The sequence below is a fragment of the Pantoea sp. SM3 genome (assembly GCF_000963995.1).
GTDB classification, from domain to species: Bacteria; Pseudomonadota; Gammaproteobacteria; order Enterobacterales; family Enterobacteriaceae; genus Pantoea; species Pantoea rwandensis_B.
The window spans coordinates 1-57671 of the sequence record NZ_JZRD01000017.1; the positions used below are offsets into that span (position 1 = coordinate 1).

Annotated in this window: 58 protein-coding genes and 1 tRNA gene (1 of these 59 running past the window's edge); 29 read left to right on the forward strand and 30 right to left on the reverse strand. The window is 52.9% G+C overall.

All coding sequences use genetic code 11. The features are described from left to right. Nucleotides 1–60 precede the first annotated feature (60 nt). Nucleotides 61–1467, reverse strand: a complete 1407-nt coding sequence (gene phoA / locus VI01_RS10770; RefSeq protein WP_045815108.1) for an alkaline phosphatase — start codon at nt 1465–1467, stop codon at nt 61–63. Between the two features lie 245 nt (nt 1468–1712). On the opposite strand from phoA, the gene VI01_RS10775 reads away from it, so the two are divergent. Continuing rightward, nucleotides 1713–1800 (forward strand) — tRNA-Ser (locus VI01_RS10775). Between the two features lie 61 nt (nt 1801–1861). On the opposite strand, the gene VI01_RS10780 is transcribed toward VI01_RS10775, so the two are convergent. Further along, nucleotides 1862–2740, reverse strand: a complete 879-nt coding sequence (locus tag VI01_RS10780; RefSeq protein WP_045815109.1) for a LysR family transcriptional regulator — start codon at nt 2738–2740, stop codon at nt 1862–1864. Between the two features lie 95 nt (nt 2741–2835). Between VI01_RS10780 and VI01_RS10785 the strand changes: the two genes are divergently transcribed. Together VI01_RS10785 and VI01_RS10790 are read left to right on the forward strand one after the other, a co-directional pair. Then, nucleotides 2836–3849 carry a nitrilase family protein gene (locus VI01_RS10785; protein ID WP_045815110.1) on the forward strand — a complete coding sequence of 338 codons (1014 nt, stop codon included), beginning with the start codon at nt 2836–2838 and terminating at the stop codon, nt 3847–3849. 237 nt (nt 3850–4086) lie between these two features. Then, nucleotides 4087–4818, forward strand: coding sequence for a retroviral-like aspartic protease family protein (locus VI01_RS10790; protein ID WP_052696995.1), 732 nt, complete (start codon nt 4087–4089; stop codon nt 4816–4818). Between the two features lie 68 nt (nt 4819–4886). On the opposite strand, the gene phoH is transcribed toward VI01_RS10790, so the two are convergent. From phoH to putP, 5 genes are all read right to left on the reverse strand, one after another. After that, nucleotides 4887–5675 (reverse strand): phosphate starvation-inducible protein PhoH, encoded by a 789-nt coding sequence (gene phoH, locus VI01_RS10795; protein WP_034824330.1) that lies wholly within the window; start codon nt 5673–5675, stop codon nt 4887–4889. A gap of 574 nt (nt 5676–6249) precedes the next feature. Beyond that, nucleotides 6250–7530 carry an iron uptake transporter deferrochelatase/peroxidase subunit gene (gene efeB / locus VI01_RS10800; RefSeq protein WP_045815111.1) on the reverse strand — a complete coding sequence of 427 codons (1281 nt, stop codon included), beginning with the start codon at nt 7528–7530 and terminating at the stop codon, nt 6250–6252. 2 nt (nt 7531–7532) lie between these two features. Then, nucleotides 7533–8651 (reverse strand): iron uptake system protein EfeO, encoded by a 1119-nt coding sequence (gene efeO, locus VI01_RS10805; protein ID WP_034824332.1) that lies wholly within the window; start codon nt 8649–8651, stop codon nt 7533–7535. 54 nt (nt 8652–8705) lie between these two features. Beyond that, a complete protein-coding gene (efeU, locus tag VI01_RS10810) occupies nt 8706–9539 on the reverse strand; it encodes an iron uptake transporter permease EfeU (RefSeq protein WP_045815112.1) in 834 nt (277 codons plus the stop codon). Between the two features lie 628 nt (nt 9540–10167). Then, nucleotides 10168–11652 (reverse strand): sodium/proline symporter PutP, encoded by a 1485-nt coding sequence (gene putP / locus VI01_RS10815; RefSeq protein WP_045815113.1) that lies wholly within the window; start codon nt 11650–11652, stop codon nt 10168–10170. A 444-nt stretch (nt 11653–12096) separates the two neighbouring features. Here putP and putA point away from each other — a divergent pair, with 444 nt between their 5' ends. Next, nucleotides 12097–16041, forward strand: a complete 3945-nt coding sequence (gene putA, locus VI01_RS10820; protein ID WP_045815265.1) for a trifunctional transcriptional regulator/proline dehydrogenase/L-glutamate gamma-semialdehyde dehydrogenase — start codon at nt 12097–12099, stop codon at nt 16039–16041. Between the two features lie 89 nt (nt 16042–16130). Here the strand turns inward: putA and VI01_RS10825 are convergent, their stop codons facing one another. From VI01_RS10825 to VI01_RS10875, 11 genes are all read right to left on the reverse strand, one after another. Next, nucleotides 16131–17213: an acyltransferase family protein gene (locus tag VI01_RS10825; RefSeq protein WP_045815114.1), complete on the reverse strand. Its 1083-nt coding sequence runs from the start codon at nt 17211–17213 to the stop codon at nt 16131–16133. 409 nt (nt 17214–17622) lie between these two features. Continuing rightward, complete coding sequence (locus VI01_RS10830) at nt 17623–18711, reverse strand: acyltransferase family protein (RefSeq protein WP_045815115.1); 1089 nt, start codon at nt 18709–18711, stop codon at nt 17623–17625. A 236-nt stretch (nt 18712–18947) separates the two neighbouring features. Next, complete coding sequence (tcyN, locus tag VI01_RS10835) at nt 18948–19700, reverse strand: L-cystine ABC transporter ATP-binding protein TcyN (protein WP_045815116.1); 753 nt, start codon at nt 19698–19700, stop codon at nt 18948–18950. Then, nucleotides 19697–20365, reverse strand: coding sequence for a cystine ABC transporter permease (gene tcyL, locus VI01_RS10840; RefSeq protein ID WP_045815117.1), 669 nt, complete (start codon nt 20363–20365; stop codon nt 19697–19699). The genes tcyN and tcyL overlap by 4 nt, the downstream gene beginning before the upstream one ends. Further along, nucleotides 20365–21165, reverse strand: coding sequence for a cystine ABC transporter substrate-binding protein (gene tcyJ, locus VI01_RS10845; protein WP_034824352.1), 801 nt, complete (start codon nt 21163–21165; stop codon nt 20365–20367). Before tcyJ ends, tcyL begins: the two co-directional genes overlap by 1 nt. Before the next feature lie 143 nt (nt 21166–21308). Beyond that, complete coding sequence (locus VI01_RS10850) at nt 21309–22295, reverse strand: D-cysteine desulfhydrase (protein WP_045815266.1); 987 nt, start codon at nt 22293–22295, stop codon at nt 21309–21311. Between the two features lie 131 nt (nt 22296–22426). Then, nucleotides 22427–22930, reverse strand: coding sequence for a flagella biosynthesis regulatory protein FliZ (fliZ, locus tag VI01_RS10855; RefSeq protein ID WP_034824353.1), 504 nt, complete (start codon nt 22928–22930; stop codon nt 22427–22429). A gap of 49 nt (nt 22931–22979) precedes the next feature. Continuing rightward, nucleotides 22980–23702 (reverse strand): RNA polymerase sigma factor FliA, encoded by a 723-nt coding sequence (locus VI01_RS10860; protein WP_045815118.1) that lies wholly within the window; start codon nt 23700–23702, stop codon nt 22980–22982. A gap of 143 nt (nt 23703–23845) precedes the next feature. Beyond that, nucleotides 23846–24814: an HNH endonuclease signature motif containing protein gene (locus tag VI01_RS10865; protein WP_038646383.1), complete on the reverse strand. Its 969-nt coding sequence runs from the start codon at nt 24812–24814 to the stop codon at nt 23846–23848. A gap of 224 nt (nt 24815–25038) precedes the next feature. Then, the gene (locus VI01_RS10870; RefSeq protein ID WP_045815119.1) at nt 25039–28554 is read right to left on the reverse strand and encodes a glycosyltransferase; all 3516 of its coding nucleotides are present in this window, start codon (nt 28552–28554) and stop codon (nt 25039–25041) included. A gap of 201 nt (nt 28555–28755) precedes the next feature. Next, the gene (locus VI01_RS10875; protein WP_045815120.1) at nt 28756–30042 is read right to left on the reverse strand and encodes a FliC/FljB family flagellin; all 1287 of its coding nucleotides are present in this window, start codon (nt 30040–30042) and stop codon (nt 28756–28758) included. Nucleotides 30043–30376: 334 nt separating this feature from the next. Here VI01_RS10875 and fliD point away from each other — a divergent pair, with 334 nt between their 5' ends. From fliD to fliT, 3 genes are read left to right on the forward strand one after another with little or no spacing between them, the layout of a single operon-like run. Continuing rightward, the gene (fliD, locus tag VI01_RS10880; protein ID WP_045815121.1) at nt 30377–31804 is read left to right on the forward strand and encodes a flagellar filament capping protein FliD; all 1428 of its coding nucleotides are present in this window, start codon (nt 30377–30379) and stop codon (nt 31802–31804) included. A 12-nt stretch (nt 31805–31816) separates the two neighbouring features. Next, nucleotides 31817–32224 carry a flagellar export chaperone FliS gene (fliS, locus tag VI01_RS10885; RefSeq protein ID WP_045815122.1) on the forward strand — a complete coding sequence of 136 codons (408 nt, stop codon included), beginning with the start codon at nt 31817–31819 and terminating at the stop codon, nt 32222–32224. Further along, nucleotides 32224–32577, forward strand: coding sequence for a flagella biosynthesis regulatory protein FliT (gene fliT, locus VI01_RS10890; protein WP_034824376.1), 354 nt, complete (start codon nt 32224–32226; stop codon nt 32575–32577). The genes fliS and fliT overlap by 1 nt, the downstream gene beginning before the upstream one ends. Nucleotides 32578–32646: 69 nt before the next feature. On the opposite strand, the gene yedD is transcribed toward fliT, so the two are convergent. Beyond that, nucleotides 32647–33114: a lipoprotein YedD gene (gene yedD, locus VI01_RS10895; RefSeq protein WP_045815123.1), complete on the reverse strand. Its 468-nt coding sequence runs from the start codon at nt 33112–33114 to the stop codon at nt 32647–32649. A gap of 148 nt (nt 33115–33262) precedes the next feature. Here yedD and VI01_RS10900 point away from each other — a divergent pair, with 148 nt between their 5' ends. Next, nucleotides 33263–33586, forward strand: a complete 324-nt coding sequence (locus tag VI01_RS10900; RefSeq protein ID WP_034824381.1) for a DUF6388 family protein — start codon at nt 33263–33265, stop codon at nt 33584–33586. A gap of 196 nt (nt 33587–33782) precedes the next feature. Here VI01_RS10900 and iraP read toward each other — a convergent pair whose 3' ends face one another. Further along, nucleotides 33783–34076: an anti-adapter protein IraP gene (gene iraP / locus VI01_RS10905; protein ID WP_038646367.1), complete on the reverse strand. Its 294-nt coding sequence runs from the start codon at nt 34074–34076 to the stop codon at nt 33783–33785. Nucleotides 34077–34245: 169 nt separating this feature from the next. On the opposite strand from iraP, the gene VI01_RS10910 reads away from it, so the two are divergent. Further along, entirely contained in the window at nt 34246–34485 is a 240-nt protein-coding gene (locus VI01_RS10910; RefSeq protein ID WP_038646364.1) for a DinI-like family protein, read from the forward strand. Between the two features lie 19 nt (nt 34486–34504). Here VI01_RS10910 and VI01_RS10915 read toward each other — a convergent pair whose 3' ends face one another. The 4 genes from VI01_RS10915 to VI01_RS10930 form a co-directional block, all read right to left on the reverse strand. Beyond that, nucleotides 34505–34771, reverse strand: coding sequence for a hypothetical protein (locus VI01_RS10915; protein ID WP_038646362.1), 267 nt, complete (start codon nt 34769–34771; stop codon nt 34505–34507). Between the two features lie 127 nt (nt 34772–34898). Further along, on the reverse strand, nt 34899–35582 hold the full coding sequence (locus tag VI01_RS10920) for a hypothetical protein (protein WP_156149351.1): 684 nt from the start codon (nt 35580–35582) through the stop codon (nt 34899–34901). Between the two features lie 82 nt (nt 35583–35664). Beyond that, a complete protein-coding gene (locus tag VI01_RS10925; RefSeq protein ID WP_045815125.1) occupies nt 35665–35994 on the reverse strand; it encodes a hypothetical protein in 330 nt (109 codons plus the stop codon). After that, nucleotides 35975–36364, reverse strand: coding sequence for a hypothetical protein (locus tag VI01_RS10930; RefSeq protein ID WP_034824400.1), 390 nt, complete (start codon nt 36362–36364; stop codon nt 35975–35977). Before VI01_RS10930 ends, VI01_RS10925 begins: the two co-directional genes overlap by 20 nt. A 142-nt stretch (nt 36365–36506) precedes the next feature. Here VI01_RS10930 and VI01_RS10935 point away from each other — a divergent pair, with 142 nt between their 5' ends. Further along, nucleotides 36507–37154: a S24 family peptidase gene (locus VI01_RS10935; protein WP_052696996.1), complete on the forward strand. Its 648-nt coding sequence runs from the start codon at nt 36507–36509 to the stop codon at nt 37152–37154. Between the two features lie 57 nt (nt 37155–37211). Here the strand turns inward: VI01_RS10935 and VI01_RS10940 are convergent, their stop codons facing one another. Beyond that, on the reverse strand, nt 37212–37460 hold the full coding sequence (locus VI01_RS10940) for a hypothetical protein (protein WP_038646357.1): 249 nt from the start codon (nt 37458–37460) through the stop codon (nt 37212–37214). 247 nt (nt 37461–37707) lie between these two features. Between VI01_RS10940 and VI01_RS10945 the strand changes: the two genes are divergently transcribed. Beyond that, complete coding sequence (locus tag VI01_RS10945; RefSeq protein WP_045815126.1) at nt 37708–38919, forward strand: diguanylate phosphodiesterase; 1212 nt, start codon at nt 37708–37710, stop codon at nt 38917–38919. A 51-nt stretch (nt 38920–38970) separates the two neighbouring features. On the opposite strand, the gene VI01_RS10950 is transcribed toward VI01_RS10945, so the two are convergent. From VI01_RS10950 to fliE, 3 genes are all read right to left on the reverse strand, one after another. After that, nucleotides 38971–39153: a hypothetical protein gene (locus VI01_RS10950; protein WP_045815127.1), complete on the reverse strand. Its 183-nt coding sequence runs from the start codon at nt 39151–39153 to the stop codon at nt 38971–38973. Between the two features lie 229 nt (nt 39154–39382). Further along, the gene (locus VI01_RS10955) at nt 39383–40090 is read right to left on the reverse strand and encodes a YnfC family lipoprotein (protein ID WP_045815128.1); all 708 of its coding nucleotides are present in this window, start codon (nt 40088–40090) and stop codon (nt 39383–39385) included. A 109-nt stretch (nt 40091–40199) separates the two neighbouring features. Next, entirely contained in the window at nt 40200–40511 is a 312-nt protein-coding gene (fliE, locus tag VI01_RS10960; RefSeq protein ID WP_034824419.1) for a flagellar hook-basal body complex protein FliE, read from the reverse strand. Nucleotides 40512–40870: 359 nt separating this feature from the next. Between fliE and fliF the strand changes: the two genes are divergently transcribed. The 15 genes from fliF (at nt 40871) to VI01_RS11035 (ending at nt 54835) form a co-directional block, all read left to right on the forward strand. Further along, nucleotides 40871–42607 (forward strand): flagellar basal-body MS-ring/collar protein FliF, encoded by a 1737-nt coding sequence (fliF, locus tag VI01_RS10965; RefSeq protein ID WP_045815129.1) that lies wholly within the window; start codon nt 40871–40873, stop codon nt 42605–42607. Next, nucleotides 42604–43596: a flagellar motor switch protein FliG gene (gene fliG / locus VI01_RS10970; RefSeq protein ID WP_038646347.1), complete on the forward strand. Its 993-nt coding sequence runs from the start codon at nt 42604–42606 to the stop codon at nt 43594–43596. The genes fliF and fliG overlap by 4 nt, the downstream gene beginning before the upstream one ends. Then, entirely contained in the window at nt 43589–44290 is a 702-nt protein-coding gene (gene fliH, locus VI01_RS10975; protein ID WP_038646344.1) for a flagellar assembly protein FliH, read from the forward strand. Before fliG ends, fliH begins: the two co-directional genes overlap by 8 nt. Next, nucleotides 44290–45654: a flagellar protein export ATPase FliI gene (gene fliI / locus VI01_RS10980; protein WP_045815130.1), complete on the forward strand. Its 1365-nt coding sequence runs from the start codon at nt 44290–44292 to the stop codon at nt 45652–45654. Before fliH ends, fliI begins: the two co-directional genes overlap by 1 nt. A gap of 23 nt (nt 45655–45677) precedes the next feature. After that, nucleotides 45678–46121: a flagellar export protein FliJ gene (gene fliJ, locus VI01_RS10985; RefSeq protein WP_038646338.1), complete on the forward strand. Its 444-nt coding sequence runs from the start codon at nt 45678–45680 to the stop codon at nt 46119–46121. After that, a complete protein-coding gene (locus VI01_RS10990; RefSeq protein WP_045815131.1) occupies nt 46118–47395 on the forward strand; it encodes a flagellar hook-length control protein FliK in 1278 nt (425 codons plus the stop codon). The genes fliJ and VI01_RS10990 overlap by 4 nt, the downstream gene beginning before the upstream one ends. Nucleotides 47396–47525: 130 nt before the next feature. Further along, nucleotides 47526–48011, forward strand: a complete 486-nt coding sequence (fliL, locus tag VI01_RS10995) for a flagellar basal body-associated protein FliL (protein WP_045815132.1) — start codon at nt 47526–47528, stop codon at nt 48009–48011. Between the two features lie 4 nt (nt 48012–48015). Further along, complete coding sequence (gene fliM / locus VI01_RS11000; protein WP_034824442.1) at nt 48016–49023, forward strand: flagellar motor switch protein FliM; 1008 nt, start codon at nt 48016–48018, stop codon at nt 49021–49023. Beyond that, complete coding sequence (gene fliN, locus VI01_RS11005; protein ID WP_034824445.1) at nt 49016–49423, forward strand: flagellar motor switch protein FliN; 408 nt, start codon at nt 49016–49018, stop codon at nt 49421–49423. Before fliM ends, fliN begins: the two co-directional genes overlap by 8 nt. A gap of 2 nt (nt 49424–49425) precedes the next feature. Continuing rightward, nucleotides 49426–49821 (forward strand): flagellar biosynthetic protein FliO, encoded by a 396-nt coding sequence (gene fliO, locus VI01_RS11010; RefSeq protein ID WP_045815133.1) that lies wholly within the window; start codon nt 49426–49428, stop codon nt 49819–49821. After that, complete coding sequence (gene fliP / locus VI01_RS11015; RefSeq protein WP_045815268.1) at nt 49821–50552, forward strand: flagellar type III secretion system pore protein FliP; 732 nt, start codon at nt 49821–49823, stop codon at nt 50550–50552. The genes fliO and fliP overlap by 1 nt, the downstream gene beginning before the upstream one ends. A 77-nt stretch (nt 50553–50629) precedes the next feature. Then, complete coding sequence (fliQ, locus tag VI01_RS11020) at nt 50630–50899, forward strand: flagellar biosynthesis protein FliQ (RefSeq protein WP_034824451.1); 270 nt, start codon at nt 50630–50632, stop codon at nt 50897–50899. After that, nucleotides 50899–51687, forward strand: a complete 789-nt coding sequence (gene fliR / locus VI01_RS11025) for a flagellar biosynthetic protein FliR (protein ID WP_038646333.1) — start codon at nt 50899–50901, stop codon at nt 51685–51687. Before fliQ ends, fliR begins: the two co-directional genes overlap by 1 nt. Before the next feature lie 629 nt (nt 51688–52316). Then, nucleotides 52317–52952 (forward strand): transcriptional regulator RcsA, encoded by a 636-nt coding sequence (rcsA, locus tag VI01_RS11030; protein ID WP_038646331.1) that lies wholly within the window; start codon nt 52317–52319, stop codon nt 52950–52952. A gap of 176 nt (nt 52953–53128) precedes the next feature. Continuing rightward, complete coding sequence (locus VI01_RS11035) at nt 53129–54835, forward strand: methyl-accepting chemotaxis protein (protein WP_045815134.1); 1707 nt, start codon at nt 53129–53131, stop codon at nt 54833–54835. Between the two features lie 78 nt (nt 54836–54913). On the opposite strand, the gene dsrB is transcribed toward VI01_RS11035, so the two are convergent. Then, nucleotides 54914–55108 carry a protein DsrB gene (dsrB, locus tag VI01_RS11040; protein ID WP_034824463.1) on the reverse strand — a complete coding sequence of 65 codons (195 nt, stop codon included), beginning with the start codon at nt 55106–55108 and terminating at the stop codon, nt 54914–54916. A 67-nt stretch (nt 55109–55175) separates the two neighbouring features. Further along, nucleotides 55176–55334: a YqaE/Pmp3 family membrane protein gene (locus tag VI01_RS24920; protein ID WP_034824466.1), complete on the reverse strand. Its 159-nt coding sequence runs from the start codon at nt 55332–55334 to the stop codon at nt 55176–55178. A gap of 318 nt (nt 55335–55652) precedes the next feature. Here VI01_RS24920 and yodD point away from each other — a divergent pair, with 318 nt between their 5' ends. From yodD to VI01_RS11065, 3 genes are all read left to right on the forward strand, one after another. Next, the gene (gene yodD, locus VI01_RS11055; RefSeq protein ID WP_045815136.1) at nt 55653–55886 is read left to right on the forward strand and encodes a YodD family peroxide/acid resistance protein; all 234 of its coding nucleotides are present in this window, start codon (nt 55653–55655) and stop codon (nt 55884–55886) included. A 362-nt stretch (nt 55887–56248) separates the two neighbouring features. Next, entirely contained in the window at nt 56249–57046 is a 798-nt protein-coding gene (locus VI01_RS11060; RefSeq protein WP_045815137.1) for a mannosyl-3-phosphoglycerate phosphatase-related protein, read from the forward strand. 23 nt (nt 57047–57069) lie between these two features. Then, on the forward strand, nt 57070–57671 hold the 5' portion of the coding sequence (locus tag VI01_RS11065) for a glycosyl transferase (protein WP_045815138.1). Its footprint extends 619 nt past the window's final position; only the first 602 of its 1221 coding nucleotides appear in the window; its start codon is at nt 57070–57072; its stop codon lies off the right edge, out of view.

Here is a 57671-nt window from a genome sequence, read left to right on the forward strand (position 1 = left end):
AAGATCTTAACTGACAAGCATTACCGCTAATGCGGGGATTCTCGTTGCTGACGGGCGCAGTTACTTAATGCCCATTGCATCCTTCAGCGTAAAGAACAAGTCCGTCTGATCGGTCAGGCCCACCACGTTAGCCGCATAAGGACCATAGGCCGCGATACGCAACTGTGTGCCGGTATGCCCCTGAGAATCCTCTTCAGAGTTACCGTAGCTGATGGTCATGACCGCACCATCTTTGGTGTTTACCGCCTGCGTCAGGCCCGGCGCTTTGCTGCCATTTTCAATAATCTGGCTGCTGTGCGCATGATCTGCGGTTACCACCACCAGGGTATCACCATGCTCACGAGCAAAGGCCAGCGCCTGCTGCACGGCCTCATCCAGATCCACGGTTTCACCAATCTGACCACATGGGTTTGCTGCGTGATCCTGTTTATCAATCGACGCACCTTCCACCTGCAGGAAGAAACCCTTTTCATTGGTGCTCAGCAAATCAATTGCCTTTTTGGTCATCTGCGCCAGTGTCGGTGTTGATGCCGGGCGATCTTTATTCACTTCACAGGTCACTACGGGTTTATCAATGTTGCCGTGATAGCTGGCTTTTGGCCCTTGCCAGCGAACCGGCATATTGCCGTCGGAGAACAGACCCAGTACCGGTTTGCTTTGGTCGGCCTGTTGGATGGCATTCATGCCATCCAGGTTATCGACCAGCTGGAAGCCCAGCGCCTGAGCCTGCTCGCGCAGAGTTTTGCCCTGATACTCACCCGATTTGGCGCTTTCAGAGAATGATTTCGCCCCGCCGCCGAGAGTGACATCTGGACGGGTTTTCAGCATCTGCTCGCTAATGGATCCTTTACCGCCCTGCTCCAGCGCATTGGTTGGACAGAGTTCGCTGGTTTTCTCCGGGCCATAACATTTACGCGACGTGACATGCGCCATCAAAGCCGCGGGCGTGGCATCCTGCAATTCTGCAGTTGAGACGTTGCCAGTGGCTTTGCCGGCAGCTTTCGCCAACTCCAGAATAGTGACCTGATCCTTGCCATTGACGTCTACGCCGATGGCACCGTTATAAGATTTGGTGCCCGTTGCCCAGGCGGTAGCGGAGGCAGCGGAATCTGTCACGTAGTTCGGTTTGTGGGTTTTCTTGTCTAACGAGTAGTGGGTGTACTGGCCGGTTAACGGCAGTGCATCAATGCCTGGAAAAAAGCCACCTGCGCCCATCGCCTGATTTCGTGCGGCGGTGATTTCCGAGTCGCCCATGCCATCGCCGATCAACAAGATGACGTTTTTGGCCGTGGTATTGATGAGTGAGGCTTTCAGCGCTTCGGTTTGGTCGCTGCTGAGGCGGCGCGCGCCACCGTGTTCGGTGATATCACCGGTGACGGCGCGGGTATACATTGTTGAATTTGCGACTGCTGACGTCGCGATGAGTGAAGCCAGCAGAGAAACCGTGAAAAGAGGTATGTGTTTCATTTATAAGCATCCTTATCAGTAAATATAACCAAATGTTTCCGCAGACAAGTCTGCGACAGTCTGGTGACACTTTTGTGGCAGGGAAGGAATAATTTGATGACAGAACACCCAGTTCGGTGAGAGATGCAGCAAGCTGCACAGAGCTTAAGCGGATAGAACAAAAGGAGAAAATAGGGCTTGACCGTTTTCAGGTAACTCCCTATAGTAGCGCCCCGTTGACCCAGTGCGGTTGGCAGAAAAAATGTGGTGAGATGTCCGAGTGGCTGAAGGAGCACGCCTGGAAAGTGTGTATACGGCAACGTATCGGGGGTTCGAATCCCCCTCTCACCGCCATCATTTTGAAGAAGAGCCTGAACGAAAGTTCAGGCTTTTTTTTGTCTTCAAATCAGCCACATCAATAACTTACCTGGCCATCCCCGATTACCATCGCCCGGAACTTGTCTCTGAGTGGGTCTTTGATCTGTGCGTTCCAGGCCAAACCTGTTTGCCAATGCGTATGTTCACCCTCCAGCGGCAATAGCCTGACGCCAGCAGGAAGGATGTGTTTCACACTCGCCGGCAATAACGCGACACCATCCCCTGCCGCCACTCGTGCCAGCAATGTCTGGATATCATCGGCGGCTGCAACCCTACACGGCGGAAAACCTTGCCCGCACAGATAACGCTGCGCCTGAGCCGTTAAGCCATTGCCGCGATCGGGTGAGAGCTGGAGCAGTTGGTGAGTTTCAATAAACACTTTCGCTTCGGCCAGATCGGAAGGCTGGTCTGCCGTGATCGCCAGCACTAAGCGCTCCTCATCCAGCACAAGACTTTGCAACGGTTCGGTTACCGGCAAGCGCACAAATCCAATCTGCAGTCGCCCTTCCATCAGTTGCTGGCATTGCACCGCAGAAGGCATGTCGTTTAATAACACCTGCACGCCAGGATACGCAGTGCGGAACGCCGCTACCCTTTCAGGTGCCATGCGAAAGGACGAGATACCAAATCCAATGGTCAACGTTCCCGTCTGGCCCTGCTGCCGTTCCGCTATCGAGGCACAAAACTGCGCATGACGCTCCACGATATCCCGCGCACCGGACAAAAACTGCTCTCCCGCCACAGTGAGGCGGGCGCCATGCCGCCCGCGCTGGAAAAGCGTGACACCCGCAAGGTGCTCAAGCGTTTGGATTTGTTTCGTTAGCGCGGGTTGCGTCACGCACAACTGTTCAGCAGCAGTGTGATAAGCATGGGTTTTAGCCAACGTAACGAAGGCACGGAGCAGTTTAATATCCATTCCATTCGGTTATCGAAGTGAGCGAAGTTGTGATTATACACGGTGGATTTCTCTCTGGTGAAATAGCACGCCATTCCCCTACGAGAGAAATCACCATGAACAAACAGCTTCGTGTTGCCACCGTACAGTTTTGTCATCGCGCCGGAGACAAGCAGTACAACTTAGCGCTGATGGAACAGTTTATTGAACAGGCCGCTCAGACAGATACTCAGGTTTTGGCTTTTCCTGAGATGTGTATCACTGGTTACTGGCATGTGCCACAGCTCTCGCATGATGAGGTGGCAGCCCTCGCCGAGTGCAGCGATGACAGCCCGTCACTGGCACGGATAGCGGCGCTGGCAGAGCGCTATCAGATGGCGATCGGGGTGGGTTATATTGAAAAGCATCAAGACGGCCGGCTCTACAATGCTTACGCGGTTTGCATGCCTGATGGTCAACGCCCTATACATCGTAAGATCCACGCTTTCGAGCATCCATCCATTTCCCAGGGGAATGCATTTACGGTGTTTGATACGCCGTGGGGTGTACGAATAGCGATTCTTATCTGCTGGGACAATAACCTCACCGATAACGTTCGCGTCACCGCCCTGCTGGGTGCCGATATTTTGATTGCGCCACATCAAACGGGCGGCACGCACTCGCGCAGCCCCTTCGGCATGAAATCCATCCCTGTAAGCCTTTGGGAAAACCGCCAGCAAGACCCTGAAGCGCTGGAAGCCGCATTAGTGGGTGACAGCGGGCGAGGCTGGTTGATGCGCTGGCTGCCCTCGCGTGCACACGATAATGGACTGTTCATCCTGTTCAGTAATGGCGTAGGACTGGATAACGGTGAGATCCGCACCGGCAATGCGATGGTGATTGATCCCTATGGTCGCATCGTCAATGAAACCACTTCATTCAGAGATACGCTGGTGAGCGCCGATCTGGACCTTTCGTTACTGGCGATGTCTACCGGACGCCGCTGGATTCACGGCAGACGGCCAGAACTTTATCACCTGCTCTGTGAACCACAAGGTTATGAGCGGGATGCACGCACTGCACGATTTTCCGAAGATGTTCCTGTGTTCGATCACAAAATGGCGCATAAAACATCTTTAGATAAAAAATAAAGCCACACGAGGCGTAAACCTTTCGAGTTTTATTTATACCGACGCTGAAGATATCTGGTTGAGGTAAATACCAACTTAGGAAAAAAATAAATGAAAGGATTCATGCATTATGGGGTTTTTATCTTCATACTGACGTTCACATCATTAGCTGAAGCAGTCATTAAAATCCCCTTTAAATTAGATGAAAGTGCATTACCGATTGTCACGCTGAATATTAACGGTCAGTAGGGGGAGTTTATGCTGGATACCGGCTCTGCATTTGCTTTCCATTTTGATCCGGCGTTTATACGACAGGTGCCGTGGCTAAAGCCGTTAAAGGATAAAGTGCGCACCACCGATCTGACCGGCGAGGTGTTCCTGAATGATAAATTCATGTTTCACCATGTCTCGGTTAATGGCATGAGCTTTGAGAACGTTGAAGGTGTTTCCCTGAGCCCATGGGGACTGACGCTGCATCCTGACGGCAAAAGACCGGAAAGTATGGTCATCGGATTGGGGCTTTTCCGGCAAAAGGTCCTGATGATTGATTACCCGCATCGCCAGTTCACCGTGGCGAATCGGCTGGAGGATTTCACTATCGACCGCCAGCAATGGTTAACGCTGCCTTTAACGATCACAGATGAAGGCATAATCATTGAGGTCATGAAAAATAATGAGAGTTTTAATATGCTGCTGGATACCGGTGCAACACTCTCGATGTTATGGAGCAAACGTATAAATAGAACAGATAACGTTTTTCCTTGCAAAGAATTCATAGCCAAAATGGATGATGAAGGTTGTCAGGCGACGCAAATCAATATCAAACAGGCCACATCCGGGAAAATAAATATCGAGGCGATCCTGGTGGAGGATATTAATTCACAAATGGTAGCGGATGGTTTATTAGGCACTAATTTTTTACAACATCATCGTGTTCTGATCGATTTTCCTGCCCAGCAGTTATTGATACGCGCCAATGAACCTGGCTGAGCAGCCATAAAAAAACCCGGCTTGCGCCGGGTTTTGCTTCGCTACACTCTCAATCAACTTCTCAATCGTTAACCGTAAGCCAGCAGCGTGCGCTGGCAAAGTGCCGAACGGACGCAGTCGTTTTTGTCGAAACGCACCACACCAATCATCTCGTCTTCTTCGAAACGCGCCAGCGCATCGGCCAGACCAGATTTGACGTGGGACGGCAAGTCACACTGGGTGATATCACCGTTGACGATAACCGTCACGTTCTCGCCTAAGCGTGTCAGGAACATCTTCATCTGTGCCGCAGTGACGTTTTGTGCCTCATCAAGGATCACTACCGCATTCTCAAAGGTACGTCCGCGCATATATGCGAAGGGCGCAATCTCTACCTTGGCAATTTCAGGCCTCAGGCAGTACTGCATAAAGGAAGCGCCGAGACGTTTAACCAGAACGTCGTATACCGGTCGGAAATACGGGGCGAACTTCTCGGAAATATCTCCAGGAAGGAAACCGAGGTCTTCATCCGCCTGCAGAACCGGGCGCGTCACAATAATCCTTTCGATATCCTTATTGATCAGGGCCTCAGCCGCTTTGGCTGCGCTAATCCAGGTTTTACCGCAACCGGCTTCACCGGTGGCGAATATCAGCTGTTTCGTTTCTATGGCATTAAGATAGTGCGCTTGAGCTTCATTTCTGGCTTCAATCGGACCACGATCGCGTGAATCACGCGCCATGCCAATTGAGTCCAACCCACCCATCTGCACCAGCGAAGTGACCGATTCTTCTTCACGCTGACGGTGACTGCGAGAATCACTACGAACGACTCTTCTTGCTTCACGACGCGCTTTGATCACTGCTTTCTGTCTTCCCATAGTGGCACCTTACAGTTGGTTTCATTTATCGCGGCGGATCACCCGCGGCGATGACTTGAACGCTTTAGAGGTTTGTTTGGCTTCCTTGTAAGCCGGGTCTGGCCATTGAGAGTAGTGTGCAACAACGACGAAGCGCTGAAGCGCACCGGTAAAGAAATGGCGATAGTTCGGGAACGATAATTGAAAAGTGAAGAGGATACTTTGGAGGGAAGAAATCCCCCGCAGTGTACTGCGCTAGCTCAAGTGTATTTAACTGTCCATAGAAGGACCGGGTCATGCGCGAACTCCAGTGGACATAGCCACACAACTGACAACGCTTATGAGTAAAGTGCATCATATTAACCATGCTTTGCAACAGTATTTTTACGTCACGACAAAGAAAAACAGATAAGCGAAGCATGAGAATTTTCGTCTTAAATTAAATTATCCCTATTTTTCAGTTGGATGGATTATTTGACGCGCGACGAACTTTTTCGGAACATTCGGAAGTGGAAGCGACCATGGGAAAGTTTACGGTCGGTGAAAAAAGCGCCAGCACAACCTTATCGCTGCGCTGGCGCGGTGCGTTTATTAATCAGGCCTGCAGTAAAGGCTGGCCAAGGTAATGTTTTTCGTCAGGGACGCCCGGCAAAACGAAAAAGTATCCGCCGCCAATCGGACGAATATATTCTTCCAGCGCTTCGCCATTGAGACGTTTTTGCACCGTGATAAAGCCTTTGGCTAAATCATGCTGATAGCAAACGAACAAGAGTCCCATATCCAACTGCCCCGAACCGGTAATCCCTGAGGAGTAACTGTAACCCCGGCGCAGCATTAAACTGCTGTCGGTTTCCGGCGTGCGTGGGTTGGCGAGACGGATATGCGCATCCAGCGCGATGACATCGCCATCCGGATCTTTACTGTAATCCGGCACGTCATGTTCCTCTTTCATGCCCAGCGGCGCACCGGAAAGTTTCTCACGACCGAATATGGTTTGCTGTTCACCCAGCGGAGTGCGATCCCACATTTCAACGTGGAAACGAATGATACGCACCGCCTGATAACTACCGCCCTGCGTCCAGGCAGGTTCCTGCTGGTTCGCCGTCACCCATAGCAATTGATCCATGAGCGCAGGGTTATGCGTATCAGGGTTGGCGGTGCCATCTTTGAAGCCCAGCAAATTGATAGGCGTTTCCTTGCCATGGCTGCGTGCGGCATGATCGGCAATAAAACCATCGCGCCGCCAGCGCACGGCCAGCAGATCGGGCGTGTACTTGATGATGTCGCGCAGTGCGTGAATCACCGTGTCTTGCGTATTGGCGCAGATTTGCAGCAGTAGATCGCCGTGACATTGATCGGCATCCAGCGAATCGTTGGGGAAGCGCGTCATGCTTTGCAGTTGCGTCGGTTTGTGTGCACTTAAACCAAAGCGCTCATCAAACAACGAGGTGCCCACGGACAGCGTCATGGTGAGATTATCGGGTGCGATATCAGCGCCAAGAATGCCGGAATCCATTGGCGGCAGCTGCGGGTTGGTGACAACTGGCGCAGCGCCTCCTTTGGTCAGGAAAGCGAAGCGCTCTGTGAGCAGACGGAACAAACGTTCGAGGTCACTTTTGTCACTGGCTAAGACGTCAAAAGCCACCAGCATCATGGAAGCCTGCTGCGGGGTGATAATGCCAGCCTGATGCGGGCCATAGAAGGGTTGCGCCTGCTGGCGCGCATCGGGTGCAACCGTGCCGGGAGAGAAGCTGTCAGCCGCGGCTGCCGTATGGAACGGACAGCCGCCACTCAGGGCAGCCGCGCCGCCCAACATGCCTAATCCCTGTAATAAACGACGACGCGACGGCTGCGCCGCGTCATTTTTATGGCTCATGATTAGTCGAGACCTAAAGTACCGCGCAGCAGGGAGAGATCTTCCGCCAGAGTGGTGATCGGCCCTTTCAGCGCATTGCGGTCAGCGGTAGTCAGTTTCTCATAAGATTCGAAACCGTCTTTGGTGCGGTATTTGCTGAGGATGCTGTCCACTTTCTTGAAGTTGGCATCGACTTTCGCCAGCAGCTGCGGGTTAGCTTTTTGCAGTTGTGGGCGCAGCAGATCAACGATTTTCTGTGCACCGTCGATATTGGCCTGGAAGTCAGACAGGTCGGTACGGCTGTAACGATCTTCTTCACCCGAGATTTTGCTGGCTGCCACTTCTTCGATCAGGCCTGCTGCGCCGCCGACGACTTTCGCCGGAGGGAATGCCAGTTCGCTGATGCGGGTCTGCAGATCTAGCACGTCCTGATTCAGTTTAGTGGCAAACTCTTCAGCACCTTTGGTGGTTTTGTCGGCCCAGAGGATTTTTTCGATGCGGTGGAAACCGGTGAATTTCGGGTCTTCGGCTTTTTTCTCGAAGTCATCTTCACGGGCATCGATGCTGCTGTCCAGATCGGAGAACAGTTCAGCAATCGGCTCGATACGCTCGTAGTGTGCACGGGTCGGTGCATACAGCGCTTTGGCTTTTTCCAGATCGCCCGCTTTTACTGCATCGGTGAAGGCCTGAGTGCCCGCCACCAGCTCTTTGACTTCGCTCATCACGTAGGTTTTGTAGTCCGTGATTGGGCCAGCCAGCTGCATGATGTCGGTTTTGCCTTTGGCAGCGGTTTTCGACTCACCCGATACCACCAGTTTGCCTTTCGGGTTGGTCAGTAAGCCACAGGTCATGTCATATTCGCCTGCTTCGAGGTTCGCGGTCAGTTTCTGGCTAAAACCCGGCGCGATGTTTTCACGCTCTTCAACCACCATCACCCCTTTCAGGATTTCCCACTCCAGCGCTTTCTGGCTGTTGTTTTTGATGATGAACTGGGTTTTACCCGCCTGCACATTGAGTGACATCGGCTCACACTGTTTGTCAGTGACGGTAACCGTGACTTGCGGGATGGATGCAGCAGATGCAGCGCCTGAGAGAGCCAGCATTGAAACCAACAGCGCCTTACGGCGGAAGCGAATCGTCATAGTGATATCCCTGTTACATGGAAGAACAGGCGCGCAATCGCGCCTGATTTAATTTCAGCGTGTGGTGCGTACAGCACTGGCCGTTGGGCGCGCCGGGAAGAAGAACAGCAGCAGCGCCGGAATCAGGTAGATAAGCCAGGCCGCCACTTCACTGACGCTTGGCGTTTCCTGATAACCGAGAATGCCTTCCAGCAGCGTACCGACCACCGAGTGGGTGGAGAGCGTGTTGCTGAGGTCAAAAGCAATGTCCTGGAAGTGGTTCCAGAGCCCTGCTTCGTGGAAAGCACGGATCGCACCTGCCGCGAGGCCTGCGGCAACAAAGAGAATGAATAAGCTGGTCCAGCGGAAGAAGCTCGCCAGGTTGAGGCGGATACCGCCGTAGTAGAGCAGCATGCCCAATACAATCGCCGTTAACAGGCCAAGTACCGCACCAATCGGCGGCGCGTAGCCGACATCCTGGGTGAAAGCGGCGAGCAGGAAAAATACCGATTCCAGTCCTTCACGAGCAACGGCCAGAAAGACCATGAGGACCAGCGGGAAGCCAGCGCCGCCCTGTTTTTGCAATGCCTGATCCACCGAGCGTTCCAGTGTGGCTTTGATGTTGCGCGAGACTTTGCGCATCCAGAACACCATGGACGTGAGGATGACCACCGCGACGACCGCCACGATGCCTTCAAACAGTTCTTGTTGTTTTTGCGGGAATTCGCCGGTGGTTTCATTGATGAAGATGCCAAGGCCTAAGCAGAGTGCTGCGGCAATGAAGACCCCCGCCCACATCGCGGGGAACCACTGTGTACGCTGGGTGCGTTTCAGGTAGCTGGCAATCAGGCTGACGATGAGAGCTGCTTCAAGACCTTCACGCAGCATAATGAGAAACGGTACGAACATCACCAACCTCTTGATTGTTAAGCAGGGTAAACCTTAGGTAAAAATACGTAAAGTGCAAACGATATCGATTATCATTATCGCGGGTAAAATTACAAGTCACTTAATGAAATTATTTCTCATTTGCGGGGAGGGCGACGGATTAGATGACAAGGGGTGGCCAAGGTTTAAGCGATGGTTACTGCAGATATAATGCGGAGCGATCGCTGCTGGTTTGGTGCAGGGTTATCGCTGCACGTTTGGTGCAGGGTTATCGCTGCACGTTTGGTGCAGGGTTATCGCTGCACGTTTGGTGCGCAGCCCACTAAAGGCCATCCCGATCGCGAAGAAACCACGCATCCCTGCAGATCGGCCGCGCCGTCCATGGCGCGGACGCTTCGCTCTTCGGCATGGCCTTTATTGGACGTTTGGCTATGGCATTGCTTTGAATTGAGGGTTTAAGCCTTGATTATTCGATACTAAAAACCGCCGTTTAACAGTCGGCAGTTCAAAGTGCGGACGCTTCGCTCCTCGGCATGGCCTTTATTGGACGCTGAGCTATGTCATCGCTTTGAATTGAGCGTTGAAGCCTTGTCGATTCAATAAAAAAGCCCGCCGTTTAACGGGCGGGCTTGATGTATCAGAGAGCACATTACTTCGTGTTGAATTCCGCTTCAGCCGCAGCAAAGCGCGCTTGCGCTTCTTCTGATGGGCCTTTGCCGATTAGGCTGAACACCACAATCGCGATGCTGGCGAAGATGAAGCCAGGAATGATTTCATACAGTTCGGTGTAACCATACTGTTTCCACAGCAGCACCGTCAGTGCACCAATCACCATCCCTGCCAGCGCGCCGTTGCGTGTCATACGCTTCCAGCACACCCCGAACAGGACAACCGGACCGAAAGCGGCACCAAAGCCCGCCCATGCATAGCTGACCAGGCCCAGCACGCGGTTTTCCGGGTTGGCCGCCAGCGCGATAGCGATCAACGCAATCAGCAGCACCATCAAACGCCCTACCCACACCAGCTCTTTCTGGCTGGCATTTTTACGCAGGAAGCCTTTGTAGAGGTCTTCTGTCAGGGCGCTTGAGCACACCAGCAACTGGCAGCTCAGGGTGGACATCACCGCTGCCAGAATCGCAGAGAGCAGGATGCCAGCAATCCATGGGTTAAACAGGATACGCGCCAGTTCAATGAACACGCGTTCGCCGTTCTGGCTTACGCCTGCCGCTTGTTCAGGGTGGTTCTGGAAGTAGGCGATACCGAAGAAGCCTACCGCCACGGCACCCGCGAGGCACAGGATCATCCAGGTCATGCCAATACGACGTGCAGTGCGAATCGAGTGATGTGAATCCGCCGCCATAAAGCGCGCCAGGATATGCGGTTGTCCAAAGTAGCCCAGGCCCCAGCCGAGTAAGGAGATCACGGCAACAAAGTTGAGCCCTTTCAGCATGTCGAGGTTTTCGAGGCTCTTGGCTTCGATAACCGCCAGTGAATCATCGAAACCACCTACCGCGATAATCACAAACACCGGGGTGAGGATCAGCGCGAAGATCATCAGGCTGGCCTGCACGGTATCTGTCCAGCTCACCGCCAGGAATCCGCCCACCAGCGTATAAAGGATGGTGGCAGCAGCACCGGCCCACAGCGCGGTTTGGTAATCCATACCGAAGGTACTTTCAAACAGACGTGCACCCGCAACCACGCCAGATGCGCAATAAATGGTGAAGAAGATGAGGATGACCACAGCGGAGATAACACGCAGCAGCTTGCTTTTGTCCTCGAAACGGCTGGAGAAGAAGTCCGGCAGCGTTAAAGCGTTATCGTGATGTTCGGTCTGCACGCGCAGGCGACCTGCCACAATTTTCCAGTTCAGCCAGGCACCGATAGTCAGGCCAATGGCGATCCAGCTTTCTGAAATGCCGGAAAGGAAGATGGCACCGGGTAAGCCCATCAGCAACCAACCGCTCATATCTGATGCACCCGCTGACAGTGCGGTGACCACGCTGCCTAAACTGCGTCCACCCAGAATGTAGTCGTCAAAGTTTTTGGTTGAACGGTAGGCAATAAAGCCAATCAGCACCATTCCTAGGATATAAATTACAAAGGTCACCAACATCGGTGTACTTATACTCATACTCTCTCCACTTATTATTTAATCCGTTAAGAGAAATCTTTTTCCTGCGTCATCGGAACGTGATAACGCAGGGCTTTACCGCATCCAGAGAAAGCGATTTCTCTTAAGGCGCGGTATCCTGCCGCAAAGGGGCGGCGCGCACAATGCATTTAACACAGCTGTCACAATGGTTTCACCTGACTTCGATGATTTAATGCCAATAGGTTGCACGCGCTCACACTTTAAGTTGCACCTTATTCAACATGAGAGTGCTCTCGTTGACCGGAGTTGCAACTTTGGCGAGCTTCTTGCAGCAAGTTCTGTGCCGCTTTTTCATCAGATTGATTTTAAGCGGTGATAAACGTGCAACTCAGGTCACATTTAACATGGTTGCACAAAGTTGCAACATGAGTGATAGTGCAGCCCACGCTGATGTCGAATCATATTTTTGAGGACGAGGAAATCATGGGAACCACCACCATGGGGGTGAAGCTGGATGAAGCCACCCGCGATCGCATTAAACTGGCGGCAGGTAAAATTGACCGCACGCCACACTGGCTGATCAAACAGGCGATTTTTAACTACCTTTCGCAGCTGGAAGCCGGTGAATCTTTGCCAGAAATTCCCCTGCAGCTTGCCGATGCCGCCAGTGAAGAAGGCACGCCAGACGAGTCATTCCAGCCCTTCCTCGACTTCGCTGAACATATTTTGCCGCAGTCGGTCACGCGCTCAGCCATCACCGCTGCGTGGCGTCGTCCGGAAACCGATGCGGTACCGATGCTGCTGGAGCAGGCGCGTCTCCCTGCCCCGCTGGCCGAGAAAACCCATCAGCTTGCTTACAGCCTGGCGGATAAGCTGCGGCACCAAAAAGGTGCAACCGGACGCGCCGGAATGGTGCAAAGCCTGTTGCAGGAGTTCTCCCTTTCTTCACAGGAAGGCGTGGCGCTGATGTGTCTGGCGGAGGCGCTGCTGCGTATTCCTGACAAACCAACCCGCGATGCGCTGATTCGCGACAAAATCAGTAACGGTAACTGGCAGTCGCACCTCGGCCGCAGCCCGTCGATGTTCGTCAATGCCGCGACCTGGGGATTGCTGTTTACCGGGCGTCTGGTATCGACCCACAATGAAGCCAATCTGTCGCGTTCGCTTAACCGCATTATTGGCAAGAGTGGCGAACCGCTGATACGCAAAGGTGTGGATATGGCGATGCGGCTGATGGGCGAGCAGTTCGTCACCGGCGAAACCATTGCGGAAGCACTGGCCAATGCGCGCAAGCTGGAAGAGAAAGGCTTCCGCTACTCCTACGATATGCTGGGTGAAGCGGCGCTGACCGCCAGCGATGCCAAAGCTTATCTGGTGTCCTACCAGCAGGCGATCCATGCCATTGGTAAAGCTTCCAATGGTCGTGGCATCTATGAAGGTCCAGGCATCTCGATCAAACTGTCGGCTCTGCATCCTCGCTATAGCCGCGCGCAGTATGAGCGCGTAATGGAAGAGCTGTATCCGATCCTCAAATCACTGACCTTACTGGCGCGCTCTTACGACATTGGTATCAATATCGATGCGGAAGAAGCAGACCGTCTGGAACTCTCGCTCGATCTGCTGGAAAAGCTGTGCTTCGAGCCGGAACTGGACGGCTGGAACGGGATTGGCTTTGTCATTCAGGCATACCAGAAGCGCTGCCCGTTTGTGATCGACTCCCTGATCGATCTTGCCCAACGCAGCCGCCGTCGCCTGATGATCCGTCTGGTGAAAGGCGCGTATTGGGATAGCGAAATCAAACGCGCGCAGATTGAAGGGCTGGAAGGTTATCCGGTTTATACCCGCAAGGTGTACACCGACATCTCTTATCTGGCTTGCGCCCGCAAACTGCTGGCGGTGCCGAATCTGATCTATCCGCAATTTGCTACCCATAACGCCCACACGCTGGCAGCGATCTATCAGCTGGCAGGCAATAACTACTATCCGGGTCAGTACGAGTTCCAGTGCCTGCACGGCATGGGCGAACCGCTGTATGAGCAGGTGGTCGGCAAAGTGGCGGACGGCAAACTGAACCGTCCGTGCCGTATCTACGCACCGGTCGGCACCCATGAAACCCTGCTCGCTTATCTGGTCCGTCGCTTACTGGAAAACGGGGCCAACACCTCGTTTGTTAACCGCATCGCGGATAACACCCTGCCGCTGGATGAGCTGGTTGCCGATCCGGTTTCTGCGGTGGAGAAGATGGCGCTGACCGAAGGCGCAGTCGGTTTACCACATCCGAAAATCCCGCTGCCGCGCGATCTGTATGGTGAGAAGCGCGCCAACTCAGCCGGTCTGGATTTGGCGAACGAACATCGTCTGGCGTCACTCTCCAGCGCCCTGCTTAATAGCGCCAGTCAGCCATGGGTTGCCCAGCCGTTGGTCGAGGGTGAGCTGGGTGACGGCGTGAGCCGTCCGGTACTCAACCCTTCTGCACCAGCCGATGTGGTGGGCAGCGTGCGCGAAGCCAGCGAAGCAGAAGTCTCGGAAGCGCTGGATGCCGCAGTGAATGCCGGTCCAATCTGGTTTGCCACCCCGCCACAAGAACGCGCTGCGATTCTGGAGCGCGCTGCCGAAGCGATGGAAGGCCAGATGCAACAGCTGATTGGCCTGCTGGTGCGTGAAGCAGGTAAGACCTACAACAACGCCATTGCCGAAGTGCGCGAAGCGGTCGATTTCCTCTATTACTACGCCGGTATGGTGCGTGATGATTTCGATAACGAAACCCATCGTCCGCTCGGCCCGGTGGTGTGCATCAGCCCGTGGAACTTCCCGCTGGCGATCTTCACCGGTCAGATTGCTGCAGCACTGGCAGCCGGTAACAGCGTGCTGGCAAAACCCGCTGAGCAGACGCCGCTGATTGCCACACAGGCGGTACAGATCATGCTGGATGCGGGCGTGCCGTCAGGCGTGCTGCAACTGCTGCCCGGCCAGGGCGAGACTGTCGGTGCACAGTTAACGGGTGACGAGCGAGTACGCGGTGTGATGTTCACCGGTTCCACCGCCGTTGCGACGCTGCTGCAACGCAATCTGGCGGGTCGTCTCGATCCGCAAGGTCGCCCAACGCCGCTGATTGCTGAAACCGGCGGCATGAACGCCATGATCGTGGATTCCTCGGCGCTGACTGAGCAGGTGGTGATCGATATCGTTGCCTCCGCCTTCGACAGCGCCGGACAACGTTGCTCGGCGCTGCGTCTGCTGTGCGTACAAGATGATGTCGCCGATCACACCCTGAAAATGCTGCGTGGCGCGATGGCGGAATGCCGCATGGGTAATCCGGAACGTCTCTCAACGGATATCGGCCCGGTGATCGATGCCGAAGCCAAAGACAACATCGAGCGCCATATTCAGGCGATGCGCAATAAAGGTTTCACCGTGTATCAGGCGGCGCAGGACAATCCGCAAGACAGCAAAGAGTGGACCAGCGGCACCTTTATCAAACCAACCCTAATCGAGCTGGATCAGGTCAGCGATCTGGATAAAGAAGTGTTCGGCCCGGTGCTGCACGTGGTGCGTTATGCGCGTAACAACCTGCCACAGCTGATCGATCAGATTAACGCCTCTGGTTACGGTCTGACGCTGGGTGTGCATACGCGTATCGATGAAACCATCGCACAGGTCACGGCAGGTGCGAAGGTCGGTAACCTGTATGTGAACCGCAATATGGTCGGCGCGGTTGTCGGCGTGCAGCCCTTTGGTGGTGAAGGTTTATCGGGCACCGGTCCAAAAGCCGGCGGTCCTTTGTATCTCTATCGCCTGCTGGCAAACCGCCCGGACAATGCACTGCGTAAGACCTTCGATCGTCAGGATGCCGAGCGTCCAGTTGACAGTTCCGTGCGTGCTGAGCTGATGAGCGCGCACCAGGCATTGCAGAGCTGGGCGCAGGATAAACCTGAGCTGCTGGCACTCTGTCAGCGGTATGACGAGTTGGCGCAGGCGGGTACGGTGCGACTGCTGCCGGGTCCAACCGGTGAACGTAACACCTTCACGCTTCTGCCGCGCGATCACGTCCTTTGCATTGCGGATAACGAGCAGGATGCACTGACGCAACTGGCAGCAGTGACCAGCGTGGGCAGTCAGGCGCTGTGGCAGGATGATGAGTTGCATCGCGCGCTGCGCAAATCTCTGCCTGCGGCCGTACAAAAACACGTGGTGCTGGTGAAAGATGTGCTGGCAGCCGGGTTTGATGCGGTGATCTATCACGGGGATGCGGATCAATTGCGCGTGCTGTGCGAGCAGGTTGCCGCGCGGGACGGTGCGATTGTTTCGGTGCAGGGCTTCGCGCGTGGTGAAACCAATCTGCTGCTGGAACGTCTGTTGATAGAGCGCTCACTGAGCGTGAATACCGCCGCAGCGGGTGGTAATGCCAGTTTGATGACCATTGGTTAAAAAGATAAGGGCCCAAACGGGCCCTTTTCCATGACGCGCCGCGACGAATTTATCCATTCGTTGCGGCGTTGTTTTTTGACGCTCTGTATTTACGCCGCAGACTTGTTGCGCTTCATGCCAATCAAGGTCGGGAAGACAAACAGCGACTGCCCCAACCCGCGATTGGTGACAGACCACACCGCCACCGACAGCAGCGAGCAAATCCCCACAATCGCAACCGGATAGAAACACGCCCACAATATGGAGAACCAGGCATAGTCAAATAGATGATGGCGTTGAGCGAACAGAATCGCTGACATGCCAAAATACTCGATGAAAATGCGATGAATCACGTAGATTTGCAGGGTGTTACGGCCAATCCAGTTAAAGTACGTCATCTTAAAGTGCGCGTTGAGCCAGCGGCAGGCCGCCACACTCGTCAGCACCGCGATGATGCACAGGAACAGGCTCTTATCCAGACCGAAGATAATGTGAATCCCTGAGACCGCCGCCAGCAGCGCCCATGGCACGAGATTTTCACGACGCCATTCGCTCATACGCAGCATCAGCGGGCTCCAGAACGCGCCCAGCAGGAAGAACAGGAAGTACTGCGCCACGCTTTGCGGTCCCCAGTATGGAATGATCTTCTCCACCGCCAGGTAGTTAAGCGCAATCGCAACCACCAGCAACGCCACTTTCTGTTTGTGGAAGATCTTCGCACACAGGAAATACAGTGCCAGTCCGTACAGATACCACGAGGTGCTCATCGCCATAAACGTCAGCTTCAGGAACTCAAACAGTGAACCCGCATAGGCGGCATTCAGATTGTGTGAGATACGCTGGCCGGTAATCTCTGTCGAGATACCCACAATCGACCACCACTGAATAAAGCCCCATAAAATATAGAGATAGAACAGATTGGTAATACGACTGGTAAATACCTGCTTCCACGGACGATTAAGAATCCCGTTGGTTGCCAGCAAGCCCGAAACAAAGAAAAAGGCTGGCATACGCAGCGGAGATAAAACGGTATTAAACTGCACCCATATTTCTGCCGGTATCCAACCCGCCGTCAATAATTTCACCGTTCCTTCAAATCCGGGTAATACGGTGTGGTACAACACCACCAGCAATATGCAGGCCCCTTTCAGGGTATTGACCCATGCAATATCTTCTTTCCTGGCGTTATTCATATGATTAACTCCCGCTGCTGTGTAGGTCTTTAAGAAGAAGTATGAGGAAATAAACAATGATGCATTTCTGGTTATTCAACGATTATTAAACAAGCTGGCGGGGGATGACTCTAGCGAAAGTCCTAAAAGTTTTTTACTGGCCCTGATATAACAATACTTTACAGTTCCAGACATTAATCAAATGCTAAGCAGGCTAACAATATCTTCCCATAATAGAGTCACTAAGGGTATGGCGAGAGAAATAAGGTTAGCAATTAATACAGGGAAATTAAGAGCAATCCACCACAAACAAACCAAATTAAAATCAAATTTTATTCGGATAATTATGAAATGTGGCAGATGGATAAACGCGGATATTAATATTGTGCTAAGCGGAAATAATTAGGGCCAGCAAACTGGCCCTATTTGATTATTGCAGCGGTGCCGCTTTTGTCTCTGGCACGGGTTTTCGCAACAGTCGCGGATAGAGGAATAACATTCTGCCTGGACCGCGATTCAGCAGTGACCACACCGCCAGGGAGATCGTCACGCAGAGCGCCACGCCCGTTATCGGCATCAGCAGCGCCCATGCCCAACTGAAGGCCGCATGACCAAACCAGCCGTAATGCAGCGCCAGGGCAATCGCGCTCAGTCCCAGCAACTCAATGAAGATGCGGTGCAGGACATAAATCTGCAGCGTGTTACGGCCAATCCAGTTCAGCCACGCCATGTTCAGGCGCTCATTGAGGAAACGGCACACAACGATACCAAACACGATGGTCAACAGACTGTAGAACGGATTTTTATAGATCCCCCCCACATGATGCACCACGCCAATCACCGCGATGCCTGCCAGCAGCAGCCAGTGTTGGCGCTTAAGCTGGCTAATCTCAATCAGAGACTGGCTGAAGAATACGCCGAGCAGGAAGTAGAGATAGTTTTGCGCCACGCTGGCCGGCCCCCAACCGGGGATCAGGCTAAACTGCGCAGCGTAGGTCGCGACAATCGCCAGTGCCATCAGCGCCATTTTCTGGCGATGGAACAGCTTGGTGAACAGAAAGAAACCCGCCAGCGCGTACAGATACCACAGGCTGGTCATGGAGGTCAGCAGCAGTTTAAGGAACTCAAACGGCGTGTCGGCATAGGCAGCGTTTTTGGTGCTGGATAGCCGCTCACCGAGGTGCGTGGAGATATAGTGAATGCTCAGCCACTGAATCACTCCCCACAGCAAATAGAGATACACGATATTGCTGAACTTCTTGGTGAACACCTCTTTCCAGCTCTTCTTGACGATCGAACTGGCCGCCAGCAGGCCCGAGACAAAGAAAAAGGCGGGCATACGCAGCGGAGAAAGATAGGTATTGAAAGTCACCCACCAGTGCGCAGGCACTATGCCGGCCGTGAGGTGATGCAGGGAGGGAGCGAAAGTGGTGATGATCGAGTGGTGCAACACCACGAGTAAGATGCAGGCCCCTTTTAGCGTGTTGATCCAGAGGACTTCATTTCTGGCATTGCTCATTTTATGATCCTGATTGCGCCATGAATTTGTAAAGAATTATTTATATTTACAAAGATGTCTCAACCAGAGCCGTCTTAAAAATCATCTCGCCCCTTGCCTGACAAATTTCTAAGACAATAAAGTCATATTTTTTAGATAGTTAAATAAACGTTTTTTGACGATTTTCAGAGGAAACTGAGAGGGGTAATTAAGACAGGAGAAGAGAAAGCGCCGTCAGATCCAGACGACGCTTGAGACTATTGGTTAAGAAACTTGTCAAGAAATTGCCGGGTACGTGCCTGCTGCGGATGGCTGAACAGCTCTTTCGCTGCGCCCTGCTCCACGATACGGCCCTGATCCATAAAGATCGCTCGATCGGCCACGTCACGCGCAAAACTCATCTCATGCGTGACGATCACCATGGTGCGTTTCTCCTGCGCCAGCGCGCGAATGGTATTCAGCACTTCCCCCACCAGTTCCGGGTCCAGCGCCGAAGTCGGCTCATCAAACAGAATCACTTCCGGACGCATCGCCAGCGCACGCGCAATCGCAACACGCTGCTGCTGTCCACCGGACAGACGACGCGGAAAACTCTCCTCTTTGCCGTGCAGACCGACCTTTTCCAGTAAGCTGCGGGCGCGGGCAATGGCTTCCGCTTTCGGTTCACCTTTCACGATCACCGGCCCTTCAATGATATTCTCCAGCACTGAACGATGCGGAAACAAATTGAAGTTCTGGAACACGAAACCCACCTGCTGACGCAAACGGCGAACCTGCTCTTTCTGCTTATTAAACCCGATACTGGCATCAATGGTGATATTACCCACCGTGACGCGACCGCTATCGGGCACTTCCAGCAGATTGATACTGCGTAGCAAGGTGGTTTTCCCCGAACCGCTTGGTCCGATAATCGCCACCACTTCGCCCGGAGCCACATCCAGATCGATACCGTGCAACACGGTCTGGCCGTGGAACTGCTTGACCAGCTGACGTACTTCAATCGCACTCATTTTGCCTCCCGATCCTGTCGATTCACATGCGCTTCCAGGCGATTTTGCAATGCCGACAGCACCGTCGCCATGACCCAGTAAATCAGCGAGGCAGCCAGATACATGGTGAACACTTCCAGCGTACGTGAGGTAATCAATTGCGCCTGACGGAACAGCTCGGGCACCTGAATGGTGGCCGCCAGCGAGGTGTCTTTCACCAGGCTGATAAAGCTGTTACCCAGCGGGGGCAAAGCAGTGCGCGCTGCTTGCGGCAGGATCACACGGCGCAAGGTTTGCCATGGCGTCATGCCGATACTGGCCGCTGCTTCCCACTGTCCACGTTCAATGGCAGCAATCGCACCACGCAGTGATTCAGAGGCGTAAGCGGCGGTATTGAGTGACAAACCGATCATCGCTGATGGGATAGGATCCAGCTCGATACCGAACTGCGGCAAGCCGTAGTAGATCATAAACAGCTGGGCGATCAGCGGCGTGCCACGGAAAATCGACACATAGATACGCGCCAGCCAGTTTACTGGCCAGAAATGTGACAGGCGCATTAACGCCAACACAAAGCCGAGTACCAGACCGAAGAACATCCCGCCGATACTCAGCTGCAGCGTGAACAGCGCGCCTTTGAGTAAGAATGGTGCTGAATCCAGCACCAGTTGTAAGCTTTCCTGCATTATTTAGTGACGTCCGCGCCGAACCATTTCTCAGAGAGTTTGCTCAGCGAGCCATCTTTCTGCATATCAGCAATCGCTGCATCAATGGCTTTCAGCAGGTCGTCATTGCCTTTACGCAGCGCCACGCCAGATTCCAGACGGGAGAAGGCCGGGCCCGCTACCGCCATGGTATCGCCGGTTTTCTTCACCAGATCCAGCGCCGCTAAACGGTCCACCAGAATGGCATCAACACGGCCTGAACGCAGATCCTGGTATTTGGTTGGGTCATCATCATAGGTACGGATATCGACCCCTTTGACGTTGTCACGCAGCCACTGTTCGTAGTTCGAGCCAAGGCCGACACCGACTTTCTTACCAGAAAGGTCCTCTGGCTTGGTGATGCTGCCGGCATTTTTCTTCATCGTCAGCGCCTGAACGCCAGAGATGGTGTATGGCGTGGAGAAGTCATACTTCTTCTTACGCTCAGGTGAAATCGTTACCTGATTGATCACCACGTCGATACGCTTAGAATCCAGTGCCGCCAGCATGCCATCCCACTTGGTCGGTTTCAGATCCGCTTTGACGCCAAGGTGTTGCGCCAGCTCTTGCGCGAACTCCACTTCGAAACCGGTCAGCTTGCCGCTCTCATCCTGGAAACTGAACGGCGGATAGGTGCCTTCCAGACCCACGCGCAGCTCACCTTTACTCTTCACCTGTGCCAGCAGATCTTCTGCGGCGAACGTTTTGACGTTAACGCCCGCGACCAGCGCGACCGCCATCATGCCCATCACCAGTTGGCGACGAATTGGAGAGAAAGCCATGTTTACCCCATTTATTGTGATGTGTTGTGTGCTATGAGGCAGCGAAACCGGGGTTTGCCGCCTTTTCGTTATTGGCGCTGCATTCAGGCCCATTTCAGGCCAGAACAACAGCTGCCGGATTATAAACCTTTTTTATCTTAGCCTTAGACCGAAGGATGATAAGCAAATAACGCAGGCGCGCCGCCAGTATGAATAAACAGCAGCGGCCCTTCACGACGGAAGCGATTCTGCGCAATGCCATCAATCAATCCGGCCATCGCTTTACCGGTGTAGACCGGGTCCAGCATGATGCCTTCAAGACGCGCCAGCAGTTTCACCGCTTCCATGCCTTCATCATTAGGTTCACCGTAACGCGGCGCGAAATAGTCATCCCAAAGCGTGATCGGCGCGTGCGTCTGCACTTCCAGCTGTTCAGCCAGCGCGCTGCGGATGCGCTCTACCACCGGCAACTGCGCGTCGACTTTTCGTGAAACCGTCACGCCGACCAGCTCGGTATTGGGCAGCAACTGCTCCAGCCCCACCGCTAAACCTGCATGGGTGCCGGCGCTGCCCGATGCCACCACCACCGCGGCGAAATCCACCACGCCTTCGCTTTGATGGGCGATCTCCTGCGCACACTCCACGTAGCCGAGCGCGCCCAGTGCGTTGGAACCGCCAACCGGCACGATATAAGGACGGAAACCCTGGGCTTCGAGACGTTCAGCCTGTTCGGCCAGCTGTTCAGTGGGATTGTGCAACGCATCGACCAGCACCACCTCGACGTCCATCAGGTCGAGCATCAGGCGATTGCCGTTGGTGAGATAGTTTTCTGAGGTGGTGCCAATCGGATTTTCCAGCAGCGCCACACACTTAAGGCCAAGACGCGCCGCCACCGCCGCCGTCTGGCGCACATGGTTGGATTGAATCGCGCCCGCCGTCAGCAGAACATCCGCGCCCTCGCGCAGCGCATCGGCCGCCAGGAATTCGAGTTTGCGCAGTTTGTTGCCGCCCATCGCCACAGGCGTGAAGTCATCGCGCTTGATAAAGATATCGCGACCGAGATAATCAGAAAGCCGTGGCAGATGCTCAAGCGGCGTAGGTGCACCGAGTAATTCAAGACGTGGGAACTGGTGCAAGAGATGTAAAGACAATGCAGCCTCCATTCGGGCAATGTGCAATTATCCATACAGTGTTGCAGAAGATGAGAAAAGTCGCACCCGGAATTCTGCGAGTGCGGCCCCTGTTGCTGCTATGCTCAGCAACAACAAGGGCAGGATCACAATCAGCCCTGCTGCCAGCCTAAAAACTGGTCATATTTACGCAGTGCGATGCGGTAATTGTTGTTACCCGCATCCGGCAAATCGTTTTCCAGACATTCATGCCAGCTGTTGCCCCGTAATCTGTCGGCCGGGAAATTTTTCGCTTTCAGCATGTCATCAAGACGACGCAGCCGCACCACATACTCGCGAATGGTGCTGTGACTCATCTCGGTCTGCTCAAACAGATACTGTTTGAACGCCATAATGTCGAAGTAATTAGGATGGGTATTACAAAAAATATCGCTGCAGAAACGACATAACGCGGTCAGTTCCGGCTGGAGTTTCATCCATACCTGGTCATCAATCATCTGGTCCATCCGCGCGATGGCCTCTTTATTGATGATCTGTCCACGAAACACTAACGCCATACGATCTAAAACTTTGCCACAATGTGAACAGTTGCTTTGGCTGTGTTTATAGTCTTTAAGATAACGACTTAAAGGTCTGGCTTTGGCTTTGGCTCCCATTGCTGAGTCCCCGGTATTTTTATTTTTTCGATGCCAGGTACTGAGTCTGTCAGCGCGCCCCCGCTAACCGGGCACGCAGGCGTTTAATCGCCTGACTGTGCAGTTGACTGACGCGGGATTCCCCCACTTCCAGCACTGCGCCAATCTCTTTCAGGTTCAGTTCTTCCTGGTAGTACAGTGTGAGCACTAATTTTTCACGATCGGGCAATGCCTCGATGGCTTCAATCACGCGATCACGCAGGCTTCCTTCCATTAACTGATGAAGCGGGTTGGCTTCTTCATGCCCATCCGTCACCAGCTCCGCGCTGTCACCGTGTTCTTCCCGATACTCGTCGTAGGAGAAGAGTTGGCTGTTATTGGTATCGAGCAGAATCTGCCGATACTCTTCCAGCGAAACATTCAACTGTTCAGCCACTTCCTGCTCAGTAGCCGAGCGCCCCAACGCTTGTTCTACCTGATGCATCGCACCGGCCACTTCGCGCGCATTACGACGCACGCTGCGAGGTGCCCAGTCGCGGCTGCGCAGTTCATCCAGCATTGCGCCCCGGATACGCTGCACGGCATAAGTGGTAAAGGCGGTGCCTTGCAGCGCGTCGTAGCGCTCCACGGCATTTAATAAACCAATGCCACCGGCCTGCAGCAGATCGTCAAGCTCAACGCTGGCTGGCAGACGTACCTGCAAGCGCAACGCTTCGTGTCGCACCAGAGGAACGTAGCGCTGCCAGAGCGAATGTTTATCCATCACGCCTTCGGGCGTATAGAGATCGTTCACGGTGACTACCCTGCGTTAATAAAGTTATCGGCATGATTATCCAATTCTGTAGGGGTTTCGATTGGCAGAATAGGCGGGCAAAAGCGAGGTTATTTCAAATTTGTTATGGATGGCGGTGGAAAGCACCGCCATCGGTGGTTTCTTTAGCGCAGGTTTTTCAGCCTTAGCCGCGTGCCAGGCGGCACGGCGTCCCACAGAGCACAGGTTTTGCCCTCAAGTGTCTGATAAAAATCGCTTATCGGCGCTTCAGTTTCGAGCGCTGGATTAAACAGCACCTGTCCGGTTTCCGCGTTAATGCTTATCATTTTATTGATAAACAGGCGCTGTAAGTCGCTGCGCAGGAATAAACCGTTATCGACGCTGTTATCGGCGAGAAAACCTTCTTCATTTTCCTGTGTATCGATATAGCAGGCCTCCACCCACGGCCAGCTGTGACGTTCCGTAAGCTGCGTGCCGGTGATAATACAGGCGCCATAGCGCGCTTTAACGGCTGAATTAAACTCTGCCTGGCTGGCACGCTGGAACACTTTCGCCTTTACGCGCCGCCCGACTTCTGCGCCTGGCATCACCGCCGTCGGCACTTTATGCTGCGGCGTACTCAGCACCACCAGAAACTGAATTTTGCGCGACAGCGGGAAGCAAGGGTGCGCATGGGGATCAAACAGCTGCCAGTACTCCTCCTCTTCCGTCTGTCGCATCAACACCAGCTTGAAGCCCCGACTGGTGAGCAGGTTCTGCGCTTCTGCCGAATTCGGATCCAGCATGGCGTAAACCTGAGTTTCACCCACCACCTTCCAGCGCCCTTCCTTCTTTATTTCATCGTTACGGCGGAAATAAAGGAAAGCTTGTTGGCTTTTAAGATAGTGCTCAAAACGGCGCAGATAGTTTTTGCGCTCGTTATCGTCAGAGACGAACAGCAGATCCTCTAACGGACTGTTGATCTCTTCCTGCGCGAACACCGCGCGGATCACCAAATTGCGAAAGCTGGTCGACGGGCTCAGCAACCCGCGGGCGGTGAGTTCTTTCTCATCAGGATGCTGCTGCGCATAGCGCAACGCGATCTCTTCGAAGGTCAGTAGCTCACCCGGTAACAAGTCATAATTGAAGCGCATAGACACCCCAGAAACAGAAAAAAGTCGTGCAAAAAATGGGAATGATTCTGGGGTAGTTATCGGCATTTTTAGGTGGGACTGTAACAGGTTGGTTACTTTTTTGGGGTTATAGGGTGCTGGGGGAAATCACCCTGTTGGGTGGGAGGGAATTTGATTTAGTATGGGTAAATTGACTACAGCTAACAGGGCCAGCATCCGTGCTGGCCCTGTTTATTCTGCCGTATTTATTTACCGGTCCAGACGTTTACCCATTGGTGCAAATTGTCACCGGTCAACATCCAGTCACGACGCAATTCAGCCTGCAAGGCCAGACCCGTACGTTCACTGTGCGCGCTATCTTCGAGATGCATGCGGATCGCATCTACCCAGTCTTTAAAGCGGTTTTTCACGCGCGTCACTGGCAAGGTGGTGTTGCGATAGCACTCCACATCACTGCAAATCACCGGGATGCCACAGGCTCCGTATTCCATAAGGCGCAGATTACTTTTGCAACTGTTAAACAGGTTGTCTTCAACCGGTGCCAGCGCCAGATCGAGATTCAGCGACGCCAGTTTTGCCGGATAAAGCGTGATATCTACACCACAGTGCAATTCATCAATATAAGGTCTCAATTTCCTAGGGCACATGCCAAAGAATACCCATTCAACCTCACCGGAAAACTCTTTGACAATATCCACGATCATTTCCAGGTCACCGGTATGGCTCGCGCCTCCCGCCCAGCCAATGCGCGGTTTCTTCCCTTGATTACGTAGGCTATGCAGATTACCCCACCAGTTGACAGGCAGGCGATTTGGCATCACCACGATGTCGTCATGCATATCACCCAAGGCTTCCGCCAGAGGGTGCGTGGAGACCACAAAGCGGTCGAAATAACTCAATGTTTTTCTGAGTTGACCGGCGATTTCCTGGCGGAAATCCCCGCGTCGATAGTGCTTCATCGGCACGTTTAAGATGTAGTCATCGAGTTCAAATACTTTATACACATCGCTTAAACGACCAGCTCGCTCGATCCACTGCTGGAATGCTGGTGAATAGCGACGCTGAATCAATAAGGTGTCTGGCTTGTATTGACCCAGTTCACTGTGGCTAAGTAACTGGATGCTGGTCTTTCCTTCAGCAATACCCTCGGCCTGCATCGCCTCTAATGGCGTGATGACACGGTAATATCCGCAACCCGCAACATCAGCATTGTGTGCCATTATCACTGGCAATCCTGGACGCTCAACCGGGCGCCAGCTTAAGTTGCTGTGTTTATTGACATCGAAATGACGGCTCTTCAATGACAAATTAGCGTTAAACGCAGGATCGTGCGCGACAATCGGCATCCAGCGGGTGAAGATTTTGTCTTCTTCAATTTGTTTCAAACGACCCGTGTTGTGTACGCTTGCGCCCTGGAACGGGTTCTGCCGGGCGGCCGGGCGCAGAATACGCGCATATGGCGTCCAGACGGTCATATAGCCGACTTCACGCACGCGCAGGCAAAAATCCACATCAGCAAACAACGTCATGCTTTTGTCGAAGCCACCCAACTCATCAAACACGGCTTTTCTTACCAGCATAAAATCGCCGGACACCGCGCTGTAGTTTTGGTCGGTATGCAATCGGCCCAAATAGCTTGGTTGAGCATCGTCCATTCCGCGGAACGCATCGCTGGCAGCGCCATTAACTCCAAGCAGGTAGCCTGCATGACGGACTTTATTGCCCGCCATTAATTGCTTACCACCCACAATCGCCACTTCAGGCCGCTGCGCATGGTTGAGCAGATTGCTGAGCCATTCACCGTCAGTTACTGCCAGCTCGCAATGGAGTAGCGCAAGGTAATCACCCTTCGCATGAGCTGCGGCGAGGTTTGCCATTTCCGCTTGCTGCCACTCACCATCATATTGCACGACGCGGATGCGTTGCTCATCAATCGCACTGATGCCTTGTAACCAGCTTTCACGCTCTGGTGAAGTTTGGTTATCCACCACAATGACGATTTCATAATGGTGATAACTGGTTTTTTCTAACACTGTCGTCACGCAACTCAGCAACGATGGCAGATGCCAGTTTGCCAGAATCGCCAGGGTGACCTTAGGCTGCACGCCATGCTCGTAACGCAAGCGATAGTTGTAATAGTTGTCGAGTGCTATTTGGGCATTGGGATAACCACGATGCTGCAAATGTCGCTCAATGATAGCGACATCTTCAGTTGCTGTGCGCCCACGCAGTGGTGCCAGTAATAGCGGTTCACTTAAATGTCCAATGACACCAAATCCCTGCGATTCAATCAATTTAACGATTAAATCCAGTTCCGCAGCTGCGGGATATGCTGCATCCAGTCCTTCAGCGGCCAATAACAGCTCACGGCGATACAACCAATGCTGGGACATGGTTTTAGGCGAGCTAAATAACAGGTCAAGGTTGAAGTCCGGGCGGAATGCAGTGCCGTTAGGTTGGCCATCAATGTAGAAAAACTCATCGGCATACAGTGCCAGCACTTCACCGGCATTAAACAAACTGGCGGCTAATGCGATGACTCCAGAAGACTGGAATTCAGTGCCGGCTTCGACATACATGAACCAATTAGGGTGATGCTCTTGAGTCAGATGATTAATGACGGCAATACGTTCAACCGGCGTATTTGTCTGGTAATGCGCTCCCTGTGCATTGCCAATCACCAGCGGGTGAATTTGCAATGGCCCTTGGCTGGCAGGCAAAGAGGCAAGGGTTTTGGCTAGTTTATCTTCTTGCCCCGCCCAGGCGGTGATCACTACCGCCAGGCTGGTAAACTCGCCATTTTCTGGTAGCTGACTTTGCAGATAATCCTGCTGGAAGGGTAATAATTTACGCGCACCCTGCCAGTGTTGTAATGCGTTAAGATTGAGGTTGCTGTGCTGAATGGCACTCAAATTTTGCCGGGTTAAATTATTCGGCTCCTCTAACGGGGCAATATTTACCATATTTAACGCCCCTTGCTGCTGCGAATACCACTCTTTGCAGCGTAGCGCATCAAATACGGCTTCACGTTTGACAATAATGTGTTCACGTCCCTCATGTTGCTGAGGTTGCGTATAAACATCGGAAACGCGGATTGAGCATAATGCCAGCGGGTGATAAGCCAAATGGCCTTTCGCCAGCAATTTGCTGTAGATCACCAGCGACTGCACCCCTGGCATCTCTTCACCATTAAGATGGGTCAATGGCTGTTCTTCACTGTGGATTGCCAGCAGGTCTTCACGCCGAAACAGTGCAGCCGTCAACTCACCAATCAGGTTAAAATGCAGCGTGGTTTGATAACGCAAGAAGTCTAGCCCATTGATCATCGACGGCTCACGGGTAAACGCAGCTGTGGCGATCAGATCAGGCAGCGGGACGCCGAGCGCATTAATACGTTCACGTTTAGCGGCGGCCACCACACAATCAAAATGCGCCTCCATGGTGGCGACTAATTGGCTAACGCAGTTCGGTGCCAGACGCTCAGCATCGGTCATGAACTTAATATAGGTGCCCTCAGCCGCAGCGATCACCTCTTCATATAACTTAGGGTAATCAACGTCATAGGTTATATGGCGCAGGGTAAACCCAGGCTGGGCCAGATAGGGCTGTAACAACTCAGTGATATATTTATCACCACTACAGTCTGCGATGATGATCTCGCAGGATGGATAATCTTGTGCCAGAGCACTGTCTAACGCCTCGGCAAACCACGTTGGTATTTGGGCATTAATAATAATGGTGACTAATGCATTTTGCGTCATAACCTATCTGTCTCCCAGGGTACCTGTCAGCTGCTCATGGCGACAGGTCAATACAGTTTTGCCCATAATATAAAGCTGTAGCGGAATCAATCGGCCAATCAAGCAAGCAAATTTGGGGTATTCATACCCATAAAAAAACCCTTCTGACCAGGGGTCAGAAGGGTTGCGTAAAATGAAACTTTTAAGGGGTTGTAAGGCTTATTAGCCCTGCAGCAGAGACAGAACCTGCTGTGGAACCTGGTTAGCTTTAGCCAACACTGAGTTACCCGCCTGCTGGATGATCTGCGCTTTAGACATGTTTGAAACTTCAGTTGCGTAGTCAGCATCCTGAATACGAGACTGTGCTTCAGACAGGTTAGTGGTGGTGTTGTTCAGGTTGGTGATAGCAGAATCCAGACGGTTCTGTACCGCACCCAGGCTTGAACGGAATTTATCAACAGACGCGATAGCTTTATCCAACAGCGCTAATGGGTCATTAGTTGAAGCGCCGCTATACACATTGGCGTTGGCGCTGCTAGAGATATCGCCCACGTCGCTGCTGGTGCCGCTGTTAGCTGTGTCACCGCTGTTAGCCAGTGCACCGGTATCCGCATTGTAGTTTTTACCCTGCACAGTCACGAAGCCGACTGCGTTGCCGCTGGCATCAGCACCAACTTTGATGGCAATACCGGTCATCACACCACTGGTAACACCATTTTCGCTGTCAGTATAATCAACTTCAGTTTTGTTCAGGGTAACTGCGCCGCCTGAACCTACAGATACTGCGTAGTTGTCATCGCCTGAAGAAACAACGTAAGTAGAGGTTGCTGCGCCGCTTGCATCCAACACTGAGTGCAGTGACAGGCCGCTTGCATCCACACCCAAGTCAGTTGCAACAGCAGACAGGTCAACGTTAGCCATTGAACCCGTTGAAGCATCACCCACTTTAGTGATGGTGTCGCTCAGTTTCAGAGCGTTGCCATCTACTGAGAAGCCTTTCAGGCCCAGAGTAGTAGAGTCAATTTTCTGCAGGTCGATAGAGATGGTTTCGCCATCATTTGAACCCACCTGGATTTTCATGGTGCCGTCTTTAGCCAGTACATTCACGCCGTTGAACTGAGTCTGACCAGATACACGGTCAATTTCGTCCAGACGTGATTTGATTTCGTCCTGGATTGAAGACAGGTCAGAATCAGAGTTGGTGCCGTTCTGTGCCTGTACAGTCAGTTCACGAACACGCTGTAAGTTGTTGTTGATTTCTGACAGTGCGCCTTCAGTCGTCTGCGCAGCAGAGATACCGTCGTTGGCGTTACGAGCAGCCTGAGTCAGGCCGTTGATGTTAGAGGTGAAGCGGTTAGCAATTGCCTGACCAGCAGCGTCATCTTTAGCGCTGTTGATACGAAGACCAGAAGACAGACGCTCGATAGAAGTAGACAGAGCAGACTGGTTCTTGTTGATGTTGTTCTGGGTGATCAGCGAGAGGCTGTTGGTGTTAATTACTTGAGCCATGGTTTAAGTTCCTATTAATCAAGTCTTTGGTTATGGTTTGGGCTTCAACCCGCCGGCTTCAGCGCCGTCAAAGTTGTTATCGTCTGTGCTTAAACAACCTTTAGAGATTTTTTAGTACCAGGCGAAATTTTTCTCTTCAACCTGTCACGCTTATCTTTATCGCCCTCACCTCGCACATCTTTAGTGCAAACCCAATACTTTTCTAGCGTTGGAATTACCCTTCTCTATATGCCTTATTCGCTTTATCACTCGCAGGTAAATAATTTTAAACTTTGCCTATTAAGAGCCGATAACCCCGGTATTCACTCTCCGTGTCGGTATAAAAGGAAACAACATGGCTAGTATCTCTACCCTCGGTATCGGTTCAGGACTCGACTTAAGTACTATTCTGGATAACCTGACTACAGCTGAGAAAGCGTCTCTAACCCCTATCTCTACTCAGCAAACGGCGTATACCGCTAAGCTGAGTGCGTACGCGACGCTGAAAAGCTCTCTGTCCACGTTCCAGACAGCCAATACCGCGTTAAACAGTGCCGATTTATTCTCAGCTACGTCTGCCTCTAGCAGCTCAAGCGCTTTCAGTGCAACAACATCTGGCACTGTCGTTGCCGGTAAATACACTATTAGCGTTTCGCAGCTGGCACAGGCACAGACCCTGACTTCAGCGGTACAAACCAGCAACACCACCGCATTGGGTGACAGTTCTGCCAGCAGCCGCACCTTGAGCATCACGCTGAAGGATGGCACCAGCAAAGACATCACCCTGACCAGCGATCAAACCTCGCTGACTGGTATGCGCGATGCGATCAACAGCGCTGATGCGGGCGTCTCAGCCACCATTATCAAAGTGGGCGATGGCAGCTACCGTTTATCACTGACTTCAAGTGAAACTGGCAGTGATAACGCAGTAAGTTCAATTAAGGTCACCGGCGACGATACCCTGCAGGGCATCGTGGGTTACGACTCAACCGCCAGCAGCAACGCAATGACCGAAAGCGTCACTGCGCAAAATGCCAAACTGACAGTGAACAATGTCGAGATTGAGAACAGCAGCAATACCATCAGCGATGCGCTGGAAGGCATCACTCTCAATCTCAATGACACCACCAGCGGTAACCAGACGCTGACCATCACCAAAGACACGTCGAAAGCTGAAAGTGCCATCAAGACCTGGACCGATGCCTACAACACCCTGTTGGATCAGTTCAATACCCTGACCAAATACACCGCGGTGGATGTCGGTGCTGACTCTCAGGATTCCAGCAACGGTGCTTTAGTTGGCGACAGCACGCTGCGTACCATCCAGACTCAGCTGAAAAGCATGCTGACTAATGCGCAAAGCTCTTCTACCTATAAAACCCTGGCGCAGATTGGTATCACCACTGACCCGACCACCGGTTCACTGGAACTGGATTCAGACAAGTTAGAAACCGCACTAAGCAGCGATGCGGATGGCGTGAAAGAGATGATTGTCGGTGACGGTAAGACCACCGGTATCACCACCACCATTGCGACTAATCTGACCGGCTGGCTGTCAAGCACCGGTATTGTGCAGGCGGCTACCGATGGCGTCAGTAAGACGCTGAACCAGCTGACCGACCAGTACAACGAAATGAGCACTCGCATTGATAACATGGTGGCGCGCTACAAAACGCAATTTACTCAGCTCGACGTTTTGATGAGCTCGCTGAACCAAACCAGTAGCTATCTGACACAACAGTTCGAGTCATCAAGCAGCTCTAGCTCCAGCAGCTCATCGTAATAAGGAGTGATCATGTACAGCGCAAATGGCACTAAAGCCTATGCAAAAATTGGTGTGGAGAGCGCTGTCATGAGCGCCAACCAGCAGCAGCTGGTCTCCATGCTGTTTGACGGCGCGCTCAGCGCGCTGGTACGTGCCCGCCTGTTTTTGCAGGATGGCAATATTGAAGGCAAAGGTTCATCGCTGTCGAAAGCGATCAACATCATCGAAAACGGACTTAAGCAGGGTCTGGTGGAAGGGAGAGGCGATGAGCTCACCGATAATCTGGTGGGGCTCTACGCCTATATGGTCCGCCGTCTGCTGCAGGCAAACCTGCGTAATGATGTAGAAGCCATCGAAGAAGTCGAAGGTCTTCTGCGTAATATCGCTGACGCCTGGAAAGAAGTCGCACAACCTCAACACCTTCAGGACGCCGTTTAATGAATAACGCACCGCATCTGATTACCGTTTACCAGCAGTTACTCGATCTCAGCCATGGAATGCTGCGCCTGGCCGCAGACGGCGAATGGGATGACCTGATTACAAAGGAAGTGGATTACGTCAGTGCGGTGCAAACTCTGGCCCGCTCGACCGAAGCGGCGCCGCCCTCCAGCCAGTTGCAGGACCAACTGCGTCCGGTACTACGCCATATCCTCGACAATGAGAGTGAAGTCAAACGTCTGTTGAAATTGCGTATGGACGAGCTGACGCAACTGGTGGGTCAGTCATCGAAGCAGAAATCGGTGATGAGTGCTTACGGCAAGCAAGGTAATGTGTATCTGCCGCAGAATTAATGCGCGGCGGGCTGAATGAGAAACGGGTGAGCTAATGCTCACCCGTTTTTTTATGCTTTGCTTTCGGCATCACTTCTGCGCAGGGACCGACACCGGCTCCATAATCTGCGGCTGAATATCCTGAATCACTGCGTCCTTCGGACGCTTCGCCACCTGCCCCAGCGCCTGCTGGCACTCAACGGTGGGTTGATCGACCTTACGCATGCGCAAGCCGTCATAACGCAGTTCACCGTTCTCCAGCGTTATCGGCATGACGCGCACCTGACGCGTCACGTTGACCCACTCATCGCTCAGGCGGGTTAACTTGCCTGGCTTGGCAATCACGCGCTGCCACTGGCGGCAATCCAGCGTGTCGCCTTCTGCACCAATGATCAGGCTGCCCATCGCCTGGCCACTGATCAACTTACTCTGCGGTCCGACAGTCTGCCAGTTACCTTGCAGTTCCACTGGTGCCGGGGTTTTTACCGCTTCATCGTAATTGCTGATTTGCGCACATCCGCTCAAGCCCAGCGCGGCCAATACCATCCACTTTTTCATTCCTGGTCCCTACACTCGCCTCAATGGCGGCTACGTTATAATTTTTCGCGTAAGTTACGCAAGGAATCTCGGTGAAAACCCGGCTGAGCCTGACAATACGGCTCGCGCACGTTACACTAGCGCGCAAGTCGATAAGCAGGAAATTCGCATGAAAACCCCAGAAGAGTATTACGCCCAGGCACGCACGATGTTTTTTGCCGCGCACGCCGATTTTCAAGCCGCGCTGGATGAACTGACCGAGAGCGACGCACGCGCGGCCAACTTGTCACTGCGCCAACTGCGCGAGTGGCACGCTGAGCGCATTTATGCGGCATTCTTACGCCAGAAAAAGCTGGATGGCATGCTGTTTTCTATTCAACTGGCAGAGCCTGATAAAGCGGTTGCGGCTGAAGCCATTGAAACTTACCTGAAATCACATGCGGAAGCGCTCGGCATGACGTGGGAAGAGTTTTGCATCAAGAACGAACTTTAAGCGCAGCGGCCCTAAAAATATATCTCAAGCACACCTCCAACCACACAAATCGGCAAGGAAAAAGTTGTACAAGTCAGCAGAAGTTGTATAACTTGTATCTGACGGCTTCGGTCGTAGATTGTCCTTGAACGAAGGTGCTATTGCGCCGCCTCTGGAGGAGTTGCTGGATTTCCCCTCCAGAGGTCGTATTTTTCCCCTATCCTTCTCGCTCGACTCCCTTCACTTCGACATAACGCGCAACGGCTAGCAGGCGGTTAATGTGCGTCAATAGCAGATCCACGTCTGACTGTAGAAACAACTCGCCAGAACGCGATGCGGTAACGATGGCGTCCTGCACGGTTTCCGTGATGGTCAGCGAATTATCCTCTTTAGCCTGAATCAATAATGCCGCCAGCAGCAGTGATTGTGCCTCCACCTGTGCCACCAGTTCTTTTGCATCCGTATCCATCTTTGCCATTTTCAGCAGAATATCGATCACCAGTTGCCGCATATTACCCCCTCATAAGTCCATTTCCCTGTGTAACGCTGTTGAGTATCAACGCAAATGTGGTGCTGCGCTTGCCAGAAACAAAAAATTTTCGCGGCGCAACGGTTCATCACTTGCCACTGTTTTTATTTACAGTAATATGGCGCACCCGCTTGATGAATGGAATGCCCTAATGTTTGTGGAGTTGATTTACGATAAACGCAACGTTGCCGGTCTGCCGGGCGCGCGTGAGATGATTTTGCAGGAGCTTGAGAAACGCGTGCAACGCGTCTTCCCAGAGATTGAGGTGCGCGTTAAGCCGATGGAACGCAACGCTATCGATACCGATTTAAGTAAGAACGATAAAGCAACCGTAGCGCGTATTGTTGAAGAGATGTTTGATGAAGCCGAGATGTGGCTGGTGGCCGATTAAGCCACCAGCGCGGGGGAACTTAGCCTTCTTGCTCGCTGTGATTGATGGCGATCTCTAAATCCTGAATCGCCAGCTCAATATCATCTAACAGCTGTCCCTGCTTGTTGAGCAGCGTGTCAAAACGTCCCGCATACTCTTTATCTTTGTACTCGCCTGCATCAAATGCCAACCAGTGGCTGGATAGCGTCTCAGTATTAGTCTGCGCATAGTGACGCATCTCTTTTAACTGGGAGGTGACATCACGCAGGTAGTCAGTTTTGGTTTTGATTGCCTCTGTATCACTCATGCTATCTTCCTTTTCGCTAATTAAACCCGTTTAAATAACGTCTGAATGATTAAAGTTAGTAGAAAATAGCGAGACCGCATTAAGAATAATCGGAAGATGAAAAGGCGACCCGAAGGCCGCCACAGGATTAAAGATACTTGCGCGCGAGGGCAATCAGCTCATCCTTCGCGGCCGTACCTAACTTCTCCACCCCGCTTTCGACAAAGTTGAATGCCTGAGTGAAGTCCTTCACGCTAGCGCTGATATCCTGACTGACCGCATCCGTAATGATTCCTGCTACAGGCTGCTCAGCCAGATTGCCGACGGTAGAAGCCGATGAAGGCCCGGCGCTGGCAGAACCGTTGGCCAGAGGATCGGGCGTGGCCAACTGCTGGGTGAGATCCGTTGCATCCGCTACGGCCGCTGCAGGTTGTGCCTCGCTGCCAGCATTGACTGCTGGCGTTGTGGAGCCAGAGACAGGCGCACTGTCTACAGCGGGAAGTGTAGCGTCAGCTGCTGGAACACTATTCACCGCGGGCGTAGAAGCATCCGACGCTGGCACGCTACTCACGGCTGCTGTTGAGACGTCCTGTGCTGGTTCACTATCCACGTTTGTCGTTGAAGCATCCGTTGCAGGCACGCTGCTTAACACTGGTGCTATGGCGTCCTGCCCTGGCGCGTTACTCACGGCTGAAGTTGAGCCATCTGCCGCTGATGCACTGCTCTCCGCCTTCCCCGCCACCTCATTAGCAAAACTCTCTAACGGTGACAGCGTGCTGGCATCCGGTGTTGCAGTTGTTGCACTATTTTCGATTACAGTTTGGTCGCTCATAATTTTCTCCTTCTTGCTGAATAAAGACCGCAGTCGGCCGAAGCTGGCTGCAATCCGCTCGGTAATACTCATCATGGCCTCCTTAATGCGTCGTTTCGGGTGGCGCGTCCTCCCCCACAACCTGCTTCACTTTGTCCGCCGTTTTGTTCGCAGTGCGGTCCGGCAAGCCATCGAGTTTTTTCTGCAGCGCGACTAATTGGCTGGTCAGTTCGGCCACCCGCGCCTCCCTCCGGTCCGAAATCGCACGGTACTGCTGGCGAATGTCTTCCACCCGGCGATTGGCGCTGTTATTCACGAACACGAACATAATTGTCATCGCCACACACAGCAGCGACAGCATCAGTAGCAGGCCGCCAAGCAGTAGCTGGCGCCGGTGGCCTCGCACTGAAAACTCACTGTTTATCTGCACCATCGCGACTCTCCTCTAAGGTGGTGATCAGTTGATTGATCTGACTGCGGAATTTATCGCTATGATCAGATTCCGTGGTGGCTAACAGAATACCCAACGCGTTCTTTATCAGCCGTAGATCGGTCTCCAGCGAAGAGATGCGCCGCAGGTTTTTGTCGTGGCGAATACGCAGGTCATCATTCTCCTGGCGCATCAGCGCATGGCTCTCTTTGAGAAGCATCACCTGTTCTTTGTAGCTGGTGATGATCTCGCCGCCGGCGCGATTGCTGGTGACGATGGCCGCGATGCCTGCCATTAAGGGTTTCCAGAACACAGCTGCCGCACCGCCACCGAGAAGCAGCGCACCGACGCTGGTCACCAAACTACTTTCCATGCCTCACCTCTCTACTGGCAAGGGATCCACCTGAGGAACATGTTGCCCGCCCTTGCCAGTGATGCGGTCAACATCAGAATTTAAGTTTACTTTAATTAATGAATTTAAGTATACTTAAGTAAAGCACAGAGGAGTTGTCAAGATGATGAAAAAAGAATCTGTGGGTGAGCGCATCCGCAGCCGCCGTAAAATCCTGAAGCTTACACAGCAGGGAGTGGCAATCGGCATTGGCGTGTCACACGTTGCTGTTTCACAATGGGAAAAGGATGAGACCCTCCCGCGTGGCGAGAATCTGTTAAGGCTGGCAGAACTGCTGCAATGTACCGCCGCATGGATTATTGATGGTGAGGGCGAGGTGTTTACCACCCCATCTAAGGTCAGTGACGTCAGCGCCCTGCCGTTGATCACTCTGACACAAGCGGCAGCATGGATGCAGGAGCAGCGCTTATTGATTCGGCAGCAGGCAACCCGCTTTCTCTATAGCGACAGCAAACTGAGTGAATCAGCGTTGGCGATCACTCTGGATGATGCCGCGATGCAACCTGACTACCGACCCGGCGATACGCTGATTTTCGACCCAGCAGTTATGCCGCAACCGGGTGATGTGGTGCTGGCGCACATCAATGGCGAGGTTCTGGTACGTATTTATCGCCTGATGACTGAACAGCATGACGAACAAATTTTCTCGTTACGACCGTTGAATGAGGATTTTCCTGTGCAGACATCGTCTGAGAAAAAGATTGAATTAATCGGAACTATGATGGAAATGCGCCGCTATCGCGTCAGGTAACAGAATGCAAAAAACCCGCCTATGAGCGGGTCAAAACAAGCAAAACTACGGCAATTATTACAAAACGTCGGTCAGATGATCGACGACAACCCTCCCGTGCACATCCTTCTGCGTAATGCGATAGTTAACGCAATATGAGCGGCGGTTGCAGAGCTTATCGAACAGCGTCACGCTGCCTTTTTGCTTGCCGTCTACGCTAACAATATGCCATTCAGTGACATCTTCCTGACCGCGGTTGTTGAGTCTTAATACGCTCTGTTCAACTAAACGGTCGCTATCATCAATCTTTAAATAGTCGCGTAACATTATGCTCACCTCTGGTTAACGAGGGCCAAGATACGCTTTTTATTTATCTATTCAATCGAAATTATTTATCGTAGATACTCCCCCGGTGCAATTAATTAACAATTCGATTTGACGCTGTTTCGCTAGCCGTTTCGGTTAACTCATTAATTGGAAAATAGTCTACGATCCGGGACTATATTGGTGGACAGCCCCCGCCCCAAGCCTGCTACTGTAGGCCCCACAATAAAAAGCTGTCCGGACAATCGCTATGCTTACCACCATCATTTATCGCAGCCACCTCCATGACCATGTTCCTATCAAGACACTCGAAGACATGGTGAAAAAAGCGAATAACAAAAACAGCTCGCACGATGTCACAGGCATTCTGCTTTTTGATGGGCTGCACTTCTTCCAGCTACTTGAAGGACCACGCGAAGCCGTACAGGGTATTTATGATCGCATCTGCCAGGACGCCCGCCACCACAATCTGGTGGAGTTAATGCATGACTTTGCTCCCGCTCGCCGCTTCGGCAAAGTGGGGATGGAGCTGTTTGATTTACGCGAGCATGATAAATCCATGGTGCTACAAGCCGTGTTAGACAAAGGCACCTCGCGCTATCAGCTGACCTACGATGATCGCGCATTGCAATTCCTGCGCACCTTTGTAATCGCTCGTGATAAAGAGAACTACTTTGAAATCCCCGCCGCCAGCACCTGGGAATTCATTGCGGATGAGCCCTCTCGTACCCTTCAGGATGAAGTCATTGACTCACTGAAAGAGTGCCACTTTGCCTTTCAGCCGATTATCGATCCGTTTGCACGCCGCGTGGCGTCATATGAGGCGTTAATCCGCACCCCGAATGGCGGTTCACCTGGCGAGTACTTTTCTGCCTTTGGTGGCGAGGCTGTTTATCAAGCGGATATTCAGTCTAAAAAGCTGGCGTTCGAACTGGCGAAAAAGTTAGGTATTGGCGAACACAGTATTTCCATTAACCTGCTGCCAATGTCTTTGGTCACGGTTCCTGATGCGGTGGAGTTTCTGCTGACGCAGATTGAAGCCAATGGTTTGGTACCCGAGCAGGTGATTGTTGAAGTCACTGAAAATGAGATCATCTCGCGCACCGATGAGTTTGCGGCACAGGTGCGTAAACTGAAATCGGCGGGTATCAGTCTGGCATTGGATGATTTTGGCGCGGGCTTTGCTGGCCTGTCACTGTTATCGCGATTCCAGCCAGACAAAATTAAGATTGATCGTGAGTTGATTAGCGATGTGCACAAAAGCGGTCCTAAACAGGCCATTTTGCATGCCATCATTAAGTGCTGTAACTCGCTGGAAATTGCGGTCATCGCCGAGGGCGTGGAGAAAGCCGAAGAGTGGATGTGGCTGGAGGCAGCGGGCATTAGCCAATTCCAGGGATATCTGTTCGCACGGCCGCTGTTAAATGGTTTCCCGGCCGTCGCCTGGCCAGAGATCAATTAGCTCAAGACCCAAAAATACAAAAAACCGCCCATCAACCGGCGGTTTTTTCATTTAAAGCGGGAAATAACCCGGTGGTAATAATCGATCGCTGATGACCTGGTAGTTCATCAACTTAAATGAACTTAAGGTGATGGGCACGGCAACGCAGGGACGGTACCAGCCAAACTGCTTTATATATCGCCAGACTTCTGGTGGATTATCTTTATCTCTAACCCAGTAATAACCTTCTTTCATTCTTACACGCTTCTTGTCGCTGCAGCCCTTACTCAACACTCCTCAACGCCTCGCGTGATGCGCATGTTGCACACCGAGTTCCCTGCTCTGACGAATGCTTACCTAAGGCCCACACTTTAGCATATCGAGCGCGCAATTGATCAGTAAGTTATTGTTTTATTTAGCGCTTCGCTTATCGATGCCGATATTAACGGCATAAAAAAAGCCGCATTCGCGGCTTACTCAGGCATCAATAATAGGTGACATCAATGGTGCCGTACTGCCTGTCCGTCACTTGCCCTGCGCCGTCCGTGGTGACGGTGTCGCAACGGAAAGGGACATCATTCTTATATTGGCACTGGGTGGTGACCGTCTTGCTCTGCTCGTTTCTTTGTACCGTCGTGACCACGTCGGATATCTTTTTCGCATCCGTATCATGTTTGGCACTGGCGCGTGAAACTTCCTCATCGCCCTTCTTAATACTTAACAGCGTCATATCACCGACGTTATTGTAGGTCAGATGGAATTTAACATCAGAGGCGGGAGAGGAGATTTGATCGACCCAACCCTGATCGTTATAGCCTATATCCACCGTCATGGTGGGCGTGACTTTTTTTATTAGCGCGCACTGCTTATTCAGCGTGACGACCACATCCTGGCCGTTCTCAGTGCCAGTCAGTTTATCACCTTCCCGCGTCACTTCGGTGATCTCTCCGGCTTTATCGATCGATTTCACATGGGAAATACAGCCTTGCCCATCGAACGCGATATCGACATCAAAGATTGGCGTGTCATCGGCGCTAAACAGGCGCTGATGCGTGCTTTTGACTTTGCCGGGAATGGCTTCGAACTGATAGAGGTAAGCGTAATTTTTCATCTGCGGTGCAAAGTCCGCATTTTTATTATCACAGCCGGATAGCATGATCGTTGCCATCAGCAGCAGCAGGGTGGGCTTCACGTGAGAATCCTCTTCTCGATATACGCTGTGTGTCAGGCCAGCATCATGCCGCTGATACTGAAAAAGATAAATGTTTTCCCGCCTGACACCGCAACAATCTGTGCAGCTACTACACCTGCATATTCATGATATCGGTGTACGCCGAGACCAGTTTGTTACGCACCTGAATCCCCATTTGCATGGAAATGGAGGATTTCTGCAGATCGACCATCACATCGTTTAACTGGATGCCCGGTTTGCCCATTTCAAAATCCTGCGCCTGGGTGCGAGCCGCGGTTTGCGTGTCGCTGATCTTATCCAGTGCTGCTTTCATGGTGGCACCAAAATCTACCTGATTGGTTGACTCGGCCTGCTTGCCGCTGGCCTGTAACGACGTTAACTGCAGCTGCTGCAACACACCATCAATTGCCTGAATCGACATTGCCTGTACCTCATTAAAGAAGGGTTTAAATTTTCACGCTGCAAAAGTTAACACACTGTCAATAGGACAAAGGCGCTAAATAAACGTAAAAAACCCAGCTTATCCAGCCATCGAAGTGACCCGATTCATCAATAATGCCAGCCATAAGATTGGAATTTCATTTTTCATTTGGCCCCCAAAATAGTTCGCGCTGTAGCAAGGCGGCAAGTTCGCGAATCCCCAGGAGCTTACTCGAGTAAGTGACTGGGGTGAACGAACGCAGCCAACGCAGCGACAACGCGAAATATGATGGGGGAAGTCAGGGAGTCTGTTTTGTCACCACAACTTACCCGGTCAATTATGTCAGGCAGGAATCGGTCATGAATGCGAGTGCAGCCGCCACACAAGATACCGCAAAGAAAGGTTTCAATGACCTTCTGGTCCGCCTGCGCGCCAATCCGCGAATTCCTATCATTGTTGCTGCCGCTGCCGCTATCGCAGTGGTCTTTGCATTGGTGCTGTGGGCTAAAGCCCCTGACTATCGCGTCCTTTATAACAACCTCTCCGATGAGGATGGCGGCGCGATTGTTACCCAACTGACGCAAATGAACATTCCTTACCAGTTCGCCGAAAACGGCGGTGCCTTGATGGTGCCTGCCGATAAGGTACATGAACTGCGTCTGCGCCTGGCGCAACAGGGGCTGCCGAAAGGTGGCTCTGTTGGCTTTGAGCTGATGGACAAAGAGAAGTTCGGCATCAGCCAGTTCAGCGAGCAGATCAACTACCAGCGTGCGCTGGAAGGTGAGCTGGCCCGCACCATTGAAACGCTCGGCCCGGTCAAGAGCGCGCGCGTGCATCTGGCGATGCCAAAGCCCACGCTGTTCGTGCGTGAGCAGAAAGCGCCTTCGGCCTCCGTGACATTGAACCTGCAACCGGGTCGTGCATTAGATGAAGGCCAGATTCAGGCCATTCAGCATATGGTGTCGAGCAGCGTCGCCGGTCTGCCGCCAGGCAACGTGACCGTGGTGGATCAGGCCGGTCGCCTGCTGACCCGTTCTGACAGCGAAGGTCGTGACCTGAATGACGCACAGCTGAAGTACGCGTCTGAAGTGGAAGCGCGTTACCAGCAACGTATCGAAGCCATCCTGAATCCGATCGTTGGCCAGGGCAATGTGCATGCGCAGGTGACAGCGCAGATCAACTTTGACCGCAGCGAACAAACTGACGAGAAGTACAAACCGAACGCCGATCCGAACAGCACGGCGATTCGCTCGCGTCAGACCAATACTAACCAGCAGAACGGTAGCCCGTACCCAGGCGGCGTGCCGGGTGCGTTGTCGAATCAACCTGCCCCTGCGAATACTGCGCCGGTTAATAATCCGCAGCAGCAAAATGCCAACGGTCAGAATGCCAATGGCCAGAATGCGAATGGCCAGAACAACGCGGCGAACAACAACGGCAGCACCACCAGCACGCAGCAAAGCAGCGGCCCGAGCAGTTCAAGCCGTAACGACACCGTGAACTACGAGCTGGATCGCACCATTCGCCACACCAAGGTGAACGTCGGCGATGTGCAGCGTCTGTCAGTGGCCGTGGTGGTGAACTACCGTGATGACGGCAAAGGCAAAGCCGTTGCACTGAACGATCAGCAGATCAAACAGATTGAAGACCTGACCCGTGAAGCGATGGGCTACTCGCAGAATCGTGGCGACAGCATCAACGTGGTGAACTCGCAGTTCAACATGACTGAGCCGTCTGGCGGTGACCTGCCGTTCTGGCAATCGCAAGCCTTCTTCGACATGTTGATGAGCGGTGGTCGCTGGCTGCTGGTGGCGCTGGTTGCCTTCATCCTGTATCGCAAACTGGTTCGTCCGCAGCTGATGCGTAAGAAAGCGCAGGAGCAGGCAGCAGCAGAGGCGGCGGCAGCACGTGCAGAAGCGCTGGAATCTGAAGAAGCCTACAGTGTGCAGCTCAGTAAAGATGAGCTGGATCAAGAGCGTAAATCGAATAACCGCATGAGCGCCGAGGTGATGAGCCAGCGCATCCGCGATATGTCTGAAAACGATCCGCGCGTTGTGGCGCTGGTTATCCGCGAATGGATGAGTAAAGAACTATGAGTCTGACCGGTACTGAAAAAAGCGCCATTCTGATGATGACCATTGGCGAAGAGCGTGCGGCCGAGGTGTTCAAACATCTCAACCAGCGTGAAGTGCAGCACCTGAGCGCCGCGATGGCGGGGATGCGTCAGGTGTCGCACAAGCAACTGACCGAAGTGCTGCGCGAGTTTGAAGCGGATGCCGAGCAGTTTGCGGCGCTGAGCCTCAACTCCAACGACTACCTGCGTTCGGTGCTGATCAAAGCGCTGGGCGAGGAGCGTGCCTCCAGCCTGCTGGAAGATATTCTCGAGAAAAACGAGACCACCAGCGGCATGGAAACGCTCAACTTTATGGAACCGCAGGCAGCGGCCGATCTTATCCGCGACGAGCATCCGCAGATTATCGCTACCATTCTGGTGCACCTCAAACGTGGCCAGGCGGCAGATATTCTGGCGCTGTTCGATGAACGTCTGCGTCACGACGTGATGCTGCGTATTGCCACCTTCGGTGGTGTCCAGCCAGCGGCGCTGGCAGAACTGACCGAGGTACTGAACGGTCTGCTGGATGGCACCAACCTCAAGCGCGCGAAGATGGGCGGCGTGAGAACCGCAGCCGAAATCATCAACCTGATGAAAACGCAGCAGGAAGAGGCGGTTATCGAAGCGGTACGCGACTTCGACGGCGAGTTGGCACAGAAGATCATCGACGAAATGTTCCTGTTCGAAAACCTGGTAGAAGTGGACGATCGCAGCATCCAGCGCCTGCTGCAGGAAGTGGAGTCCGAGCAGTTGCTGGTTGCACTGAAAGGTGCCGAACAGCCGCTGCGCGAGAAGTTCCTCAAGAACATGTCAGCGCGTGCAGCCGATATCCTGCGCGACGATCTGGCCAACCGTGGCCCGGTGCGTATGTCGGCCGTGGAGAACGAACAGAAAGCGATCCTGCTGGTGGTCCGTCGCCTGGCCGAATCCGGCGAAATGGTAATTGGTGGTGGCGAGGAAACTTATGTCTGATGCCTTTTCCGCCCGTGCGTGGCAGCGCTGGCAGCCTGATGATTTAGGCAGCACCTTCAAAGCGGCAGAAGAACCGCCGCAGGAAGAGCCGGCTGTGGATGTCGAAATGAGTGCCGAAGCTGAGCAACAGCAGATGCTGGAGCGCATGCAGCAGCAGATGCGCAAAGATGCACAGACGCAAGGCTACAGCGAAGGCTATCAAAAGGGTTTTGCCGAGTCGCAGCAGAACGGTTACGACGCCGGTTTCCAGCAGGGACTGGCCGATGCCCAACAGCAGCAGGCGCCCTTGCAGGCGCGTATGCAGCAGTTAGTGACTGAGTTCCATCACACGCTGGAAGCGCTGGATAGCGTTATCGCCTCACGTCTGATGCAGCTGGCGCTGGAAGCAGCGCGCACGGTGATTGGCCAGGCCACACAAGTGGATGGCACCGCCCTGCTGCGCCAGATTCAGCAACTGATTCAGCAAGAACCGATGTTCAGCGGCAAACCGCAGCTGCGCGTGCATCCTGATGATTTACAGCGCATTGAGCAGACACTGGGCCCGACGCTGGATCTGCACGGCTGGAAACTGCTCGCCGATAACTCACTGCATCCCGGCGGCTGTAAACTCAGCGCCGAAGATGGTGATCTCGATGCCAGCGTGGCAACCCGCTGGCAGGAACTGTGCCGTCTGGCCGCACCGGGGACCTTGTAATGACCTCGTCGCGTCTTTCCCGCTGGCTTGGCGCACTCGATGCCTTCGAGGATCGTATTTCGCAGGTGCAGACCGTGCGCCGCTATGGTCGTCTGACCCGTGCCACCGGTTTAGTACTGGAAGCCACCGGACTGCAACTGCCGCTTGGTGCGACCTGCATCATCGAACGTCACGACGGCAACAACATCACTGAAGTAGAGAGTGAAGTGGTGGGTTTCAACGGTCAGAAACTGTTGATGATGCCACTGGAAGAAGTGGACGGCATTTTGCCAGGTGCGCGCGTTTATGCCCGTTTTAGCGGTGACAACGCACAAGGCGGTAAACAGCTGCTGCTTGGGCCAGAACTGCTCGGCCGCGTGCTGGATGGCGCAGGCAAACCGCTGGATGGTTTACCTGCCCCGGACACCGGCTATCGCGCGCCGTTGATCACCGCACCGTTCAACCCACTGCAACGTACGCCAATCCACGATGTGCTGGATACCGGCGTCCGGGCGATCAACGCCCTGCTTACCGTTGGGCGCGGTCAGCGTATGGGCCTGTTTGCGGGTTCCGGCGTCGGTAAGTCGGTGCTGCTTGGCATGATGGCACGTTACACCAAAGCCGATGTGATTGTGGTTGGCCTGATCGGTGAACGTGGCCGTGAAGTTAAGGAATTCATTGAGAACATCCTCGGCGCTGAAGGTCGTGCGCGCTCGGTGGTGATCGCCGCACCGGCTGACGTTTCACCGCTGCTACGTATGCAGGGTGCCGCTTATGCCACACGCATCGCGGAAGATTTCCGCGATCGCGGCCAGCACGTGCTGCTGATCATGGACTCCCTCACCCGCTACGCCATGGCGCAGCGTGAGATCGCCCTGGCGATTGGTGAGCCACCGGCCACCAAAGGTTATCCGCCTTCCGTGTTCGCGAAACTCCCCGCCCTGGTGGAACGCGCCGGTAACGGCACCCACGGTGGCGGTTCGATTACGGCGTTCTATACCGTGCTTACCGAAGGTGACGATCAGCAAGACCCGATTGCCGACTCGGCGCGCGCCATTCTTGATGGTCACATTGTCTTGTCGCGCCGTCTGGCCGAAGCCGGTCACTATCCGGCGATTGATATTGAAGCCTCAATCAGCCGTGCGATGACCGCGTTAATTGATGACACCCACTACGCGCGTGTGCGTCAGTTCAAACAACTGCTCTCCAGTTTCCAGCGCAACCGCGATCTGGTGAGTGTAGGCGCGTATGCCGCTGGAAGCGATCCGATGCTCGATAAAGCCATCAAGCTTTACCCGGAGATGGAAGCCTTCCTGCAACAGGGTATTTTCGAACGCAGCGACTATGACGACGCCAGTCTGCACCTGCAGGCCATGTTCGGCTAGCGCGAGCCCAAGCGAGGTAAGCCATGAAAACTGCCAGTGCAATCGATAAGCTGCGCGATATGGCGGAGCAGGATCTGGAACAGGCCGTGATTCATTTAGGTGACATGCGCCGTGGCGTAAAGCAGGCAGATGAGCAGCTCACCATGCTGCTCGACTATCAGGATGAGTACCGCAATAAGCTCAACACCGATATGTCTGGCGGTATTTCCAGCCTGCGCTGGACCAACTATCACCAGTTTATCCAGACGCTGGAAAAAGCCATTGAACAGCATCGGCAACAGCTGAATCAGTGGAATCAACGTTTGGATCAGGCGCTGAGCAGCTGGCAAGAAAAGCATAAGCGATTGAATGCTTATCAAACGCTGATCACTCGGGCTGCCGAAAACGCATTACGACAAGAAAACCGTCTCGATCAGAAACGGATGGATGAATTTGCCCAACGGGCCGCTATGAGGAGAGGCGAATGATTACGCTGCCAACTATGGTTACGCAAACCTCTAAAGTCAGCGATGCAGACAGTGCTGTTGCATCGGACAATTTGCTGGGTACAGATGCGCTGCCACAGGGTTTTATCACTGAACTGGGAAACCGCTTACTGACACTGGCTCAGCAACAAGGTGTTAACACGCAATCGACTGATCTGACAGCAGAAGTCGATGAAAAAGGCGTCACAAAAGCGTCATTAAGCGCTTTATTGCAGGCACTGGACAAACCAGAGGCGTTAAACGCACTTTTACAACCGGAAAACACTAAAGCCACGCTGAAATCAGCCGATGATAAAGACAAGTCTGAGGCAAGTTCGTTAAGTGCCAGCGACTTACAGAATGTTCAGGCACTGTTCGCGATGTTACCGGTTGCGGTTGAAGCGCGAAACAGTCAGAGCGCCGTCAGCGCCAGCACGGATAAAACATCTGCCGATGCAGGGACTACGCTAAACGGATCATTGTTAAGCCGAACGCTGCAGAGCGCCGTGAAAGATGAACAAGAGGCACAGTCCGACAGTACGCCTCATAAGAAATCCAGCGATGTGCTGAGCGGTGTTAGCCGTGATACCAGTACGACGCCAACCAGTAGCAGTGCCGCTGCCGCCAGCACTACGGCCAGCAACAGTAACAGCGCGCTGTCACTGGATGAAAGCTTTAAGCAGGTGCTGAGCACGCTCAGCAAACCGGAAGAACATCGTAATACACAGAGCGACACGGTAACAGCATTAACCAGCGCCCCGGTCAGCAGCAGTAGCACACTGACCAACAGTACGGCGACGACCAGCACCACTCCGTCGACGCCGATGCTGAATGCCCAACTCGGCAGCAATGAGTGGCAGCAGGCGTTAAGCCAGCAAATCGTGATGTTTAGTCGCAACGGTCAGCAAAATGCCGAATTGCGCTTACATCCCGAAGATTTGGGTGCTATCCAGATCAACCTGACCCTCGATAAGGATCAGGCGCAGTTAAGTATGGTTTCCAGCCACAGCCAAGTGAGGGCCGCGCTGGAAGCGGCTCTCCCTCAGCTGCGTTCAGCGCTGGCGGAGAGCGGTATTAACCTGGGACAGAGTAATGTCAGCAGCGACGCCTTCGCACAAAGCCAGAATTATCAGGGCCAGCAGGAAGGACGTCGTGATGGCCAACACGGCAGCTTTACCCTCTCCCAGGACAGTGAAAACGAGATAACGCCTATTGCCGTCCCGGCAGCCCTCCAGGCGCGTGTGACAGGTAACGGCGCTGTCGATATCTTTGCCTGACAGCGGCTAAACGCTGAAGGTAAGCGTAAAACCCGCGTCTTTTCTTCCCATTGTTTGACTTAAGACGCGGGATAATCTGTCCAGGCGAGCCGAGAGGCTTGCCCATAATTCACAGGAAGTAACTGCAAACATGTCTGATAACGCGAAAGCTAAAGGCCGCAAACGTTCACTACTAATACCGGTGTTACTGATTGTAACGCTGGCCGCTTGCAGCGTGGCAGGCTATGCAGTCTGGCGAATGATGAATAAACACGGGGATGACAAACCGGAAGCGGCGAAAGTTGAGCCACCGGCCGCCCCTGTATTTTTTGCAATGGATACGTTTACGGTTAACCTGGTCAATCCTGACAACGATCCCGACCGTGTGTTGTACGTAGGCTTTACCCTGCGTCTGCCCGATGAGGATACCCGTCGTCGGTTGAATGATTACCTGCCTGAGGTGCGCAGCCGTTTACTGCTGCTGCTCTCACGTCAAAGTGCCGCGCAGCTTGCCACCGAACAAGGTAAGCAGGCCCTGGTTGAGCAGATCAAACAGGTATTGGCGCCACCGCTGGTAAAAACGCAACCGCCACAGGTGGTCAGTGACGTGCTGTTTACCGCCTTCATTTTGAGGTGATTTAATGGGCGATAGCATTCTCTCCCAGGCTGAGATTGACGCGCTGCTTAATGGCGACAGTGACAGCGCGGAAGTAGAGAACAGTTCCAAAGGGACCGATGGCGATATCCGTCCCTATGATCCCAATACCCAGCGTCGCGTGGTGCGCGAGCGTCTGCAGGCGCTGGAGATCATTAACGAGCGTTTTGCCCGTCATTTTCGTATGGCGCTGTTTAACCTGCTGCGCCGTAGCCCGGATATCAGTGTCGGTGCGATCAAGATTCAGCCTTACCATGAGTTTGCCCGCAATTTACCGGTGCCAACCAACCTGAACCTGATCCACCTGAAACCGCTGCGCGGTACTGCGCTGGTGGTATTTTCACCGAGTCTGGTGTTTATCGCCGTAGATAACCTGTTTGGTGGTGATGGCCGTTTCCCGACCAAAGTGGAAGGCCGTGAGTTTACCCATACCGAGCAACGCGTCATCCGCCGCATGCTGAAGCTGGCGCTGGATGGTTACAGCGATGCCTGGAAAGCGATTTACCCGCTGGATGTTGAGTACGTCCGTTCGGAAATGCAGGTGAAATTTACCAACATCACCACTTCACCGAACGATATCGTCGTCAACACCCCGTTCCAGGTAGAGATTGGCAACCTGGTGGGTGAATTTAATATCTGTATTCCGTTTTCAATGATTGAGCCGCTGCGCGAGCTGCTGGTCAATCCACCACTGGAAAACTCCCGTCAGGAAGATACGCACTGGCGCGACAATCTGGTGAAACAGGTGCAGCACTCGGAGCTGGAGCTGATTGCCCACTTCGCGGAAACATCCATGCGCCTGTCACGTATTTTGCAATTGAAACCTGGTGACGTCCTGCCCATTGAGAAGCCGGACCGCATCATTGCTCACGTCGATGGCGTACCCGTGCTGACCAGCCAATATGGCACCATGAATGGCCAGTACGCGCTGCGTGTTGAACACCTGATTAACCCGATTTTGAATTCGCTGAACGAGGAACAGCCCGATGAGTGACAGCAAAAAACCGTCCGATGATATTTCTGCGGACGACCTGTGGGCTGAGGCAATGAACGAGCAGGCAACCACCAGCACGCCTGATCCAACAGAGAACGTTTTCAAATCGTTTGAAAGCAACGGCGCCAGTGGCTCGCTGCAAGACATCGATCTGATTATGGATATTCCGGTCAAACTCACCGTGGAACTGGGTCGCACCAAGATGACCATCAAAGAACTGTTGCGCCTGACGCAGGGTTCCGTGGTGGCATTGGATGGCCTGGCGGGTGAACCCCTGGATATTCTGATCAACGGCTACCTGATTGCGCAGGGCGAAGTCGTGGTCGTGAACGACAAATATGGCGTGCGTATCACCGACATTATTACGCCATCTGAACGTATGCGTCGTCTGAGCCGTTAAGCATGTTAAAGAACGCGCAAATCGGCCAGCCTGTTCATAGCCAGCCGGTGGTCTCTACCGGTTCGGTGATTGGACAAGTCAGCAGCGTGCTGGCAGTGATTGTTCTGCTGATTCTGGCCTGTGGCTGGCTGGCAAAACGCCTTGGCTTTGCGCCCAAAACCGTCAACACTCAGGCGCTGAAAATCAGCGCCAGCGTGCAGGTGGGTCGTCAGGAGCGGGTGGTGATTGTTGATACCGCCGATGCGCGTTTAGTGCTGGGCGTCACCGCCCAGCAAATTACCCATCTGCATTCACTGCCGCCGCTGCCACCTGAAGAGTTGGTGAGCAAAACCATGGCGCCGCAGGATTTTCGTCAGCTGTTGCAGAACCTGGTTAAACGTCCCGGAAAACCCCAATGATGCGTCGATTGCTTCCCCTCTTGCCACTGCTGTTGCTGGCACCGGTTGCCCATGCGCAATTGCCAGGACTGGTCAGCCAGCCACTGGCGAATGGCGGCCAGAGCTGGTCACTGCCGGTGCAGACGCTGGTGTTTATCACCTCACTGACCTTTTTTCCGGCCATTTTGCTGATGATGACCAGCTTTACGCGCATCATCATTGTTTTTGGCTTGCTGCGTAACGCCTTAGGCACGCCTTCTGCGCCACCCAATCAGGTTTTGCTTGGCCTTGCGCTGTTTTTAACCTTCTTTATTATGGCGCCGACCTTCGACAAGATTTACAGCGATGCCTATTTGCCGTTCAGCCAGGACAAAATCAGCATGGACGTAGCGATCGACAAAGGCGCTCAGCCACTGCGTGAGTTTATGCTGCGTCAGACACGTGAAGCCGATTTAGCGCTGTTTGCGCGTCTTGCCAACACCGCGCCGATTCAAGGCCCGGAAGCCGTGCCGATGCGCATTTTGCTGCCGGCTTACGTCACCAGTGAACTGAAAACCGCTTTCCAGATTGGCTTTACTGTATTCATCCCGTTCCTGATCATCGACCTGGTGGTTGCCAGCGTGTTGATGGCGTTGGGGATGATGATGGTGCCGCCGGCGACCATTTCTCTGCCATTCAAGCTGATGTTATTTGTGTTGGTGGATGGCTGGCAGCTGCTGGTGGGTTCACTGGCACAAAGTTTCTACTCCTAGCGGCGCAGAGAAAAGTCGATGGCAACTCTCAATCCGGTCGGCCTCACAGCCGCAGCATATAACGCCAGGAGCGCAGCATGACACCCGAATCGGTTATGGTCATCGGCCAGGAAGCAATGCGAATTGCCCTGATGCTCGCCGCCCCGCTGTTGCTGGCGGCACTGGTCAGCGGTCTGATCATCAGTCTGTTACAGGCGGCCACGCAGGTCAACGAACAGACACTCTCCTTTATTCCTAAGATCCTTGCCGTTGCCGCCACCGCGGTGATTGCCGGTCCGTGGATGCTGAACCTGATACTGGATTACATGCGTAATCTGTTGACCAACTTGCCTTATATCATCGGCTGATGATTAATCTCGATAGCAGCCAGCTGGTCCATTGGGTCGCGCAATTTTTCTGGCCGATGGTGCGTTTGCTGGCACTCTTCGCCAGTGCGCCGGTGCTGAGTGAGAAATCCATTCCCAAGCGCGTGAAAGTGGGCCTCGCAGTTTTGACGACCTGGATCGTCATTCCTGTTTTGCCCCCGGTTGAAGTCACGTTATTTACCCCCGCCGGTTTTTGGATCCTGTTACAGCAATTATTGATTGGTGTAGGGATTGGCCTGACGATGCAACTGGCGTTTGCCGCGGTGCGTATGGCCGGTGAAGTCGTGGGTTTACAGATGGGCTTATCCTTTGCCACCTTCTTTGATCCTGGCAGCCGCCTTAACATGCCGGTGCTGGCGCGTTTTCTCGATATGCTGGCGATGCTGCTGTTTCTGACCTTCAACGGACACCTGTGGCTGATTTCGCTGCTGGTGGACAGTTTTCATACCCTGCCGATTAACGATCACCCCCTCAACGCCAATGCTTTTATGGCGCTGGTGAAGTCCGCCGGGTTAATTTTCCTTAATGGGATGATGTTAGCGCTACCCTTAATTGTTTTATTGCTCACGCTAAACATGGCACTAGGTTTGTTAAACCGTGTTTCACCACAACTGTCGGTTTTCGCGATTGGCTTTCCGATTACCTTAACGGTGGGGATCCTCAGTCTGGGTATGATGATGCCGCTGCTCGCCCCCTTCTGCGAACATCTCTTCGGCGAAGTCTTTGATTTACTCGCGCAGTTTGTCTCAGAACTCTCCCGCGCACGATAATTAACGATTCTGTAGAAGTTCTTATGCGATAGTTAAGTATTCAAAATCAATCTGCGCATTTTTCGAACCATATTTCTCAGAAATCAACTGAGGTTATTCTGATAAATGCGCATTTCAGGTGAAAATTATTCTTATTAAACGGCGCTTCGCGTATTTTAGTCAGACGATTCCTAAGGCGATAAACCTTGTGAATTGGTTGAATAAATGCTCAAAGGGCTGTTTTTAAACAAAAAAAATTTTACAGCGATTTTTCTTGTCTAAATCCCTTTTTTCCGGCATTGTCAACACTCGCTGAAACGTCACACTTTCGCGATTCAAATGTTTTTAAGAATTGTCCTATCAGATTTGTCTGTGACTTGCGCGATAGTGACAGGGCTCTCAAAAACAGAGCGAATTACACACTTAATGCAAACTCCCGGCGATTCCCACTATCGCGGGGACAAGAGTGACGTGGAAGTAACACAAAAAACTTCGCAGAAGGGTTCAGGGACAGAGTCATGATGGCGCACGGATATCATTCGCCAATCTGCCGAGCAGAATAAAAAAGTGTCTTTGGAAATCTCTCTCGTACCGCAAACGCGTATTCATCGTTGATTTAAACGGATAACAAATTGGTGAGGGTCGCTATAATGCCAACGATTATTATGGATTCATGTAACTACACACGCCTGGGATTATCAGACTATATGTCGGCCAAAGGAGTTAAAAAGAAAAATATTACTCCGGTCTCTGATATTGAACAATTGCAACAAAGATGTGAACAGCTTAAACCTGGTGTCGTCTTTATTAATGAAGAATGTTTTATTCATGAAGCTGATTCCAGCGATCGTATTCGCGCCATTATTATGCAGCATCCAGATACGCTATTTTTTATCTTTATGGCGATCTCGAACATCCATTTTGAGGAATACCTCTACGTTCGTAAGAACTTGATTATTACATCAAAATCGGTGAAAACTTCGACTCTGGACTCACTGCTTGGCACTTACCTGCAAAAGAAACTCAGCGCAACCCCGCGTATTTCAGCAGGCCTGGATATTCACCCACTGACATTAAGTCAGACTGAGTCAAATATGCTGAAAATGTGGATGTCAGGTCATGACACCATTCAAATTTCAGACAAGATGCAAATTAAAGCCAAAACGGTATCGTCACACAAAGGTAATATAAAACGCAAAATTAAGACACATAATAAACAGGTTATTTATCATGTGGTGCGACTGACCGATAACGTGACCTCCGGTATTTATGTCAACGTGCGATAGTCCTGCATGTGAACAGTTTGAGTAAATAGCCGTAGCCGACAAAGGGCCAATCCGCAGATTGGCCCTTTGTCGTTTTGCCTGGATCTGCGAGCCAGGTCTCACTTCGCCCCCTAATCCTTTGGCCTGAACTGCCGATGCTTGTTCTCAGAACACCTACCCAAAATGAGAGCAAGGATATGAAAACAGCATCGATTGATGAGCAATATAAGCTCAGCATCTGGCAGAACCTGCGCCTGATGCCTCTTTTCAGCATGATCTTTGGTGGCATTCTGCTACTTTTTGCCCTGTGTATCGGCCTCGCCAGCTATTTTTTAATCCAGAGTAATAATTCCCTCAACGATGCGACGGATGAAATTCAAATCCGTATGGGCATCTCTAATAGCTCGAACCATCTGCGTACCGCTCGCCTGAACGTGCTGCAATCCGGCGCCGCAGCCCGTATTGGGGAAATGGACGGCTATCGTGCCGATCTGGCACGCACCGAGACACGCATCAAGCAAGCGCGTGACGGTTTTAAAATCTATATGGACCGTAAGGCGAAAACGCCAGAAGATATCGCGCTGGATGCGCCACTCACCGCGTCATTTAATGACTATATCGATAAGGGATTAAAGCCGATGATTGAGTCGGCTAAGCAAGGCAGCTTCGAAGGGATCGTGGCGCAGGAAACCGACGTGACACGCAAGTTGGATGATGCGTATAACGCGGTATTACTGAAAGCGATAAAAATTCGTACTGACCGTGCCGAAGCGATCAACGCGGAAGCAGCGCACCAGTCCCGCGTCGGCTTTATTGCCATGGCTGTGGCCTTTGCTGCTGCACTGCTATTGGTGCTCCTCACCTTCGTCTTCCTGCGCCGTGTAGTGATCAGTCCACTGCGTCAGTCGGTTGAGCGCATCGGGCGCATTGCTCAGGGCGATCTGACCGCACCGGAACAAGCGTATGGCCGTAGCGAGATCGGCAGCCTGTTGCATAATCTGCAACTGATGCAGGCCGCACTGGTGCGTACCGTCGGCACCGTCCGCGAAGGCGCGGTTGCGATCTATCAAGGATCAAGCGAGATTTCCGCCGGTAACACCGATTTGTCCTCACGCACTGAAGAGCAGGCTTCTGCGCTGGAGCAAACTGCTGCCAGCATGGAACAGCTCACCGCGACCGTGAAGCAAAATGCGGAGAACGCCCACCATGCCAGTCAACTGGCTGCGGATGCTTCCGGTAAAGCCCGTAGCGGTGGCGAGTTGGTGCATGGCGTAGTGAAAACCATGAACAATATCTCTGGCAGCTCGAAGAAAATTGCTGAGATCACCAACGTCATTAACAGTATCGCCTTCCAGACCAATATCCTGGCGCTGAACGCGGCGGTAGAAGCAGCGCGTGCTGGTGAGCAAGGGCGTGGTTTCGCTGTCGTGGCGAGCGAAGTGCGCAATCTGGCCCAGCGCAGTGCCCAGGCCGCGAAAGAGATTGAATCGCTGATTGCCGAGTCGGTTGACCTGATTAATAACGGTTCACATCAGGTAGGTGAAGCCGGCTCGACCATGGGTGAGATCGTCGAGGCGGTGCGTCGTGTAACCGATATTATGTCGGAAATTGCCGCCGCCTCCGATGAGCAGAGCCGTGGCATTCAGCAGGTGAGCCTGGCGGTTACCGAGATGGACAACGTGACCCAGCAGAACGCCTCGCTGGTGGAAGAAGCCTCTTCAGCGGCAGCCTCGCTGGAAGATCAGGCGGGTCGTCTGACGCAGGCCGTTGCGGCATTTAAACTTAACGATTCGCCCGCATCGCGGGTGATGGCGCCTTCATCAGCCACCCTAAAGTCCCCTACGCTGACACCGCGTCCAGCATTGGCAGCGGCGAACAGCAATGACAACTGGGAAACGTTCTAAACCCTCTCGCCGATATTGATGGCAGGGGGTGATACGCATCAGGTGCACCTTATGTGCACCTGATTTTTTTACGCAGTCTTAAGCTTCCTCGTAGGGCTCAACAAATACCCCTTCCGCATGGTCGCTTTCATTAAAGAACCAAATCCCCAGCGGATAATCCTCCAGCGCCACCAGATACATGGTCCCTTCGTTAAAGCCTTCAACTGCCAGTACCGTACCCACGCGACGTGGGCCGCCATCGGTTTTTACCGTTACGCGGTCATTCACCTGCATTGATTACTCTCCAGATATTGTCCTGAATACAGTGTAACGGAAGAAAATGGCGGCTGCCTGATCCGGATCAGCGTCGGGCGATTACCCACACGGCATGCACAATGCCCGGGATATACCCGCACAACGTGAGCAGGATATTCAGCCAGAAGGCGCCGCCAAAGCCCACCTGCAGAAATACACCCAGCGGTGGCAGTAAAATCGCAATTACAATTCGAATAAAATCCATACTAACTCCCTGATATCACTTATTTATCGTCAAGCTCTAAGCATAGCCTCTGATTCAATTAATGAGATGACAGGTGGGTAAAGTTCTGTCAGAACGCGGCTTTTCACTTTCTTAACAGTACGCAGAGAGACTTCTGACGCGGGCAGCCCGTACACTTCTTCGTACTGCACCAACCCCAAAGGCGCAGTCAACCTAAAAGTAACAAGGATTTTTGCCCGCGCAGCGCGGGCTTTTTTTTGCCTGAAATCCGCCCTTTCCTGCCCATTCTCCCCGTTGTCTATACTGATAAAGAATCTCATCGCCTCTGGGAGGCCGACTATGACAACCGCAAAAGAGTACAGTGACAATGTGCAGCGCGAAGTGAACATCGACGTTGAAGCATTGCTGGAAGCGATTCAGAAGAAAACCTCAGGCGAGGTAAAAGAGTTTATGGAAGCGGAACACGCTCACCGGGTGAAAGTGAATGGCGAATCCTATGACTCTTACATCGAACTGGCTGAGGCATTTGAACTCGATATCCGTGACTTCTCGATCACTGAAGTTAACCGTTGAAATCGATTTCATAAAAAAATACCCGGCGGGATGGCCGGGTAAAATAATTCAGTAAATTCGTTACACCAGGAAATTCTTAACACCTGAGTCAGACTACGCTTTAGTCAACACAAGACAAGTCCCAATCTTGCGTGTAAAACGAACAAAAAAGCATGACCTTCCCCATTTGTTACCGAAAACACCGTGTGCCTACTGTGTTTCTTTTATGCGCAATGTGTGCACGTCCCTAATCGTCACCCTGTTGATTTAAGATTTATCCTGGAAGTTGACGTGAGCCACTCGCATAAAAGTGTGATTGCCATAACGCCATTATACTGATTAGTCTCTGCTTTACGGACGCGCCTGGCGTAAGGAGTGTGTTGATGCTCAGACTTAACTCGTCGCTGATGATTGTGACCGATCTCGATGGCTCGCTGTTAGATCATCATGATTACAACTGGGATGCTGCCAGTGAATGGTTGCAGCGCCTCATACAGCATGCGATTCCCGTGGTGTTTTGTTCCAGTAAAACGGCCGCTGAAATGATCCCCTTACAGAAACGCCTGGGTCTTTCCGGTACCCCTTTCATCGCTGAAAACGGGGCGTTTATCGCTTTTAATGGCGAGCAGATTGCAGCGGAGGAACCGGGCGAAAACTATCTTGCGCTGTGCCGCTCATTGAAAACACTACAACCCACCTTCCGTTTCACCGGTTTTCACGACTTCAGTGATGCGGACGTGGCCCGCTTCACCGGATTAACACTGGCCGAAGCCAGCCAGAGCCGCTTGCGCGATGCTTCAGAAGTCATACTTTGGCGCGATGATGGCGAAAAGCTGGATGATTTTCGCGCGGCGCTGGCGGAACACAACCTGGCGCTCACCCAGGGAGGACGATTCTGGCATGTGATGCCAGCGGGCTGCGGTAAAGGCATTGCATTGCATCAACTCCAGCAGCATCTCGAACAACGCACCGGGGAGAAGCGCACCACCATCGGCCTCGGCGATGGCCCCAATGATGTGCCGATGCTGGAGCAGGTGGATTATGCCGTGGTGATTAAAGGATTCAGTAAAACCCCGGTGATCCTCTCACGGCGCGATCAACAGAATGTCTATCACACCGCGCATGTCGGCCCGCAGGGCTGGCGTGAAGGGCTGGACTATTTTCTCGCGCAACCCGAATAACCCTCTGACCTAAGGATGAGAAAATGAGTGATTTTTACCAAAATGGTGTCATTACTAACTTTCATAATCTCACCCAACGCAGCGTTGAATCGCTGGAAAAAGAGATGGTACGTTTCGCGCGCAAACGCAAAATGGGGCTGATTCTGCCCTCCCTGTTCTCAGAACTGGAGGGTCCGGCGCTGGATAACATCGTCAATGAGCTGGCTAAAGTGCCTTATCTGGATGAGATCGTCATTGGCCTCGACCGTGCTGACCGCGACCAGTTTCTCTTTGCTCGTGAGTTCTTTTCTCGTTTGCCACAACGCCATCGCATCCTGTGGAATGATGGCCCGCGATTGAAAGCGCTGGATGCTGAACTGGATAAAGAAGGGTTGTCGCCGAGCCAGCCGGGCAAAGGGCGTAACGTGTGGTTCTGCACCGGGTATACGCTCGCCTCGGATCGCACCCAGTGCGTGGCGCTGCATGACTGCGATATCGTCACCTATGAGCGCAGCATGCTGGCGCGCTTACTCTACCCGCTCGCCAACCCCTCGTTTCAATACGAATTTTGTAAGGGGTTCTATGCGCGCGTTGCGGACGGCAAACTGAATGGCCGCGTGGGTCGCTTGCTGGTAGGCCCGTTACT

Bases quoted from the DNA above. Each gene is read 5' to 3' on its own strand.
- fliO (WP_045815133.1), top strand. From the start codon at position 49,426: ATGTTAAAGAACGCGCAAATCGGCCAGCCTGTTCATAGCCAGCCGGTG.
- fliQ (WP_034824451.1), top strand. From the start codon at position 50,630: ATGACACCCGAATCGGTTATGGTCATCGGCCAGGAAGCAATGCGAATT.
- phoH (WP_034824330.1), bottom strand. From the start codon at position 5,675: ATGGGAAGACAGAAAGCAGTGATCAAAGCGCGTCGTGAAGCAAGAAGA.
- tcyJ (WP_034824352.1), bottom strand. From the start codon at position 21,165: ATGGCTTTCTCTCCAATTCGTCGCCAACTGGTGATGGGCATGATGGCG.
- efeO (WP_034824332.1), bottom strand. From the start codon at position 8,651: ATGACGATTCGCTTCCGCCGTAAGGCGCTGTTGGTTTCAATGCTGGCT.
- VI01_RS11060 (WP_045815137.1), top strand. From the start codon at position 56,249: ATGCTCAGACTTAACTCGTCGCTGATGATTGTGACCGATCTCGATGGC.
- VI01_RS10780 (WP_045815109.1), bottom strand. From the start codon at position 2,740: ATGGATATTAAACTGCTCCGTGCCTTCGTTACGTTGGCTAAAACCCAT.
- VI01_RS10940 (WP_038646357.1), bottom strand. From the start codon at position 37,460: ATGTTACGCGACTATTTAAAGATTGATGATAGCGACCGTTTAGTTGAA.
- fliH (WP_038646344.1), top strand. From the start codon at position 43,589: ATGTCTGATGCCTTTTCCGCCCGTGCGTGGCAGCGCTGGCAGCCTGAT.
- VI01_RS10950 (WP_045815127.1), bottom strand. From the start codon at position 39,153: ATGAAAGAAGGTTATTACTGGGTTAGAGATAAAGATAATCCACCAGAA.
- VI01_RS10925 (WP_045815125.1), bottom strand. From the start codon at position 35,994: ATGGTGCAGATAAACAGTGAGTTTTCAGTGCGAGGCCACCGGCGCCAG.
- VI01_RS10920 (WP_156149351.1), bottom strand. From the start codon at position 35,582: ATGAGCGACCAAACTGTAATCGAAAATAGTGCAACAACTGCAACACCG.
- efeU (WP_045815112.1), bottom strand. From the start codon at position 9,539: ATGTTCGTACCGTTTCTCATTATGCTGCGTGAAGGTCTTGAAGCAGCT.
- fliJ (WP_038646338.1), top strand. From the start codon at position 45,678: ATGAAAACTGCCAGTGCAATCGATAAGCTGCGCGATATGGCGGAGCAG.
- VI01_RS10990 (WP_045815131.1), top strand. From the start codon at position 46,118: ATGATTACGCTGCCAACTATGGTTACGCAAACCTCTAAAGTCAGCGAT.
- fliS (WP_045815122.1), top strand. From the start codon at position 31,817: ATGTACAGCGCAAATGGCACTAAAGCCTATGCAAAAATTGGTGTGGAG.
- rcsA (WP_038646331.1), top strand. From the start codon at position 52,317: ATGCCAACGATTATTATGGATTCATGTAACTACACACGCCTGGGATTA.
- fliE (WP_034824419.1), bottom strand. From the start codon at position 40,511: ATGTCGATTCAGGCAATTGATGGTGTGTTGCAGCAGCTGCAGTTAACG.
- fliT (WP_034824376.1), top strand. From the start codon at position 32,224: ATGAATAACGCACCGCATCTGATTACCGTTTACCAGCAGTTACTCGAT.
- VI01_RS10935 (WP_052696996.1), top strand. From the start codon at position 36,507: ATGATGAAAAAAGAATCTGTGGGTGAGCGCATCCGCAGCCGCCGTAAA.
- VI01_RS10870 (WP_045815119.1), bottom strand. From the start codon at position 28,554: ATGACGCAAAATGCATTAGTCACCATTATTATTAATGCCCAAATACCA.
- tcyN (WP_045815116.1), bottom strand. From the start codon at position 19,700: ATGAGTGCGATTGAAGTACGTCAGCTGGTCAAGCAGTTCCACGGCCAG.
- putP (WP_045815113.1), bottom strand. From the start codon at position 11,652: ATGAGTATAAGTACACCGATGTTGGTGACCTTTGTAATTTATATCCTA.
- efeB (WP_045815111.1), bottom strand. From the start codon at position 7,530: ATGAGCCATAAAAATGACGCGGCGCAGCCGTCGCGTCGTCGTTTATTA.
- VI01_RS10825 (WP_045815114.1), bottom strand. From the start codon at position 17,213: ATGAATAACGCCAGGAAAGAAGATATTGCATGGGTCAATACCCTGAAA.
- VI01_RS10910 (WP_038646364.1), top strand. From the start codon at position 34,246: ATGTTTGTGGAGTTGATTTACGATAAACGCAACGTTGCCGGTCTGCCG.
- dsrB (WP_034824463.1), bottom strand. From the start codon at position 55,108: ATGCAGGTGAATGACCGCGTAACGGTAAAAACCGATGGCGGCCCACGT.
- VI01_RS11035 (WP_045815134.1), top strand. From the start codon at position 53,129: ATGAAAACAGCATCGATTGATGAGCAATATAAGCTCAGCATCTGGCAG.
- yedD (WP_045815123.1), bottom strand. From the start codon at position 33,114: ATGAAAAAGTGGATGGTATTGGCCGCGCTGGGCTTGAGCGGATGTGCG.
- fliR (WP_038646333.1), top strand. From the start codon at position 50,899: ATGATTAATCTCGATAGCAGCCAGCTGGTCCATTGGGTCGCGCAATTT.
- yodD (WP_045815136.1), top strand. From the start codon at position 55,653: ATGACAACCGCAAAAGAGTACAGTGACAATGTGCAGCGCGAAGTGAAC.
- VI01_RS10945 (WP_045815126.1), top strand. From the start codon at position 37,708: ATGCTTACCACCATCATTTATCGCAGCCACCTCCATGACCATGTTCCT.
- fliF (WP_045815129.1), top strand. From the start codon at position 40,871: ATGAATGCGAGTGCAGCCGCCACACAAGATACCGCAAAGAAAGGTTTC.
- VI01_RS10875 (WP_045815120.1), bottom strand. From the start codon at position 30,042: ATGGCTCAAGTAATTAACACCAACAGCCTCTCGCTGATCACCCAGAAC.
- VI01_RS10930 (WP_034824400.1), bottom strand. From the start codon at position 36,364: ATGGAAAGTAGTTTGGTGACCAGCGTCGGTGCGCTGCTTCTCGGTGGC.
- fliM (WP_034824442.1), top strand. From the start codon at position 48,016: ATGGGCGATAGCATTCTCTCCCAGGCTGAGATTGACGCGCTGCTTAAT.
- tcyL (WP_045815117.1), bottom strand. From the start codon at position 20,365: ATGCAGGAAAGCTTACAACTGGTGCTGGATTCAGCACCATTCTTACTC.
- putA (WP_045815265.1), top strand. From the start codon at position 12,097: ATGGGAACCACCACCATGGGGGTGAAGCTGGATGAAGCCACCCGCGAT.
- VI01_RS10900 (WP_034824381.1), top strand. From the start codon at position 33,263: ATGAAAACCCCAGAAGAGTATTACGCCCAGGCACGCACGATGTTTTTT.
- VI01_RS10790 (WP_052696995.1), top strand. From the start codon at position 4,087: ATGCTGGATACCGGCTCTGCATTTGCTTTCCATTTTGATCCGGCGTTT.
- fliZ (WP_034824353.1), bottom strand. From the start codon at position 22,930: ATGGGAGCCAAAGCCAAAGCCAGACCTTTAAGTCGTTATCTTAAAGAC.
- fliP (WP_045815268.1), top strand. From the start codon at position 49,821: ATGCGTCGATTGCTTCCCCTCTTGCCACTGCTGTTGCTGGCACCGGTT.
- VI01_RS10915 (WP_038646362.1), bottom strand. From the start codon at position 34,771: ATGAGTGATACAGAGGCAATCAAAACCAAAACTGACTACCTGCGTGAT.
- phoA (WP_045815108.1), bottom strand. From the start codon at position 1,467: ATGAAACACATACCTCTTTTCACGGTTTCTCTGCTGGCTTCACTCATC.
- VI01_RS10865 (WP_038646383.1), bottom strand. From the start codon at position 24,814: ATGCGCTTCAATTATGACTTGTTACCGGGTGAGCTACTGACCTTCGAA.
- fliG (WP_038646347.1), top strand. From the start codon at position 42,604: ATGAGTCTGACCGGTACTGAAAAAAGCGCCATTCTGATGATGACCATT.
- fliI (WP_045815130.1), top strand. From the start codon at position 44,290: ATGACCTCGTCGCGTCTTTCCCGCTGGCTTGGCGCACTCGATGCCTTC.
- VI01_RS24920 (WP_034824466.1), bottom strand. From the start codon at position 55,334: ATGGATTTTATTCGAATTGTAATTGCGATTTTACTGCCACCGCTGGGT.
- iraP (WP_038646367.1), bottom strand. From the start codon at position 34,076: ATGCGGCAACTGGTGATCGATATTCTGCTGAAAATGGCAAAGATGGAT.
- VI01_RS10830 (WP_045815115.1), bottom strand. From the start codon at position 18,711: ATGAGCAATGCCAGAAATGAAGTCCTCTGGATCAACACGCTAAAAGGG.
- VI01_RS10785 (WP_045815110.1), top strand. From the start codon at position 2,836: ATGAACAAACAGCTTCGTGTTGCCACCGTACAGTTTTGTCATCGCGCC.
- fliN (WP_034824445.1), top strand. From the start codon at position 49,016: ATGAGTGACAGCAAAAAACCGTCCGATGATATTTCTGCGGACGACCTG.
- fliL (WP_045815132.1), top strand. From the start codon at position 47,526: ATGTCTGATAACGCGAAAGCTAAAGGCCGCAAACGTTCACTACTAATA.
- fliD (WP_045815121.1), top strand. From the start codon at position 30,377: ATGGCTAGTATCTCTACCCTCGGTATCGGTTCAGGACTCGACTTAAGT.